38 protein-coding genes, 1 tRNA gene and 4 pseudogenes are annotated in these 43,648 nt (G+C 60.7%); 15 read left to right on the top strand and 28 right to left on the bottom strand.

The genetic code is table 11. The features are described from left to right. Positions 1-205 precede the first annotated feature (205 nt). Both BSF44_RS24620 and BSF44_RS24615 read right to left on the bottom strand, forming a co-directional pair. A complete protein-coding gene (locus tag BSF44_RS24620; protein ID WP_224790024.1) occupies positions 206-1,180 on the bottom strand; it encodes an AraC family transcriptional regulator in 975 nt (324 codons plus the stop codon). A 268-nt stretch (positions 1,181-1,448) separates the two neighbouring features. Next, a complete protein-coding gene (locus BSF44_RS24615; protein ID WP_095945721.1) occupies positions 1,449-1,901 on the bottom strand; it encodes a hypothetical protein in 453 nt (150 codons plus the stop codon). A 323-nt stretch (positions 1,902-2,224) separates the two neighbouring features. On the opposite strand from BSF44_RS24615, the gene BSF44_RS24610 reads away from it, so the two are divergent. After that, positions 2,225-3,946 (top strand): SulP family inorganic anion transporter, encoded by a 1,722-nt coding sequence (locus BSF44_RS24610; RefSeq protein ID WP_095945720.1) that lies wholly within the window; start codon positions 2,225-2,227, stop codon positions 3,944-3,946. 58 nt (positions 3,947-4,004) lie between these two features. After that, the gene (ppk2, locus tag BSF44_RS24605) at positions 4,005-4,823 is read left to right on the top strand and encodes a polyphosphate kinase 2 (protein WP_095945719.1); all 819 of its coding nucleotides are present in this window, start codon (positions 4,005-4,007) and stop codon (positions 4,821-4,823) included. A gap of 50 nt (positions 4,824-4,873) precedes the next feature. On the opposite strand, the gene speF is transcribed toward ppk2, so the two are convergent. Continuing rightward, a complete protein-coding gene (gene speF / locus BSF44_RS24600) occupies positions 4,874-7,057 on the bottom strand; it encodes an ornithine decarboxylase SpeF (protein WP_095945718.1) in 2,184 nt (727 codons plus the stop codon). 350 nt (positions 7,058-7,407) lie between these two features. Here speF and BSF44_RS31185 point away from each other — a divergent pair. Both BSF44_RS31185 and BSF44_RS31180 read left to right on the top strand, forming a co-directional pair. After that, positions 7,408-7,539, top strand: a pseudogene (locus BSF44_RS31185) (DeoR/GlpR transcriptional regulator); the annotation flags it as partial. Beyond that, positions 7,535-7,630 (top strand): annotated as a pseudogene (locus BSF44_RS31180) (DeoR/GlpR transcriptional regulator); the annotation flags it as partial. The pseudogenes BSF44_RS31185 and BSF44_RS31180, both read left to right, overlap by 5 nt. 214 nt (positions 7,631-7,844) lie before the next feature. Here BSF44_RS31180 and BSF44_RS24590 read toward each other — a convergent pair. The 5 genes and pseudogenes from BSF44_RS24590 to BSF44_RS24570 all read right to left on the bottom strand — a co-directional run bounded on the left by BSF44_RS24590 (position 7,845) and on the right by BSF44_RS24570 (position 13,448). Further along, positions 7,845-9,128, bottom strand: coding sequence for an FAD-binding oxidoreductase (locus BSF44_RS24590; protein WP_095945717.1), 1,284 nt, complete (start codon positions 9,126-9,128; stop codon positions 7,845-7,847). A gap of 363 nt (positions 9,129-9,491) precedes the next feature. After that, entirely contained in the window at positions 9,492-10,850 is a 1,359-nt protein-coding gene (chrA, locus tag BSF44_RS24585) for a chromate efflux transporter (protein ID WP_095945716.1), read from the bottom strand. Between the two features lie 111 nt (positions 10,851-10,961). Continuing rightward, positions 10,962-11,087: pseudogene (locus BSF44_RS30060) on the bottom strand (bestrophin); the annotation flags it as partial. Positions 11,088-11,156: 69 nt separating this feature from the next. Beyond that, positions 11,157-12,155, bottom strand: coding sequence for a GTP 3',8-cyclase MoaA (moaA, locus tag BSF44_RS24580; RefSeq protein ID WP_095945715.1), 999 nt, complete (start codon positions 12,153-12,155; stop codon positions 11,157-11,159). 441 nt (positions 12,156-12,596) lie between these two features. Then, positions 12,597-13,448: a CAP domain-containing protein gene (locus tag BSF44_RS24570; RefSeq protein WP_095945713.1), complete on the bottom strand. Its 852-nt coding sequence runs from the start codon at positions 13,446-13,448 to the stop codon at positions 12,597-12,599. 141 nt (positions 13,449-13,589) lie between these two features. Between BSF44_RS24570 and BSF44_RS24565 the strand changes: the two genes are divergently transcribed. From BSF44_RS24565 to BSF44_RS24545, 5 genes are all read left to right on the top strand, one after another. Continuing rightward, positions 13,590-14,210 (top strand): cell wall hydrolase, encoded by a 621-nt coding sequence (locus tag BSF44_RS24565; RefSeq protein ID WP_095945712.1) that lies wholly within the window; start codon positions 13,590-13,592, stop codon positions 14,208-14,210. Positions 14,211-14,408: 198 nt separating this feature from the next. Next, positions 14,409-15,386, top strand: coding sequence for an NAD-dependent epimerase (locus BSF44_RS24560; protein ID WP_095945711.1), 978 nt, complete (start codon positions 14,409-14,411; stop codon positions 15,384-15,386). Positions 15,387-15,435: 49 nt separating this feature from the next. Then, positions 15,436-16,176, top strand: coding sequence for a glycosyltransferase family 2 protein (locus tag BSF44_RS24555; protein WP_095945710.1), 741 nt, complete (start codon positions 15,436-15,438; stop codon positions 16,174-16,176). After that, positions 16,173-16,451, top strand: a complete 279-nt coding sequence (locus tag BSF44_RS24550) for a lipid-A-disaccharide synthase N-terminal domain-containing protein (protein WP_095945709.1) — start codon at positions 16,173-16,175, stop codon at positions 16,449-16,451. The genes BSF44_RS24555 and BSF44_RS24550 overlap by 4 nt, the downstream gene beginning before the upstream one ends. 3 nt (positions 16,452-16,454) lie before the next feature. Further along, on the top strand, positions 16,455-18,005 hold the full coding sequence (locus BSF44_RS24545) for a glycosyltransferase family 39 protein (RefSeq protein WP_095945708.1): 1,551 nt from the start codon (positions 16,455-16,457) through the stop codon (positions 18,003-18,005). Positions 18,006-18,172: 167 nt separating this feature from the next. On the opposite strand, the gene BSF44_RS24535 is transcribed toward BSF44_RS24545, so the two are convergent. The 9 genes from BSF44_RS24535 to BSF44_RS24495 form a co-directional block, all read right to left on the bottom strand. After that, positions 18,173-19,204 carry an NAD(P)-dependent alcohol dehydrogenase gene (locus tag BSF44_RS24535; protein ID WP_095945706.1) on the bottom strand — a complete coding sequence of 344 codons (1,032 nt, stop codon included), beginning with the start codon at positions 19,202-19,204 and terminating at the stop codon, positions 18,173-18,175. A gap of 127 nt (positions 19,205-19,331) precedes the next feature. Beyond that, complete coding sequence (locus tag BSF44_RS24530) at positions 19,332-20,099, bottom strand: metallophosphoesterase (protein WP_095945705.1); 768 nt, start codon at positions 20,097-20,099, stop codon at positions 19,332-19,334. A 225-nt stretch (positions 20,100-20,324) separates the two neighbouring features. Then, positions 20,325-21,797: an aldehyde dehydrogenase family protein gene (locus BSF44_RS24525; RefSeq protein WP_095945704.1), complete on the bottom strand. Its 1,473-nt coding sequence runs from the start codon at positions 21,795-21,797 to the stop codon at positions 20,325-20,327. After that, positions 21,790-22,617, bottom strand: coding sequence for an ABC transporter permease (locus BSF44_RS24520; RefSeq protein ID WP_095945703.1), 828 nt, complete (start codon positions 22,615-22,617; stop codon positions 21,790-21,792). Before BSF44_RS24520 ends, BSF44_RS24525 begins: the two co-directional genes overlap by 8 nt. 1 nt (position 22,618) lies before the next feature. Further along, a complete protein-coding gene (locus tag BSF44_RS24515) occupies positions 22,619-23,536 on the bottom strand; it encodes an ABC transporter permease (protein ID WP_095945702.1) in 918 nt (305 codons plus the stop codon). A gap of 31 nt (positions 23,537-23,567) precedes the next feature. Then, complete coding sequence (locus BSF44_RS24510) at positions 23,568-24,710, bottom strand: PotD/PotF family extracellular solute-binding protein (protein ID WP_095945701.1); 1,143 nt, start codon at positions 24,708-24,710, stop codon at positions 23,568-23,570. Positions 24,711-24,749: 39 nt separating this feature from the next. Next, positions 24,750-25,865: an ABC transporter ATP-binding protein gene (locus BSF44_RS24505; protein WP_095945700.1), complete on the bottom strand. Its 1,116-nt coding sequence runs from the start codon at positions 25,863-25,865 to the stop codon at positions 24,750-24,752. A gap of 187 nt (positions 25,866-26,052) precedes the next feature. Next, positions 26,053-26,541 carry an RES family NAD+ phosphorylase gene (locus BSF44_RS24500; RefSeq protein WP_095945699.1) on the bottom strand — a complete coding sequence of 163 codons (489 nt, stop codon included), beginning with the start codon at positions 26,539-26,541 and terminating at the stop codon, positions 26,053-26,055. Continuing rightward, a complete protein-coding gene (locus BSF44_RS24495) occupies positions 26,538-27,014 on the bottom strand; it encodes an antitoxin Xre/MbcA/ParS toxin-binding domain-containing protein (RefSeq protein ID WP_095945723.1) in 477 nt (158 codons plus the stop codon). Before BSF44_RS24495 ends, BSF44_RS24500 begins: the two co-directional genes overlap by 4 nt. A gap of 621 nt (positions 27,015-27,635) precedes the next feature. Between BSF44_RS24495 and BSF44_RS24490 the strand changes: the two genes are divergently transcribed. Then, a complete protein-coding gene (locus BSF44_RS24490) occupies positions 27,636-27,950 on the top strand; it encodes a DUF6124 family protein (protein WP_095945698.1) in 315 nt (104 codons plus the stop codon). Positions 27,951-28,090: 140 nt separating this feature from the next. On the opposite strand, the gene BSF44_RS24485 is transcribed toward BSF44_RS24490, so the two are convergent. The 3 genes from BSF44_RS24485 to BSF44_RS24475 all read right to left on the bottom strand — a co-directional run bounded on the left by BSF44_RS24485 (position 28,091) and on the right by BSF44_RS24475 (position 30,722). Then, positions 28,091-28,915, bottom strand: coding sequence for a response regulator transcription factor (locus BSF44_RS24485; RefSeq protein WP_095945697.1), 825 nt, complete (start codon positions 28,913-28,915; stop codon positions 28,091-28,093). Between the two features lie 159 nt (positions 28,916-29,074). Then, positions 29,075-29,470 carry a VOC family protein gene (locus BSF44_RS24480; RefSeq protein WP_095945696.1) on the bottom strand — a complete coding sequence of 132 codons (396 nt, stop codon included), beginning with the start codon at positions 29,468-29,470 and terminating at the stop codon, positions 29,075-29,077. A 22-nt stretch (positions 29,471-29,492) separates the two neighbouring features. Further along, positions 29,493-30,722: an MFS transporter gene (locus BSF44_RS24475; RefSeq protein ID WP_095945695.1), complete on the bottom strand. Its 1,230-nt coding sequence runs from the start codon at positions 30,720-30,722 to the stop codon at positions 29,493-29,495. A 123-nt stretch (positions 30,723-30,845) separates the two neighbouring features. On the opposite strand from BSF44_RS24475, the gene BSF44_RS24470 reads away from it, so the two are divergent. Further along, positions 30,846-31,619, top strand: a complete 774-nt coding sequence (locus BSF44_RS24470; protein ID WP_095945694.1) for a helix-turn-helix domain-containing protein — start codon at positions 30,846-30,848, stop codon at positions 31,617-31,619. Positions 31,620-31,660: 41 nt separating this feature from the next. Here the strand turns inward: BSF44_RS24470 and phnX are convergent, their stop codons facing one another. The 4 genes from phnX to psrA all read right to left on the bottom strand — a co-directional run bounded on the left by phnX (position 31,661) and on the right by psrA (position 36,019). Next, a complete protein-coding gene (phnX, locus tag BSF44_RS24465; protein ID WP_007980567.1) occupies positions 31,661-32,488 on the bottom strand; it encodes a phosphonoacetaldehyde hydrolase in 828 nt (275 codons plus the stop codon). Between the two features lie 86 nt (positions 32,489-32,574). Continuing rightward, a complete protein-coding gene (locus BSF44_RS24460; protein WP_095945693.1) occupies positions 32,575-33,447 on the bottom strand; it encodes a LysR substrate-binding domain-containing protein in 873 nt (290 codons plus the stop codon). 54 nt (positions 33,448-33,501) lie between these two features. Further along, positions 33,502-34,797, bottom strand: coding sequence for an MFS transporter (locus BSF44_RS24455; protein WP_095945692.1), 1,296 nt, complete (start codon positions 34,795-34,797; stop codon positions 33,502-33,504). A gap of 130 nt (positions 34,798-34,927) precedes the next feature. Then, positions 34,928-36,019 carry an iron-containing alcohol dehydrogenase PsrA gene (gene psrA / locus BSF44_RS24450; protein ID WP_095945691.1) on the bottom strand — a complete coding sequence of 364 codons (1,092 nt, stop codon included), beginning with the start codon at positions 36,017-36,019 and terminating at the stop codon, positions 34,928-34,930. 123 nt (positions 36,020-36,142) lie between these two features. Here psrA and BSF44_RS24445 point away from each other — a divergent pair. Both BSF44_RS24445 and BSF44_RS24440 read left to right on the top strand, forming a co-directional pair. Then, positions 36,143-36,352 (top strand): annotated as a pseudogene (locus BSF44_RS24445) (NIPSNAP family protein); the annotation flags it as partial. Between the two features lie 209 nt (positions 36,353-36,561). Further along, the gene (locus tag BSF44_RS24440; protein ID WP_095945690.1) at positions 36,562-36,942 is read left to right on the top strand and encodes a RidA family protein; all 381 of its coding nucleotides are present in this window, start codon (positions 36,562-36,564) and stop codon (positions 36,940-36,942) included. Between the two features lie 149 nt (positions 36,943-37,091). On the opposite strand, the gene BSF44_RS24435 is transcribed toward BSF44_RS24440, so the two are convergent. Next, entirely contained in the window at positions 37,092-37,571 is a 480-nt protein-coding gene (locus tag BSF44_RS24435) for a hypothetical protein (RefSeq protein WP_095945689.1), read from the bottom strand. A gap of 234 nt (positions 37,572-37,805) precedes the next feature. On the opposite strand from BSF44_RS24435, the gene BSF44_RS24430 reads away from it, so the two are divergent. Then, a complete protein-coding gene (locus BSF44_RS24430; protein WP_095945688.1) occupies positions 37,806-39,794 on the top strand; it encodes a U32 family peptidase in 1,989 nt (662 codons plus the stop codon). 105 nt (positions 39,795-39,899) lie between these two features. On the opposite strand, the gene BSF44_RS24425 is transcribed toward BSF44_RS24430, so the two are convergent. After that, positions 39,900-40,328, bottom strand: a complete 429-nt coding sequence (locus tag BSF44_RS24425; protein WP_095945687.1) for a hypothetical protein — start codon at positions 40,326-40,328, stop codon at positions 39,900-39,902. Positions 40,329-40,648: 320 nt separating this feature from the next. On the opposite strand from BSF44_RS24425, the gene BSF44_RS24420 reads away from it, so the two are divergent. Next, a tRNA-Gln gene (locus tag BSF44_RS24420) sits at positions 40,649-40,723 on the top strand. 91 nt (positions 40,724-40,814) lie between these two features. Here BSF44_RS24420 and BSF44_RS24415 read toward each other — a convergent pair. After that, the gene (locus tag BSF44_RS24415) at positions 40,815-41,477 is read right to left on the bottom strand and encodes a glutathione S-transferase family protein (RefSeq protein WP_095945686.1); all 663 of its coding nucleotides are present in this window, start codon (positions 41,475-41,477) and stop codon (positions 40,815-40,817) included. A 207-nt stretch (positions 41,478-41,684) separates the two neighbouring features. Beyond that, positions 41,685-43,648, bottom strand: a 1,964-nt coding sequence (locus BSF44_RS30425) for an RCC1 domain-containing protein (protein ID WP_371918295.1), incomplete at its 5' end; no start/stop codon positions are given.

Raw genomic sequence — 43,648 nt, 5'->3', positions numbered from 1 at the left:
GGGTGCAGAAATCGGCGCCAGCGGTGGCGGCGACAGCCACGGCTTCAATGGCGGGCTGAAGGCCAGTTATCTGTTCTGACGGAGCACCATTCACTGGAGATCCTTGTGGGAGCGAGCCTGCTCGCGATGGCGGAGTGTCAGTCAACATGGATGTTGGATGTGATGACTTATTCGCGAGCAGGCTCGCTGCCACATTGGCTCATTGCTATACCTGAACCCCCGAGGGTTCAGGTATAGCTGAACTCATCGGCCGCGTTCGCAGGCCCTTTCTCACATCTGCGGGACTGATGCCGTAGGCACTCTGGAAATACTGGCAAAACCGCCCGACATTGCTGAAGCCGTGTTGCAGGGCCACGTCTGTCACCGAAGGCGACACCCCCTGGGACAGCGCGGCAAAGGCGCGCTCCAGGCGTACCTGCCGTTGATAGGCGACGATCGAAGTGCCCATGAAACGCTGAAAACCTTCCTGCAATGCGCGCAGGCTGACGTTGGTCAACTGCGCCAGTTCCGTGCCGCTGGCCAGGTGGTCGGGATGCGCCTGAATGTACTCGACGGCCAGCTTCACATGCCGTGGCGCTATCAGTGGGGAAGGGCGCCGCAGGGCTTCGGTGAAGTTGTGCGGCCAGGCTTCCAGCACCGCATCGACCAGCATTTCGCGAAGGCGCGAAGGCATCAGCGAACCCGTGTTGATCAGCAGGTCGAACTCGGTGCCCGTGGCCAGTTCAATCAACGCACGGATGCCCTGCAAGGCCGCCACATTCAGATCCACCACCGGCTCGAAATGCACCTTTTGCAGGATAGGTTTGCCCAACAGAGCCGACAGGCGCTCGGTGATCAGGCGGCGGCTGATCGAAATCCCGTGTTGTGCGTGGTTGTCGACAAAGCGCGTCGAGCGGACTTCGGCCTTGTCGATCGCCAGGCCTATTTGTGCGAAGCCGACCGACTCGGTGACGTGGTTGAAGATGATCTTGCCGGCGGTGGGAATGACGAAGGTGATTTCATCAAGGGGGGCGGGAAACGCCACCGTGAAATCACCGCGATAGTGCATGCGACGAAAACTGACACCTTCGTGCCGGCCATAGACCCCGCCAATGATGATGTTTTTCGGCGGCGGTGGAGAGTCTGAATAGAGGTTGCCGAACAGGTTCGAGAACAACGCGCCAAAGTCGTCGCAGCTCATGTCGTTGGACCTGATGATGATTTGCTTGCGCGTCGTGCTTGCGTACACCTGAAGTGGCACCTTGAGCGGATGGGCAAAGCCCTGGTACAGGAAACTGGGCGATCGGAGATCGAGCGGAAGCGGTTCGGGAAAGCGTTTGGACGTTATCAGTGAGTAATGACAGGTTTGTTACTGGTTGTTGCCGCGGGTCCCGTTTCCGTTCACCCGACGCCACCGCTCGCACCGGACAACCGGTGGCGCGAGCGGTACTGGCCTGCAAGGGGCGCGGCTATTTCACCGGCTCTGTTGCCTTGATATCCCCGCAAAAGATATCGACATTGCCATCGGTCGCAGCCGTTCGCACGACCACCGAATACTTGCCGTCAACCAGGGTTTGCAACGGCACAGGCGCGGTTCTGGTAAAAGTCCAGCCGCGTACGGGTTGGGCTTCGGTGTTGACGGTGTCGTTCATCGCGTAGGCGACTGACCCGGGTTGCTCGCAGGTGCCGTTATTGATGAACGAGTAAAGGCGCAGGGGCAGGGTAACCCCCATTGGAGCACCGCTGATGAAGAAACTGAGCCCGGTTTTCTTGTCCCAGTCGGTCAAGGTGACGGTGCCGATCTGACCGGCGTTTTGCCGGGTGGCGGCCAGGTTGACGTTTACGCCGTGGGTCGATGAAGTGGTGCAGCCGAAAAGGCTTGCCGCAACCATGAGTGCTGCCAGTGAGGTTTTGAGCTTCATTGCCAAACTCCTGAGTTGAAGAACTGCAATGGGGAGAATTAGCGGGTATAGCTCATTTATCGCTTTCATGACGTCGTCCATATAAGGCTTTTCATTTTTTAGTGGTGATGGTGGGGCATCTATCTCCTTCGCCAGCCATGTGGCGGCGTAGCCGTGCAAACCCGCTACATTTGTAACTGGTCGAGTCTGCGTGGATTGCCTGCCGGCACACGCGCTTCGATGCCAATGAAGGTTTGCAAGGGGGGGCGCGTGCAGTTAAAGGATTGTGCGGTCAGTTGAGCCCACTCATCATCTGCGTGGAAGATTTGCCACTGGAGTGACTGATGAACCAACAAGGCGGCCATCCGCAAGAGCGGATTACAGGCACTCCACAGCGGGGAACCTTGCGCAGCCTGTTGATCCCGGAGTGGCTCGACAACTACCGGCCAGACTGGCTGCGCAGCGATGTGGTCGCCGGGCTGACGGCAGCGGCGGTGGTCATTCCCAAGGCGCTGGCGTACGCCACCATTGCCGGCCTGCCGGTGCAAGTCGGGTTGTACACGGCGCTGGTGCCGATGGTGATCTATGCCGTGCTCGGCACGTCGCGCCCGCTCAGTGTCAGCACCACAACCACCCTGGCCATTCTCGCCGGCTCCGCGTTGGGCCAGATCAGCCCTGATGGCGATGCGGCGACCTTGCTCGCCGGCTCCGCCACGCTGGCCCTGATGGTGGGCGCGATCCTGATCGTTGCAGGGTTGCTGCGCCTGGGCTTCGTCGCCAATTTCATTTCCGAACCGGTGCTGGTGGGTTTCAAGGCCGGCATCGGCGTGGTCATCGTGCTCGACCAGTTGCCCAAGCTGTTGGGCACGCACATCGATAAAGGCGGCTTCCTGCACAACCTGGTGGCCACGGTCCAGAGCGTCGGCCATGCTTCGTTGCCGACCGTGGCGGTCGGTGTGTTCATGGTCCTGCTGCTGGTGGGCATGAAGCGTTTTACGCCAAGGCTGCCCGCACCCTTGATTGCGGTGGCGCTTGGCATCATCGGCATGAGCCTGTTTGGCCTGGAGCGCTTTGGTGTGTCCGCCGTCGGTGTGGTGCCGATCGGATTGCCTGCGCCGACCCTGCCGGTCTGGTCGATGGTCGAGACCCTGTGGTCCTCGGCGATGGGTATCGCGTTGATGAGTTTCACCGAAACCATCGCGGCGGGGCGCGCTTTCGCCCGCAGTGACGAGCCCGCGCCACAACCGAACCGGGAGCTGCTGGCCACGGGCGTCGCCAACATCGGTGGCGCGTTTCTCGGGGCCATGGTAGCCGGTGGCGGGACCACCCAGACAGCGGTGAACCGCCTGGCCGGCGCCCGTTCGCAACTGGCCGCACTGGTCACCGCTGCACTGGCACTGGGCACTTGCCTGCTGCTGGCACCGCTCATTGGCCTGATGCCCAATGCCACGCTCGCCGCCGTGGTGATCGTGTATTCGGTGGGCCTGATCGAACCGGCGGAATTTCGCGAGATCCTGTCGGTTCGTCGTACCGAATTTGCCTGGGCCGTGGTGGCCATGATCGGCGTGATACTGCTGGGCACGCTGCAAGGGATCGTCGTGGCGATCATCGTCTCGTTGCTGGCCCTGGCCTATCAGGTCTCGGACCCGCCCGTGCATGTCCTGGGACGCAAGCCCGGCACCAACGTCTATCGCCCGCAGGCCACCGACCACGCAGACGACGAACACTTTGACGGGCTGCTGTTGCTCAGGCCTGAAGGGCGGGTGTTCTTCGCCAATGCCGAGCGCATCGCCGACAAGATCCGGCCGCTGATTGACGAGGCGAACCCCAAGGTTGTGGTCCTGGACCTGCGCAGCGTGTTCGACCTGGAGTACACCGCGCTGAAAATGCTCACCGGGGCGGAACAGCAACTGCAGGAAAAAGGCATTTCATTGTGGCTGGTGGGCATGAGCCCGAGCGTATGGGAGATGGTCATCAAGGCCCCCCTGGGCCATGCGCTGGGCGAGGCGCGCATGTTCCTGAACCTGGAACTGGCGGTTGAACATTATCAGCGCAGTCGACGCTGAATGAACGCGGCCGGGGGCACTCCGGACGCTATGTGACGCATTGAAGGAGTTAACGGGCATGGCGAAGAAGAAGGCGGCAAGCAAAAGCAAACCGGTTGAAAGCGGCAAGCTCAAGAACAAGGTGTATCTCGAGGAACTGGCGCGGCTGCATGTCGAGATGGTCAAGCTGCAGGAGTGGGTGCAGCACACGGGCGCGAAGGTTTGCATTATCTTCGAGGGCCGTGATGGCGCTGGCAAGGGCGGGACCATCAAGGCGCTGACCGAGCGGGTCAGTCCGCGGCTGTTCCGGGTGGTGGCGTTGCCGGCACCGACCGAGCGGGAAAAAAGCCAGATGTATGTGCAACGCTATCTGCCGCACCTGCCGGCGGCTGGCGAAGTGGTGATCTTCGATCGCAGCTGGTACAACCGCGCCGGTGTGGAGCGGGTCATGGGCTTTTGCAGCGAAGAACAGGTGCGCAATTTTCTCACCTCGGTGCCGCGCGTCGAGCAGGCACTGGTCGAATCGGGAATCATCCTGATCAAGTACTGGCTTGAAGTAAGCCAGGAGGAACAGACCCGACGCCTCAAGGAGCGCATCACTGACGGGCGCAAGATCTGGAAGCTGTCGCCCATGGACCTCAAGTCCTATAACCGCTGGTACGACTACTCCCGTGCCCGGGACGACATGTTCGAGGCCACCGACACCGATTTTGCACCGTGGCGGGTCGCCAACTCGAATGACAAGCGCCGGGCGCGGCTGAACATCATCAGCGATGTGTTGGGCAGTATTCCTTATGAGGAAGTACCGCGGGCAAAAGTGAAACTGCCCAAGCGCCAAAGTCCCGGCAACTATCGGGATCCGAACTATCCGTTCAAGTTCATCGCGGAAAAATTCTAGACCGATGCATCGGGCAGGAGCCGGCCCACGCCAACTCCTGCTGCATGCCATCAGGCCTTGATCACGTACCCATACGCCCGGGTACGACCGCCTTCCTGCTTCAGGTACACCCCCTGCAACTCCGGCGTGAAACCGGGCAAGCGGTTGATGCCTTCTTCCAGCGCCAGGAAGTACTTGAGCACCGCGCCGCCCCAGATTTCCCCCGGTACCACGCACAAGACGCCTGGCGGATAAGGCAGCGCGCCCTCGGCGGCAATGCGCCCGTCGGCCTGCGCCAGCGCCACCAGTTCGACGTTGCCGCGGATGTACTCGATTTGCGCCTGTTGCGGGTTCATGGCCTTTTTCGGGAAGTGTTCCTTGCGGAACATGTCCTTCTGCAGTTGCTGCACGTTGTGGTGGCGATACAGGTCGTGCATTTCCTGGCAGAGCTGGCGAATGGTGTAGTTGCGGTAGCGTTCCTGATGCTGCGCGTAGATCGCCGGTAGCACCCGGCTCATCGGCGCGTCATCGCTGATGAATCGTTCGAAACGGGCGATTTGCGCCGCCAGGTGGGTCATCTTCGCCCAGTCTTCGGCCGGGGTGAGCAGGAACAGGATCGAGTTGAGGTCGCATTTTTCCGGGACGATGCCGTTCTCGCGCAGGAAGTTGGCGAGGATGCCGGCGTGTATGCCGAAGTCGGTATAGCTGCCGTCCACCGGGTCGATACCCGGCGTGGTGAACAGCAACTTGCACGGGTCGATGAAGTACTGCTTCTCGGCGTAGCCGGCAAAGGCGTGCCAGCGGTCCTTGGGGTGGAACTCGAAGAAGCGGATGTCGTTGGCGATTTCTTCCGTTGGATAGTCTTCCCACGCCCGCCCTTCAATAGCGTGCGGCACGAACGGGCGGACCAGGGTGCAGGCTTCGAGGATCAACTTGCGCGCTTCGATGCCGAACTTCACGCAGTCTTCCCACAGGCGCAGGCCGCTGCGGCCCGAATGAATGCGCGCGTTGACATCCAGCGAGGCGAACAACGGGTAGAACGGGCTGGTGGAGGCCTGGGCCATGAACGCGTTGTTGAGCCGGTGGTGGTTGCAATAGCGCGCCTGGCCTTTGATGTGGCGGTCCTTCTTGTGCACCTGGGAGGCCTGGGAAAAACCCGCCTGCTGCTTGTGCACCGACTGGGTGACGAAGATGCCCGGGTCGTTCTCGTTGAGATCGAGCAGCAGCGGCGAGCAGTCCTTCATCATCGGGATGAACTGCTCGTAGCCGACCCATGCCGAGTCGAACAGGATGTAGTCACACAGCTGGCCGATGCGGTCGACCACTTGCCGGGCGTTGTAGATGGTGCCGTCGTAGGTGCCCAGCTGAATGATCGCCAGGCGGAACGGCCGCGGCTGTTGCGCCTTGTCCGGGGCGACCTCGGCGATGAGTTCGCGCAGGTAGTCTTCTTCGAAACAGTGGGCGTCGATGCCGCCGATGAAGCCGTAGGGGTTGCGCGCGGTTTCCAGGTACACCGGCGTGGCACCGGCCTGCAGCAGCGCGCCCTGGTGGTTGGACTTGTGGTTGTTGCGGTCGAACAGCACCAGGTCGCCGGGGGTCAACAGGGCGTTGGTCACCACCTTGTTCGAAGCCGAGGTGCCGTTGAGCACGAAGTAGGTCTTGTCGGCGTTGAACACTTGCGCGGCGTGTTTCTGCGCCAGCAGCGCCGGGCCTTCGTGGATCAACAGGTCGCCGAGCTTGACGTCGGCGTTGCACATGTCGGCGCGAAACAGCGTCTCGCCGAAAAAGTCGAAAAACTGCCGCCCGGCCGGGTGCTTGCGAAAGAACTGACCGCCCTGGTGGCCTGGGCAGGCGAAGGTGGCGTTGGCGGATTCGGTGTAGTGTTTGAGGGCATCGAAGAACGGTGGCAGCAGGCTTGCTTCGTAGGCCTTGGCGGCGGTCTCCAGTTGGTTGCCGTGGTATTCGATGTTGCTGGGCGACAGGTCGAAGATGCCGTTCACTTGCAGCAGCACGTCGTTGAGGTGTTTGTAGACTTCTCGGGGGTGGGTGCTGGTGCCGGGGGACGCCACCAGGAAGATTGGAATATCAAAACCGGTGCGCTGAATGACGTCGAGGGATCCGGCCAACACATCATTGACCGACACCACGGCCACGGCGACGTCGGTGAAGTCGGTGTGACCGAGCGGGACCACCTCCCGAGCGTTCAGGAAACATTCAGATGCGCCTTCACTGGCGGCGATTTTCAGGGCTTTCATCGGTGGTGTCTCCTGGCGGGCACTCAATTGTCCGCAGCTTTTTTAGAGATCAACTTCCGGGAGAGCCTTCCAGTTCCCCTGCTCGGAAATCGGGTCACCACTGGTTATAGAGCATATTCCTGATCTGTCAGGCTTTTGACCGCGACCTTGCACATCTTGACGTGTGACGCCTCACGCCCTGTCGGTCAGGCGTGTACCAGCGCAATGGTGAACGAGACCACGATCATGCAGGCAAAAGCAAAATTGATATTCATGAGGTTTCCATCCGAAACATGAGTGACGGCGCCATCTTGAACAGGTCACGGGAAAATAAAAAATTCGGCGTAATGATTTGAAAGATCGAAAAAAATGATACTTGGCCGGTTCGTTTCACCCGGATCAGCGAAACCGACGAGGTGAAAACCCATCTGGCGCAACTGGACGCGCAACGGGTACAGGGCGGTCAGATCGTGGTGTTCGATTCCGGCACCACCACTTTGCAGCCGCGTGCACACGCTGATCAGCGAACGGCATGTGGCGTCAGGCAATGTCGAGGACTACCGGGCGCTGGGGGTTGAGGTGGTGCAGGCTTGAGTAGGTCTTTGTGGGAGCGAGCTTGCTCGCGATGACGTACTTTCAGCCGACATCATTACTGAATGACACACCGCTTTCGCGAGCAGGCTCGCTCCTGCAAGGGGTGTTTGCCGGCCTTGATGTTTGAGGTCGACATCGATCCCTGTGGGAGCGAGCCTGCTCGCGAAGAGGCCAGTACAAACAACATCCATGTTGAATGTATTGGCCAGTAACCTCAGCGCAACCGCTCCAGCATCTGGTAGTACCACATGCCCGCGGCGAGCATCGGGTTGCCCAGCAGGTCGCCCATGGGTACGCGGATGTGCTGGCAGGCGGCGAAGGTGTCGAACTGCTGCATTTGTCCTGTGATCGCGCGGCCCATGATTTCACCCATGATGTGGGTGGTGGCGATGCCGTGGCCGGAGTAGCCCTGGCAATACCAGACGTTGTCCGAGAGCTTGCCCAGTTGCGGAATGCGGTTGATCACGATGCCCATCGCGCAGCTCCACTGGTAGTCGATGGCCACGCCCTTGAGCGCCGGGAAGGTTTGCTCGATGCATGGGCGCAGTTCGGCGGCGATGTCGCGTGAATCCTTGCCGCTGTAGTTGGCGCCGCCACCGAACAACAGGCGACCGTCGGCGGTGAGGCGGTAGTAGTCGAGTACGAAACGGCAGTCGTAGACCGCCAGGTCCTCGGGGTTGATCTGTCTGGCCAGATCGCCCAGCGGCGCGGTGGTGACGATGCCGCCCATGGCCGGGAAAATCTTGCCCTTGAGCTTGCCCGGTTCCAGCTTGTGGTAGACGTCGCCGGCCAGCAGTACCTGGTTGGCGTCGATCTGCCCGTGGGCGGTGCGTATACCCGGCATGTCGCCATGGATGATCTCAAGCACCTCGCTGTTCTCGAAGATTAACGCACCCAGGCTCTCGGCTGCGCGGGCCTCGCCGATGCACAGGTTCAACGGATGCAGGTGCATGTTGCGGGTGTTCTTGATCGCGCCGTGGTAGAGGTCGCTTTGCAGCAGGTCACGCACCTGGCTGCGGTCGAGCAGGCTGACCTCGTCGCCCATGCCACGGTGCACCGCCTCTTCGTAATCCTTGCGCAAGCCGACCATGTGCGCGGGTTTGTACGCCGCGTGCAGGTGACCCTGCTTGAGATCGCAGGCGATGCCGTATTTTTCCACGCGCTGCCGGATGATCTGGTGCCCGCGCCAGCGCAGGTTCCAGATGAAATCGTCGACTTCATCCCCGATGCTGCGGCGCATCTGTTTGCGCATGGCTTCGTCGCCCGACAGGCTGCCGGTGACCTGGCCTCCATTGCGCCCGGTGGCGCCCCAACCGATCTTGTGGCTTTCGACGATGGCGACCTTCAGGCCTTTTTCCGCCAGCTCGACGGCGCTGGCCACGCCGGTGAAACCACCGCCGATGATCACCACGTCAACCCGGTGCCGGCCTTGCAGCGTCGGGTAATCGGTGTCCTGGTTGAGGGTGGCGGTGTAATAGGAATTGCAACGTTGAGTCATGTCGGTGTCCACGCAAATTTGGGAGAACCCAATGCCAGCCAGTCGAAGTGCGCAACCTGGAGGAGCGAGCCTGCTCGCGATAGCGGAGTGTCATTCACCGTTGATGTCGAATGACACTCGGCTATCGCGAGCAGGCTCGCTCCCACAGGGATGGCATACGCTGAGCAAACGCAGGGATAGCGAAGGAGGGGGCTCGCCGATCAGGCGAGCAGGGCGCTATCCGGCGGACGTGCGGAGTGACGCAATTTGGAGCGGCGCAGGGCCATGGGCAGGTTGACAATACGCTTCATGCGCGTGTTTCCGGCTGCGGACAACGTTGGAGGCCGAAGCCTCCGGGGATGCTGGATAGTAGGGGGTCGCCCTTCAACCTGCAAGGTGAATCCCGAGGCCGATCAACCCGCAGCCGATCAACACCTCGATCACCCCGCGCTTGAACCGAAGCAAGGCAATGCCCGCCACAATCGCGATCAGCAGCGAAGGCCAGTCCAGTGCTCCTTCGAAGCCTTTGGGCCACAGCACGTGGTAACCAAAGAAACAGGCCAGATTGAGAATCACGCCGACCACGGCGGCCGTAATGGCCGTCAGCGGCGCGGTGAACTTGAGTTCGTTGTGCGTCGATTCCACCAATGGCCCGCCGGCGAGGATGAACAGGAACGAAGGCAGGAAGGTGAACCAGGTCACCAGCGTGGCGGCCACGGCACCGGCGACAAACGCTTGATCCGGCCCGAAGACCTGAAGCACGTAGGCGCCGATGAACCCGACGAAGGCGACGACCATGATCAACGGACCCGGGGTGGTTTCACCAAGCGCCAGGCCGTCGATCATCTGCGTCGGCGTCAGCCATCCATAGTGACCGACCGCGCCCTGATAGACATACGGCAGCACCGCGTAGGCGCCGCCAAAGGTCAGCAGCGCGGCCTTGGTGAAGAACCAGGCCATCTGGGTCAGCGTGCCTTCCCAGCCGAACAGTGCGGTGAGCATGGCCATGGGCAGTGTCCACAAGATCGCACCGATCACGGCCAGGCGCGCCAGTTTCCAGCCGCTGAAACGGGCGTGTCCGGGGGTTGGGGTGTCATCGTCGATCACGGCCGGACCGAAGGACTTCTTCGCCGCGCTGTGGCCACCGGTCCTGAATTTTTCCGGCGCCAGGCGTCCACCGAAAAAGCCGATGACCGCCGCGCCGAGCACGATCAGCGGAAACGGCATATTGAGCACGAAGATGGCCACGAAGGACGCGGCGGCGATGCCCCATAACCAGCCGTTTTTCAGCGCCCGCGAGCCGATCCGGTGAGCCGCCTGCACCACGATTGCCGTGACCGCGGGCTTGATCCCGTAGAACAGTCCGGCGACCACGGGCACTTCGCCAAACGCGATGTACACCCAGGACAGCGCAATCAGGATGAACAGCGACGGCAACACAAACAGCACGCCAGCGATCACGCCGCCCCAGGTCCGGTGCATCAGCCAGCCGATGTAGGTCGCCAACTGCTGAGCCTCGGGCCCGGGCAGCAACATGCAGTAGTTGAGGGCATGCAGAAAACGCCGCTCGGAGATCCAGCGCCGGCGCTCGACCAGCTCCTGGTGCATGATCGAAATCTGCCCCGCCGGCCCGCCGAAACTGATGAAGCCAAGCTTGAGCCAGAATAGAAAGGCTTCGCGCAGGCTGATGGACCGTGGCTGCGGCACATCCTGTTGGGTAACCGGGGAGGGCGTGGGGCTCAAGCGGAAATTCCTTGTGCAGAGGAGCTTTGAGCCAACGACTGTAGCTATGCCGGAGCGCGTTGCATAGCCGCCTGAGTTGAAGTGCCGGGGCTGCACCGTGGAAATGGGCGACACCGCTCCGACAGGCTCCAGCTCTGGCGGCAACTCCGTCACGCCCTGCGCAGCCAGCACATCATGCTCGATGTTGCGCACGATGGCATCGGTTGGCAGGTCGTTTTCATCGCGGCCGAAGGGCTCTTCCAGCCCAGGGGTTCAGCCATGGCGAAGGGCAAAAGGATGCAGAACAGGTTCTCACGATCATGGGTTTCAGCCGCCCGTCATGTTCATGAAGCGAACAACCTGGACATCGTCGTTCACTTCAAAGTTGTGTCGATAAGGCTTGAGTTTCATCGCCTCGATAATGGCTGTTTCCAGGCGTTCGGGCTGTCCGGGATGGCTGCGCAGGACAGCCTTGAGATCCACCGAGTGTTCATTGCCCAGGCACAGCAGCAGGCGCCCTTCCACGGTCAGCCGCACCCGATTGCAGGTGCCGCAAAAGTTGTGGCTGTGGGGCGAGATGAAGCCCAGGCGAATCTGCGGCGCTTCGGCCAGGCGCCAGTAGCGCGACGGCCCCTGGGTCGACTCGGCGGAATCAATCAAGGTGTAGCGTTCGGCGATGCGTTCGCGGACCTGGCTGCTTGCGAAAAACGATTCGGCGCGGCTGTGTTCATCGATGCTGCCCAGCGGCATTTCCTCGATGAAGGAGATGTCGAGATTGCGGTCGATGGCGAAGTTCACCAGATCATTGATCTCATGGTCGTTGCGGCCCTTCATCACCACGCAGTTGAGCTTGGTATTGCGAAATCCTGCCCGGTTGGCGGCGTCGATACCCTTGATCACTTGCGCCAGATCACCGGTGCGGGTCAGTTCGCGAAAACGTTGCGGGTCCAGGCAGTCGAGGCTGATGTTGAGGCGCTTGACCCCGGCGTCGAACAACGGCTCGGCCAGTTTTGCCAGCTGCGAACCGTTGGTGGTCATGCACAGTTCACGCAGGCCGGGCAGGGCGGCGATCTTCTCGCACAGCTGCACCACGCCCGGACGGATCAGCGGCTCGCCCCCGGTCAGGCGGATCTTGCGGGTGCCCAGCGCCACGAAGCTTTGTGCCAGTTGATAGATCTCTTCCAGGGTCAGCACCCGTTGGCGCGGCAGAAACTGCATGTCCTCGGCCATGCAATACACGCAACGGAAATCGCAGCGGTCGGTGACCGACATCCGCAGATAATCCACGCGCCGGGAGAAGCCATCGATCAAGACTCGTTCGGACATGATTTTTTCTCTAGGCACCGAAAAATCTGTAGGAGCGAGCCTGCTCGCGATGGTCGTTAACGATTACGCGCGGTTTCTGGTTGAACGCGGTGTCCTTGGGGCCATCGTCGGATCGCCGCCCGGAGCAGGCTCGCTCCTACAGTTACGAATTCCGTTATTTGCGGATTTGTTGAGCGCAGGCTAAGAGTAGCTTCGAGAGGTGTCCAATCACTATTAATAACCGATTGATCGACCAGCTCTATGATGAACTTAATTTGGCTTTAAAAATTACTTTTAGTTAATTCAAGCGACTGAAAATAAAGAAAAAACCATGATGGAGCAGATTTTTCCCTGGGTAGGCGGTGTGATTTTCTCCAAAACCGAGCGCCACCGCGCATGCCGACAATCAAACCTATCGGGATGCTTGTCATGTTGTCACCGTAAAGAAACTTGCCAAATTGCTCACTGGGCCCCAAACATCGCCGTCCAGTAGATCCCCGCATCGCTCTTCGGATCATTCGCATAGGCCGCGCCCAATTCGTTGAACTGCGGGTTCATCAGGTTGGCGCAATGACCGGGGCTGGTCAGCCAGCCTTCGACCACTTTGCGTACGCTGTCTTGCCCGGCGGCGATGTTTTCGCCGATCTGCTGGAAGTTGTAGCCGGCCAGTTCCGCGCGGTCGCCCGGGGTGCGGCCGTCGCGGTCCTTGTGGTCGAAGAAGTTGTTGTTGGCCATGGCGCGCGAGTGGGTTTCGGCGGCGGTGGCCAGCGTGGCGTTCCAGGCCAGCGGCGCGGTCGCATTGAAAGACTGGGTGCCGCATTGACGCGGCTTGGCCCGTGCTGCGTTGAGCTCGATGAGCAGCTTCTGGCCCTCGGTCTGCCAGTCGCCCAGGCGTGCGCTCAATAACGGTCGTGCCACGACGATGCGCCACTGATTGTCCTGGCGGCTGACGCCGACGTCGACGAATTGCGGGTCGAGGACGATCTGGCAAAAGCTCTCCTGGATCGCCTTCATCGCCGACGCCGCATCACGAGGCCCGGACAGGCTGATGGCCTGCACATTTTTCATGGGATAACCGGCAGTGGCCATGGCCTGCTGCAGATTACCGATGCTCGGGGCGGTCAGCACCAGGCGCGGGTCGGCCGACAGCGGTGGAAGCTCCGATGAAACCTGGCCTGCACAGCGCTGCAGTTGGCTGCGGTAGACATTGATCGATTCGATCAATTGCGTTTCGTCGGCCGCCACGACGTTGGCGGCGAATACCAGGCCCAGTGACACACCGGCCAAACGCATTGCGGATGAGATGAAACCCATGAATATCCCCTTGAGCAGATTGCGCCCATGATGCGCGAAGTTGGCCCAGCTAAGACAACGGATTTATCCAGAGTGTAGTGGGGTGGGCGAAATCATTTCACTACTAGACTCAATTGAACCACTCACCGAGTGACACCGACCATGCGCCTCGACTGGATCGCCACCTGCTTCGCACTGACGTTGCTTGCTGGCCCGGTATCCGCTACGGATCAAGCGCAAAAGCAGCAAGCGGCCGAGAACAAGGCCGAAGTGCTGGAACAGAAAGCCGCCGAGAGCAACAGCCCCGCACCGGCGCCCAAGGCCGAAGCCATTACCCCGTCCGAAGTCCAGGCCGTCGACCCGGTCGGCACCGCGCCGCTGGACGATGCAATCACCTGCCTGGCCCGGTCCATTTACTGGGAAGCCAAGGGCAAGGACGCCGCCGACATGGAGGCGGTGGCCAATGTGGTCATGAATCGCCTGGGCCACGAAGGTTTTCCGGACACGGTATGCAAAGTGGTCAAACAGGGTTCGCAGACCCAGAGTTGCCAGTTCTCCTGGTGGTGCGACGGCAAATCCGATTCGGTCCAGGAAGAGGTGCCTTACGCGATGGCCAAGGAAATCGCGCGCAAGGCCCTGAACAAGGAACTGCCGGATCGCACCAACGGTGCCCTGTATTTCCATGATCGTACGGTCAAGCCGGATTGGGCCAGGCAATACATCAAGACCGTGGATATCGGTTTGTTCCGGTTTTACAAACCCCATGGCGGATCGGCCAGATAGCCGCGGTGTTTTCGGCCGGATATTTTATTTTTCCGAGGTAGTGCCAGGCGTTATCCAAACTGAAATGTGCCTGTTTTATAAGCTTCATAACGCAACCGTGCGCGAATGAAGCCATAAACAGGGACTACACATGAAGTTGACGAGGGTCCGGATCAGTAACCTCGCGTCGATCGCGGCGCAGTCGCCGGCGCGTTTCCCATGACCGTCCTGGTCACCGGTGCGGCCGGTTTCATCGGCTTTCATACGGTCCAGCGCTTGTGCCGCGAGGGTCAGGAGGTCGTCGGTATCGACAACCTCAACGACTACTACGACGTGGAACTCAAGCACGCACGCCTCAAGGTGCTGGAGACGCTGCCGGGGTTTCGTTTCCGGAAAATGGACATCGTCGACAAAACGGCCCTGATGAGCCTGTTTCAGGAACACGCCTTTACCGAGGTGGTGCACCTGGCCGCCCAGGCTGGAGTGCGCTATTCGCTGGACAACCCGGATATCTATGGGCAATCGAACCTGGTGGGTTTCCTCAATGTGCTCGAAGCCTGTCGGCACCATCGCTCCGAGCACCTGATCTACGCCTCGAGCAGTTCGGTGTACGGCGCCAACAGCAAGCTGCCATTCAGTGTCGAGGACCCTGTCGAACATCCCGTTTCGCTGTATGCCGCCAGCAAGCGTGCCAATGAACTGCTGGCCGAAAGTTACTGCCATTTGTATGGCCTGAAAGCCAGTGGCCTGCGCTTTTTTACCGTCTACGGCCCGTGGGGGCGCCCGGACATGGCGCTGTTCAAGTTCACCGACGCCATTCTCAAAGGCCTGCCCATCGACATTTACAACCAGGGGCAGATGTCCCGCGACTTTACCTGTGTCGACGACATTGTCGAAGGCATCGCCCGACTGCGCCCAAAGCCTCCGGTGCCGGAAGGATCTGCCGCCGGGGTCAACCGGCTGTTCAACATCGGTCGCGGCATGCCGGTGGCGTTGCTGGATTTCGTCGAGTGCCTGGAATCAGCCCTGGACCTGCAAGCCCGGCGCAACTACCTGCCGATGCAGGCCGGAGATGTGGTCAAGACCTGGGCCGATGTCTCGGCGCTGGCCGAGTGGGTGGGCTTCAGCCCGCAGGTGACGCTGGAAACCGGCGTCAGAGCATTTGTGAAGTGGTATCGGCAGTTCTACCGGATTTGAAGCGTTCGCCTCTGATCTCCAAAAAATCAAAAAAGGCGAGAGAGACCCCATGAGCCAAGACATTTTTGTATCCGTACTGATTCCCGCCAGGAACGAAGCGAACAACCTCAAGCCGCTACTGGAGGAAATCCGCGTGGCGCTGGCCGATGAATCCTACGAAATCATCGTGGTCGACGACGGCAGCACCGATTCGACCCTGCAGGAACTGCGGCAGATTCGTCAAAACGGCCTGAACACCTTGCGTATCCTGCATCACGAGCGGTCGCTGGGGCAGAGCACCTCGCTGTATCACGCGGCACGGGAGGCTCGCGGGCAGTGGCTGGCGACCCTCGATGGCGACGGTCAGAACGATCCGGCGGACATTCCCGGCATGCTCGCGCTGGTGCGCGGCGAGCCAGGCAAGGTCGACGTGCAACTGGTGGCCGGGCACCGGGTCAATCGCCGCGACACCGCGAGCAAACGCTACGCCTCGCGGTTCGCCAACAACCTGCGCCGGCGCCTGCTCAAGGACGCCACCCCGGACACCGGTTGCGGCCTGAAGCTGATCGAGCGCGCGGCGTTCTTGCGGCTGCCGTACTTCGACCACATGCATCGCTATATTCCGGCGCTGATCCAGCGCCATAACGGACGCATGATCGTGCACCCGGTCAACCACCGGCCGCGCACGGCCGGGGTGTCGAAATACGGCAATCTCGACCGCGCGCTGGTCGGCATTCTTGACCTGATCGGTGTCTGGTGGCTGATCAAACGCACGCGCCTGAACACCCACGCCCAGGAGCTCGAAGGATGATTTTGACCCGTGAAACCCTGTGGTTGCTGGTCGGCTTTGCCGGGCAGGCTGCCTTTACCGGGCGGTTTGTCTTGCAGTGGTTGTACAGCGAGTACAAGAAACGCAGCGTGATCCCGACCAACTTCTGGTACCTGAGCATCGTCGGCAGCACCTTGTTGCTCGCCTACGCCATATACCGCCAGGACCCGGTGTTCATCGTTGGGCAGGCCTTTGGCTCCCTCGTCTATTTTCGCAACCTGCAATTGATTGCCAAAAGCAGAAGCGCAAAGGAATAAGCCATGCGTAGATCGTTGTCGCCCAGGGTCGAGTGCCTGGGGGTGATGCTGCTTGCCCTGTTGCTGATCGGCGCGGGAATGGGCCTGCGTCAGGCGCAGAATGTGGACGAAGAACGTTTCCTCGGTGTCGCACTGGAGATGTTGCAGAACGGCTCGTGGCTGATCCCGCATCGGGCCGCCGAGATCTACGGCGACAAACCGCCGATTTTCATGTGGGCGGTGGCGTTCTTCACCTGGCTGACCGGCAAGCCCAACATCGCCCTTTATATCCCGGGACTGTTTTCGGCGGTGACGGTCACGGCGATGGTCTATGACCTGGGCCGTCGCCTGTGGACCCAGCGTACCGGGCGCAACGCCGCGTTGTTGTACCTGGCGACGTACCAGACCTACAGCATTCTGCGCACCGGTCAGATCGACAGTTTGTTGATTCTGTTCACCTCCCTGGGCCTGTACGGTCTGGCGCGACACCTGCTGCTGGGACCTGCATGGCGCTGGTTTTACGCCGGCTGCGCGGCCATGGGCATTGGCGTGATCACCAAAGGCGTGGGTTTTCTGCCGGCGTTGTTGCTGATTCCTTATGCCTATGGGATGCGCAAGGACTGGCCTGGTGTGGTGGCCATGCCCGGTGAAGCACGCAAGTGGTTGCTCGGGTTAGCAGTGATGCTCGCGGCGATTGCGATCTGGCTGTTGCCCCTGGCCTTGTCCATCATCGTTGATGGCCGCGCAGACGAAGTGGCCTATGCGCGGGAGATCCTCCTGCGTCAGACCGCCGGCCGCTATGCCGCTGCGTGGCATCACCGCGAACCGTTCTGGTATTTCTTCACCAACGTGATTCCGCAGTACTGGCTGCCGTTGGTGCTGGTGTTGCCATGGCTGGTGCCGGCCTGGCGCCGTCAGCTACAAAAACGCGACGGCCGGGTGTTGGTCTTGCTCGGCTGGGTGCTGCTGGTGGTGCTGTTCTTCTGCATCAGCACGGGCAAGCGCAAGTTGTACATCTACCCGGCACTGCCCGGGCTGGTGCTGGTCGCCGCGCCGTTGATCCCGTGGCTGCTCAAGCGCTGGTTCAAACGGCTCCCGGGTTTGCGTCGGGTGTTCCCGGCACTGGCGGCGACCTGGTTCGTGCTGTGGTTCGCCCGTGGTTTCATCGAACCGCTCAAGGACGGCACCAACGTTGATCAGGTGCTCATGACCCAGGCGGCGACCATGACTCAGGGCGCCGATCTGGTGCTGGTCAACTGGGAGGAGGGGCACTGGTTGTTCGCCCGGCAGCCGATCGTACATTTCGGCATGGACAATTCGACCATCGAAAAGGCCGCGCTGTACCTGCGCGAACACCCCAAGGCCTACGCTTTGGTGCCGGATGACGTACTCAAGCAGTGCTTCAATCCCGAAGCGGCCCGTGAACTGGGGGAAAACGCCCGGGCGAACTGGTCGATCGTGGGCGCGGATGCCGACAACGGCAAATGCCTGCCGCAAGAGGCCGGTAGAGCCTATCGGTTCACCTGGAATGACCCGCACATGCCATCGGCACCAGTACAGGTAGCCAATCCCTGAGGGGACTTGTAGGAGCCGGCTTGCCGGCGATGGACTCAAATGTGCCGCGTTTATCCAGCTTACGCGCGTTATCGTTAACGACCATCGCTGGCAAGCCAGCTCCTACAAGAGACCGCGTTTGAGTCGAAAATGAAGTGACTTCCAAACCAGTCTTCGTTCGTCGCCTGTCACTGACTGGCGTCCAGCACCACGCGGTAGCGCGCCTTGCCACTGCGCAAATGATCGACGGCCTCGTTGATGCGGCTCATGGGAAACATCTCGACCTGCGGCAGGATCTGATGGCGGGCGCAGAACTCCAGCATCATCGCGGTGTTGGCGGGTGAGCCGACCGGTGAGGCGGACAAGACTTTTTGCTGGGGAATCAGATTGAACACATGCACCGGTATGGCATCGGGCACGACGCCGACAAAGTGCAGGCGACCCTTGCCGCGCAGGGTGGCGAGCATGGCGGTCCAGTCGAGGTTGGCGTTGGCGGTGACCAGCAGGAAATCCAGGGTGCCGGCAATGGCATTAAGCGCATCGGTGTCGGTCGAGGCGACCACCTTGTGCGCGCCCAGACGCCTGGCTTCGTCCTGCTTGCCCAGCGATGAGGTGAACGCCGTGACTTCGCAACCCCAGGCGTTGAGGAAACGCAGCGCCAGGTGACCGAGACCGCCGATGCCCACCACGCCGGCCCGGTCGGTGGGCTTGATGCCGAACTCCACCAGCGGGTTGAACACGGTGGAACCAGCACAGAACAACGGCCCGGCCATTGCCGGATCGAGCCCGGCCGGGATCGGCAGGGCCCAGGCCCAGTGCGAACGAATGCGGTCGGCAAAGCCGCCGTTGCTGCCGATGATGGTCGGTTGCACGGTGCGACACAGGTTATGCGAGCCTTCGATGCACGAGGTGCAATGCATGCAACTGCCCTTGTACCAACCGATGCCCACCCGTTGGCCCATTTCGAGACCGCGAACCTGGTCGCCCAGGCGCACGATACGGCCGACCACCTCGTGGCCAGGGATGAACGGGTAGTGGCTGATGCCCCAATCGTTGTCGATCAGCGACTGGTCGGAGTGGCAGACGCCGCAGTATTCCACGGCGACTTCTACCTCATCGTTGCCCAGCGGACCGGGGTCGTAGCTGTAGCGTTCCAGTGGCGCGCCCGCTGCGGTGGCGGCCCAGCCGGTAAAGGTGGTGAGTTCGCTGGTGTCGCTCATGGGATACCTCCAGATCAGAAGTCAGGGGTCTTGGCCGCTACGGTGCAGCGGCGGAGCGAAGAAAGTGTAGCGGGTTGCTGGCGTTGCATCAGGCGCGAGCCTGGAGACTGTTGATTTCGGAGTTGCCTCAGATCTGCAGATTGATCACGAAAGCCTCATTGAAATCAGGATTTTCATTGATGCCATTCTTGGCATAGCCTCGAGGGTTGCAGACCACGCGGGTGTTGCCCACCCGATAATCGAAGCTGCCATGGGTATGGCCATGCAGCCACAGTGCCGGCTGCCAGTCCTTGATCCGCGCTTTGAGGTCCGAGACAAAACTTGAGTTGATCGGCGAACCGGCAAAGGTCGGGCTGATGCTCGACCGTGTCGGGGCGAAATGCGAGACCACCACCGTGGGCGTGCTGCTGTCGCGGCTGAAGCAGTCCTCCAGCCAGGCGACCGTCTGCAGAAACACCCACTGGGAAATGGCTGGTGTGAACAGGTCCGGGAAGTCGGGGGCAATCCTGATGTGGCTGAAGTCACGGATCAGCTGGGTCGCCAGATCGATGCCCAGCGCCCGATCATCCGGGCTGTCGAGCAGGCGATAGTCAGACCACAAGGTGCAGCCGAGAAAACGCACGCCGTCGTGGACGTACTCCGAGCGTTCCAGAACGTGGATCTGCGTGCCTTGCGCCAGGCTGTTCAGTTGCTCGTAGGTGGAGATCAGGTCACTACCATAAAACTCGTGATTGCCCGCCACATACAGCAGCGGAACCGGGCACGCCCTGGCCCACTCGATGGCCTTGGCCGGCCGGGCGATGTCCCCGGCAAGCACGACGATGTCGGCTTCCACGGCGGGAAACGGGATCGCGTTGACGGACAGGTGCATGTCGGACAGCAAGGCGATGCGCATGGATCAACTCCGGCGTGTCTTGAAGGGCGGGTTATTCAAGTTACGCGTGGATAACCCGTTGTCACAAGCCTGCTCCCACAGTTTGATCTTCAGTGAACGCTAACCCCACGGCCCGCCACAATCCCTGTGGGAGCGAGCCTGCTCGCGAAGAGGCCGGCACATCCAACAGGGATGTTGGCAGACAGACCGCTATCGCGAGCAGGCTCGCTCCTACAGTTGACTTTTTTACTTCAAGTACCACCCCCAAGGCTGGTCACTGATGTACTCAGTCACCTGCTTGACCTCAAGATAATTGTGCAACCCCCATTGCCCCAGTTCCCGGCCGATGCCGCTGTGTTTCATGCCGCCCCAGGGCGCTTCGACGAAGGTCGGTTGCGAGCAGTTGACCCAGACGATGCCGGCGCGCAATTGGTTGGCGACCCGGGCGGTGCGCTGCAGGTCCGCGCTCATCACGGCGGCGGCCAGGCCGAAGCGGCTGGCGTTGGCCATTTGCAGCGCCTGCTCTTCGGTCTTGAAGCGCTTGATGCACAGCACCGGGCCGAACACTTCTTCACGCCACAGAATGCTGCTGTGCCCCGGTTCGTCGAAGATTGCCGGCTCGATGAAATACCCTTCGGCCAGATGCGCCGGTCGCCGTCCGCCGGTGAGCAAACGGGCGCCGCTGGCCAGGCCCTGGTCGATGAAACCGAGCACCTTGTCGTACTGGCCCTGGCTGACCAGCGGCCCGAGCAGCACGCCGGGCTGCATGCCCGGGCCAATGCTGATCTTGCGGGTTTCTTCCACCAGCCGTTCGATCAGGCGCGGGGCGATGGCTTCCTGCACCAGCAGGCGTGAAGTCGCGCTGCACACCTGGCCCTGGTTCCAGAAAATCCCGAACAGAATCCACTCCACGGCGGCGTCGACATCGGCGTCCTCGAACACGATGAACGCAGACTTGCCCCCCAGTTCCAGGCTGATGTTCTTGATGTCCCGCGCCGCCGCCGACATGATTTTCGCCCCGGTGGGCACGCTGCCGGTGAAGGCCAGCTTGTCCACCCCCGGATGCTCGGTGAGCGGGCTGCCGGCATCGGCGCCGAGGCCGGTGACCAGGTTCAACACCCCGGCGGGCAAGCCGATACGATCGGCGGCGGCCGCCAGTTCCAGGGCGGTCAGCGGCGTCAGCTCGGACGGCTTCAACACCACTGTGGCCCCGGCGGCCAAGGCTGGCGCGACCTTCCACGCGGCCATCAGCAGCGGGTAGTTCCAGGGAATGATCTGCCCGGCCACGCCAATCGGCTCGTGGCGCAGGCGACAGCGAAAACGCTCATCCGGCAAGGCCAGCGGTTGGTCCTGTTGCTGGTCCAGATCGCGGGCCAGACCGGCGTAGTAACGCAAGCAACCAATCGCGTCGCCAATGTCCCACTGCGCTTCGGGCAAGGGTTTGCCGTTGTCGCGTACTTCCAGTTCCGCCAGCGCCTGCTGGCCACTTTCCAGTTCATCGGCCAGCGCCTCCAGCCACTGCCCGCGCTCGGCGCCGCTGGTCTGGCCCCAGCCATTGTCGAAGGCGCGCCGGGCCGCACGCACGGCGTGGTCGACGTCTTCTTCGGTGCCTGCCGCCACGCGGTGGAAGGCCTGTTCGGTAGCCGGGTCGATCACATCCAGATAGCCGCCAAGGTCCGGGCTGACCCATTCGCCGTTGATGTAGAGCTGATCACGCATGGTGCGACTCCTGAACGCCGGTACGGCGGTTTTGCAGATGGCGGGAAGTGAACAGCAAAGCCAGCGACACACAGATGATCACCGTGGAGATCGCGTTGATCTCCGGCGTCACGCCGCGGCGGATGGAAGAAAAGATGTAGATCGGCAGCGTCGTTTCCGAGCCGGCGACGAAGAAGGCGATGATGAAATCGTCGAAGCTGAAGGTGAAGGCCAGCAGGAACCCGGCCATGATCGCCGGGCTGATCTGCGGCAGGGTCACGCGCCAGAAGGTGTCCATCGGTGGCGCGTACAGGTCCGCCGACGCTTCCAGCAAGGCCTTGTCCAGCGAATCGACGCGGCTGCGCACGATCACCATCACCAGGGCCATGGTGAACAACGAATGCGCGGCGATCACCGTAAAGAAGCCCATGTTCAGCTTCGGCACAGTCGGCAGCCAGCTCGCCAGCAGCGGGTTGATCAGGTCGAACAGGCTGATGAAGGCGATCAGCGTCGAGATGCCGATGACGATGCCCGGGACGATGATCGCGCAGTAGGTCAGGGCATCGAACATCAGGCGTACTTTGGCGCCGCAGCGCTGCAGGCCGAACACCGCCAGGGTGCCGAACAGCGTGGCAATCACTGCTGAACTGAAAGCGATCAGCGCGCTGTTGCCCAGGGCTTCCATGATGAACGGGTTGCCGAACGCGGTGCCGAACCATTGCACCGAACAGCACTGGAACGCCAGGCCGCTGCGCCCGGCGTTGAAGCTGAACAGCACGATCAAGGCAATCGGCGCGTAGAGGAACAGGTACAGCGAGGTCGAATAGCTGCGCAGCCACATGTCACAGGCCTCCGTCGGCAGGGCGGCCGCCGTAGCGCGCCACCAGTTTCAGGTACACGCCGATAATCAGCAGCATCATCGCCACCAGCGTCATGGCCAGCGCACTGCCGAATGGCCAGTTGCGCGATTGCAGGAACAGGTCGACCAGCGCGTTGCCGACAAAGAACACCTTGCCGCCACCGAGAATGGCCGGGATCAGGAACTCGCCCATCAACAGGATGAACACTAGCATCACCCCGGTGATGATCCCCGGCGCGGACAGCGGCAGGGTGATCCGGCGAAAGCTTTCGAAGGCGCTGGCACCGAGGTCGGCGGACGCTTCGAGCAGGCGCTTGTCGAGTTTTTCCAGGCTGACGTAGATCGGGAACACCATCAGCGGCAGGTAGCCGTAGACGATGCCGATCAGCACCGCCCATGGTGTGTTGATCAGCCGCACATCCTCAAGCCCCAGGCTGGCCAGCAGCGCCGGAATGCCCTTGCCGCTGAGGATGAAAATCCACGCGTAGGTGCGGATCAGGAAGCTGGTCCAGAACGGCACGATCACCAGGGTCAGCAACAGCGAACGGTTCCTCGTGACCTTGACCGCCAGAAAGTACGCCAGCGGATAAGCCGCCACCAGGCACACCAGGGTGCCCAGCGGCGCCAGCATCAGCGTATTGCTGAACGCCGCGCCGCGAGAGCCGAGGTTCAGGTAGTTGGCCAGGGTGAAGCCACCGGCGTAACCGCCCACGGCGCTGCGCTCGCCGAAGCTGAAGACCAGGATGATCACCAGCGGCATCAACAACAGCAGCAGGAACCACAGGGTCGAAGGCAAGAGCATCAGCAGGGTGATGCGCCGGCCGAGGCTGCGCCGTTGGCGAACCTCGACCGGCAGGGTATGGCCCGGCTGCACCGTTTGCGGGTGGGCGGCGGCATTCATGGGTGACTCCTCATTGGCCATGGTCAGGCGATCAGGCGGACTTGAAGCGCGCCATCAGTTCGGCGCGCGCCGGGCTGGTCAGCGTCGCGGCGGCACCGAACTCCAGCGGGCTCAGGGCCTCGGCGGCCGGGTACATGATCGGATCGTCGAGCATCGCCACCGGCAGCAGCGCGTCGACACGTTTGTCGCCACTCGGGTAGCCGTGGCTCAGCACTTCCAGCTTGTTGTGCTGCGGATCGAGCAGGTAGTTGATGAAGGCGTAGGCGGCGTCCTTGTGCTCCGAGCTTTTAGGAATCGCGAAGAAATCACTCCACAACTCGCCACCTTCCTTGCCCAGTTCGAACTGCATTTGCGCGTTGTCGCGGTGCAGTTGCGAGGCATCGCCGGTCCAGGACATCGCCAGCCAGACATCGCCGCTGCGCATCGATGGCTGGATGTCGGAGCTGATCGCGAACAGGTGCGGCTTGGTCTCGATCAGCAGTTTTTCCGCGTCGGCCAGTTCTTTCGGGTCCAGGGAGTTGAAGCTGTAGCCGAAGCTTTTCAGCGCGTTGCCGATGGCGGTCAACTGGTAGTCGTGAACGATCGTGCGGCCACTGGCCGGGCCTTGGGCGGCGGCCCAGAATTCCTTCCAGCTGGCGGGGCCGTTTTTCAGCTTGCCGGCGTCGTAGAGCATGCCGGTGGTGCCCCAGTTTTTCGGCACCGCGTAGACCTTGCCGTCTACCGTGCCTTGGGCCATGAATTTCTGCTGGAAGGCCGAGGCGTCGAAGTTGGGAATGCGCGACAGGTCCAGCGGCTCGATCAACCCCAGTCCGACGTAGGTGCTGATGGTGTAGTTGGTCGGCACCAGCACGTCCCAGCCACTGCCGCCGGCCTGCAGTTTGGCGAGCATTTCTTCGTTGGAACCGAACACGCTCATCGACACCCGGGCGCCAGTGGTCTTGGCGAAAGCATCGAGGTTTTCCTGGCTGTGGTAGTTCGGCCAGGTCGCCAGCGACAGGCGATCACCCAGCTTGGTTTGCTCGGCAGCCTCGGCGGTGGAGGTCAGCAGGCCGGGCATGTGGGTGGCGACCACGGCGGCGGCGATCCCCAGGCCGGTGCGGCCAAGGAAATCGCGACGACTGATCGAGCCGTTCTGCCAGCTGCGCAGGGTTTTTATAAAAGTCTTCTGGTCCATAGCACGCTCCACATCCGGTTGATGAAACGAATCGATGATTTACAACGCCATGGCCAACCCATTGGCGTGATCCCAGCCGACGCGAACCGCTGCGCCGTGTTCGAATGCATTGGCGCCGTGATCCTGCTGGCGCGGCACCCGCACGCAGACCACGCCGAAGGCCTGGGTGCGCACGCGGTATTCGGTGCAATTGCCCAGGTAGATGCGGTCCTCGACACTGCCTTGCAGCTTCACTTCCCGGGCCATCTCGGCGTTGGCGCCGGCGATGCTGATCAGTTCCGGGCGCACCGCAATGCAACCGGCGGCATTGGCGGTCAGGCCTTTGCCGGTGGGGGTGAGGGGGCTGGTCAGCTCCAGCCCCTGCTCGGTACGCAGCACCACCGAGTTGCCGTTGAGCTGGCGCACGGTGCCGTCGAACAGGTTGGACTCGCCGATAAAGTCGGCCACGTAACGGCTGGCCGGGGCTTCGTAGAGCTGTTCCGGGGTGGCGGTCTGGATGATCGAACCGTTGTGCATCACGCTGATGCTGTCGCTCATCGACAGGGCTTCTTCCTGGTCATGGGTGACCAGCACGAAGGTGATGCCGACCTCCCGTTGCAGACGCAGCAATTCTGACTGCATCTCCTTGCGCAGCTTGCGGTCCAGCGCGGCCAGCGGCTCGTCGAGCAGCAACACTGTCGGCTTGTTGACCAAGGCGCGGGCGAGGGCGACACGCTGTTGCTGGCCGCCGGACAATTCACTCGGCTTGCGCTGGCCAAAGCCGCTCAGACGCACCATCTCCAGCGCTTCATCGGCCATGCGCAGTTGCTGCTTTTTGTCCGGGCGTGGATTGCGATAACGCAGGCCGTAGGCAATGTTCTGCGCCACGGTCAGATGCGGGAACAACGCGTAATGCTGGAACACCATGTTCACCGGCCGCTCGAAGGCCGGCACACCGGCCACGCTCTTGCCGGCCAGACGGACCTCGCCGCTGGTGGGCTGCGCGAAGCCGGCGATCATGCGCAGGGTGGTGGTCTTGCCGCAGCCCGAACCGCCGAGAAAGGAATGAAACGAGCCACGCCGCACCGCGAAATCCAGACCGCTGACGGCCTGCACCTCGCCATAGCGTTTGACCACATTGCAGAATTCGATATCGCTTGGCGGGGTGTTGTTCACGAGGCGGGCTCCCTTGCAGTGATGAATCAGTGCGTCGGGGGCCAAACTAGCAATCGGGGTTTTGCGGTGTATATATCCCTTGGGGGATAGGAGGGGGGTGGAGCAGGTGTTCAGTAGGTGTGCAGCGTAGAGATCACACGCGACAGGCTGCATTTGAGGTTCTGGTGGGCAAGTTCGACATTCTCATTCATTTCAGTAAGCGGGTATCCAGTCCAAAACGCTCCTGCGAAACAAGCTTGAATTGATCCGCCGCCAAATCACAGCTAACGAGTAGGTTCCAAGAGTGGCGGGTAACTGCGGACGGGATAAGCACGAACGGGTGTTCGGCCAGTAGCTCATCAGCGAAATGCTGTTGATTGGGCGAAAGTTCAGATGGGATTAGCCAGTTAGGGTTCGGTACATCTTCAGGTTGAACAACTTTGATGACATTCGAATCCAGCACTTCGAAACACGTCAGCACATAAGGCACCCTGTCGAGCGTATCGAAGCCTGCGTGGGTGGCGACCTCTAAAATCGCCGTAGCCGGGTCGGCCGAAGCGTAAATAACCCGGCGGCCAGGAGGATTCCATCGGCCGCCGGATTGTTGCGCACCAATGCCGCTATCCCATGAATCCTTGAAAACTGCACGATCCAGACGCCAGGCGTGCCACTTCCCATCCCAAGGCAAAGGATTCATTGATAAACCCCGTGTTCAATTCTGGTCAGGTAGTCCTCTACCACCTGGAAACCCAGCGAGTTGTCGATCAGTTCCAGCGGAATATGACCCTCCAGATACTTGCAGGGTTTCTTCAGCCAGTCCTCAGCCAACGGCTGATCGCCAAACACATTGATGGCGTGCTCAAGTACTTGCGCATATTGAAAGGCGACAGTGCTTTGTTGCTGGTTCAGCCGAACCGGTTGCGTCTCCTTTGCCAAGCGCTGCACGGTTCTGAGGGATTTCCCGGTAATGCGCTGAACAAGGTCGTGCTCCATGTATAGACCGGATATGGAAATCATGTCCCTGACGTCGCTCAGATCAAAGCCTTCCTGTGTGTATCGAATGATCAACATGCGCGTATCGCCACTACGGCCATGTAGCAGCACTTCGGTAGGCTTGCGGGCGACACGCTTTGTCTCCGTTCCTACGACTTCATTTTTGACGGCGGGCATATCGATTACCTCCATGCGACATTTGACGCGATCATAACGCCAAATGTCGCCAGCCGGGTAATTGCCTTTGTCGATCCTTGTCTCGCGCATGTAATCGTTTCACCCTAAATGCCTGAAAGAACGCCTGCATCAGGCGAGAAATCGTTATCCCTGATCAGAGCGGCCAAGTTAAACCTCATGCTTTCGGCCGCCAACCTTAAAAATACGTCAGATATTTCCTCTGCAGTCCTAGGAATTTCAACGTAGGTAGGCCATGTAAACTCAGGGCTGAGATATGTATGTTTAAGCGCTGTCAGCGTTACTTCCAGCAAGCTACAGCACCTTGCGTCGTTGCCTACAGGTACGCCAGAATCCGCCGGCTTGTGCGCCTTGGGGTTGGGTTTTATCGTTGGCCGGTCGCTGGAAAACAACAGTGATCGGGTTTGGTAGCCCGGCTATGTGAGGTGCAAAGCGTCATCATCTGCAGCGTTTTTCTACTCTGCTTTATGGTGGCCATGCACAGGGTGCCTTCGGGCGCGCCGGTCTCCTTGCATCCCGGTCTACCAACCTGCGTATGGCCACCACCCTACGTTTGGTAGCGTGAGAGTGATGGCTCCTTTTTACGATGCGAGGAGTTTCACTATGTTCAAGGTCACACCCAACCCACCGGACACTGATCCGGCATCTCCATACGAAAGCCTCGATCTCAACCTCGACCCCAGCATCATGGCGACGCCGCGCAAGCCCAGTTCCATGTTTATCGTCAATCCTGAACTCAATATCGAAACCTTGCTGGTGCACGCGTGTGAATCGCTGGCGTCGGCCAATGTCATGGCCAACGATCTGGTGGATCATCTGGAGGGGACGAGCCGCAATGCGCTGTTGGGGACTGCGCAGGTGATCATGCTGGGGGAGCTGGCGGTGAACCGGGCGCTGGATCAGCTTGATCCGCCGTGACCATACTCTCCAGAACACCGATAAACCTGTAGGAGCGAGCCTGCTCGCGATGGCGGTGTATCAGAAACAGGGATGTTGGCCGTACTGACGCCATCGCGAGCAGGCTCGCTCCTACAGGGTTCTCTACTAACCTGCAGGTCTCAGGCTTGCAGCTTGAGGCCTGGCGCCTGCAACGGATCTTCCGTCAACTCTCGAATAAACAGTCCCAGCAGCTCCGATTGGCTGCCAATGCCGAGCTTGGCGTAGATGTTCTTGCGGTGAATCTTCACCGTGCCGGGGCTGATGTTCAGTTGTTCGGCCACCGAGGCGCTGGAGTGACCGCGCAGCAACAGTTGAACGATTTCCTGCTCGCGCCCGGTGAGGATGTGCGCGCCGAAGTGGTCGAAAGCTTCGCGGATCTTGAAGTCCAGGTCCTGTGCCGGGCGCGGTTGCTGGGCCTGACGCAAGCGCCAGGCTTCATTGATGACTTGCTCGACCACCGCTTGCGCGCACTCGACCAATTGCATTTCGTCACGGCTGAACGCGCAACTGGCGCTGGATCGCATCAACGACAACACCGCCGTGGCACCGCCACCGAGGTCGACGAAGAACGCCACTTCCTCGGCCAGTCCGGTTTGCTGGTAATAGGTCAGGAAGTACTCGCCGAGGTAGAAGTGGTCGGGGGCGAACTGGCGCAAACGCCACAGCCCGGGCGCCTGCCCGCGTGTGCAGGCCAGGTAGAACGGATCGAGCAGGTAGGGCCCGCACTGATAGTCGTCGACATACACTGCGCGCTTGTCCGCCGAGAACGTATCGAACAACGCCAGTGGCCGGTGATTGCCTTCGTAGACAAACAACACGAAATGATCGACCGGGCAGATTTGCCGAAGCCAATGGCTCAATCCCGACAGCCGCCCATGCCCGGCAGGCAGGTCGAGCAGGTGGGCGACACCGGTGGTCCAGAGTTTCAGTTCCTTGGGGCGCATGGCGACTACAGGCAGAAGAGGATGGCCTTTGGATGCACAAAGTACGCCATGGCAGGTGGCCCCCGTATGGAGCGGGGTGGCGCACGGTATGGCGTTTAAAAGACGCACCGCACTGGGGCCGGGTGTTACCGAGTGCTACAGGGCGGGTAGCAGAAATGATCAGGCGGTTGAGTGGTGCTGGACAATCTGGATGAGGTTGCCGCAGGTGTCGTCCAGTACCGCCAGGGTGACCGGCCCCATCACCGTCGGCGGGCGGGTGAATTGCACGCCGGCGGCGCTGAGCCGGGCATACTCGGCGTGCACGTCTTCGACACCGAAAAAGGTGCAGGGAATACCGTCCTGCTTGATCGCGCTCTGGAACGTCTTTGCCGCGCTGTGGGCATTGGGCTCCAGCAGCAACTCGACGCCATCGGGATCGCCTGGGGATGTCAGCGTCAGCCAGCGATGTTCGCCCATGGGGATATCGTGCTTGAGTTCAAAACCGAGCACATCCCGGTAGAAAGCAAGCGCCTTGGCCTGATCATCGACGAGCACGCTGGTGACTACGATTTTCATGGGGGTTCCTCCTGATGGCTGTTCACGCTCCCGACGAGCGTTGTCCAGTAGACGGCAACAGTATGGTCAGAATTCCCAACAGCGGAAGGAACGAGCACAAGGTGTAGACGTACTCGATGCCATGGATATCCGCCAGGTGCCCCAGCAGCGCGGCACCGATCCCGCCAAAACCGAACATCAGCCCGAAGAACACCCCGGCGATCATGCCGACGTTGCCGGGCACCAGTTCCTGGGCGAAGACCACGATGGCCGAGAATGCCGAGGCGAGGATGAAGCCGATGATCATGCTCAGCACGCCGGTCCAGAACAGGTCGACGTAGGGCAGGGCGAGGGTGAAGGGCGCGGCGCCGAGGATCGAGAACCAGATCACCTGCTTGCGACCGATCCGGTCACCGATCGGGCCACCAAAGAAGGTGCCCGCCGCGACGGCGCCGAGGAACAGGAACAGGTACAGCTGCGAACTGGCCACCGACAGGTCGAATTTCTCGATCAGGTAGAAGGTGAAGTAACTGGTGAAGCTGGCCATGTAGAAGTATTTGGAGAACACCAGTAACGCCAGCACCACCAGGGCGAAGGTCACCCGCCGTTTGGACAGACCGTGGGTGGCCTTGCCGCCTTGCTTGAGCTTGAACAGGTTCAGGTGATGGCGGTACCAGCGGCTCAGGCCGTATTGCACGAAGATGGCGAACACCGCGAACAGGCCGAACCAGGCGACGTTGCCCTGGCCATAGGGAATGATGATCGCGGCGGCCAGTAATGGGCCGAAGGCGCTACCGGCATTGCCACCGACCTGAAAGGTCGACTGTGCCAGGCCATAGCGACCGCCCGAGGCCAGCCGCGCCACCCGTGAGGTCTCAGGGTGAAAGGTCGACGAGCCAACCCCCACCAGCGCCGAGGCCACGAGAATCGCCGGGAAGCTGGCGACCATCGACAGCATCAGAATCCCGATCAGGGTGCAGACCATGCCGGCCGGCAGCAGCCACGGCTTGGGGTGACGGTCGGTGTAGAAACCGATCCACGGTTGCAGCAGTGAAGCGGTGAGCTGGAAGGTCAGGGTGATCAGCCCGACCTGGGTGAAACTCAAGCCATAACTCGCCTTGAGCATCGGATAGATCGACGGCAGCACGGCCTGGATCAGGTCGTTGATCAGGTGCGCCAGCGCACAGGCGCCAATGACGCGCATAACCAGCGGGCTGGCCTGGCTGGCCACCGAAGCTGTGGGTGAGGGTGAACTGAGGGTGGTGGTCGACATGGGCGATCTTCCGGATAAACGCTAACTGCGAAGCAGTCAATTTCAGGGTTCGGCGTTATCCTATGGGCCTTGAAATCGCCCGTCTCGCGTAGATCGGGCATCGACTATCGCAAAAAGGTCGTCATGATCAAACCACTGGATAAATTTCTCGCGGACATCGACCAAGGCGACTGGGACGTTCGCAGCAGCGCGACCGATTACCCGGAAAACTGGTTTATCCAGCCGCACTCCCACGAGAAGCATCAACTGATCTATGCCATCGAAGGTGTGATGGTGGTGCACGCCGCAAGCAGCCAATGGACCGTACCGCCGAGCCGCGGCATCTGGATGCCAAGTGGAGAAGTGCACTCGATTCGCTGTGTGGGGCCGATCAAGATGCGCAGCGTGTTCGTGCACCCCGACGCGAGCCTGGATCTGCCCACCGAAACCCGGGCCGTGAGTGTGTCCGCATTGTTGAGTGAGCTGATCAAGGTCTCGGTCGATTTCGATTTCAACTGCGATCCGGACTCGCGGGAAGCCCGGGTGCTGCGGCTGATTCTGGATGAACTGACGATCCTGCCGACCTTGCCGTTGAACCTGCCGCAGCCCACCGATCAACGCATCAACCTGATTTGTACCGCGCTGCAGCGTAATCCCGGGGATGGCTCGACCCTGTCGGACTGGAGCGCCCGCTTGAGCCTCGACGCCAAAACCATCCAGCGCAGGTTTCGCAAGGAAACCGGCATGACCTTCGGCCAATGGCGCCAGCAAGCACGACTGCTGCTGGCGCTGGAACGAATCGCCGTGGGGGAGAAGATCATCGACATCGCCGGGGAGCTGGGATACGACAGCCCGAGCGCGTTCACGACCATGTTCAAGAAGCAGTTCGGCAAGACGCCGAGTGATTTTTTCAAGTGAGGCGGCCGCCCACGGGACGGCCGCTCGATGCCTGAATCAGCTCAGGACCCTTGCGGCGTTTCACCTCGCGCCAGTCGCGCATTGATGTCTTCGATGACCGCCGGCAGATCGACGATGGTGTCGATCAGATAGTGCGGGCGGGAGCCTTCGAACATCTTGACGATACGCGCCCGTTCGCTGTCCAGCCGGTCGGAGGGCAGGGCCTTGTATTGCTCGTAGGTCAAGCCCAGGGCATTGCCCGAACAGGTCAGCGCCACCGTCCACATCCCGGCGGCCCGGCCTTCGAGAATGCCGGGCCAGGTGTCGTCGACCTTGACGCAGGCGGCGACGTCGCTGATCCCCAGGGCAATCACGTTGGCCAAGGCCTGGGCCGGGTAGGGGCGGCCGTTCGGCACCTCGTCGGTGGCCACCACATGGTCCGCCACGTAGCCATTGTGCCGCGCCAGTTCGACCACTTTTTCCATGACCACGGCCGGGTAACCGGAACAGGAACCGATTTTCAGGCCCTTGTCGCGCAAGGCATCGATGGTGTTAAGCGCGCCGGGAATCAGGGCCGAGTGCAGGGCAATTTTCTCGATCTGCAGCGGCATGAACCGTTCGTACAGTGCGGTGACATCGTCATCGGTCGGCAGGCGATCAAACACCGCACGGTAGCGTTCAGCGATCTGCGGTTGATTGCACAGGGTGCGGATGTGATCCCACTTGCCCATGCCCATCGGCCCCCGAGCCTCTTCCAGCGAAACGGCGACGCCGAACTCGGCAAAGGCCTCGACGAAAATCTGCGTGGGGGCGAAGGAGCCGAAATCGACGACGGTGCCGGCCCAGTCCAGGACCACGGCTTGCAGTTGGGTCGGTTGTTGGTAGTTCATGGTATTTCTCCATTTTTTGTTGTGGGCAGGCCGTCCCTCCTGTCGCCAGGAAGTAGACCTATGGATTGCTCAAGAGTGAGGCGAAATCAGATGGTCGGTGTCGGGCTCGAGTCGAACAGTTCCGCGATCATTGGCCGATTTCGGCGAATGCCCAGGCAGCACAGGTGGTAGTCGATGGAAAACGGGTGATTGACGAAGGTGATCGGTTTGGTACCGGGCGTTTCAGCGTATTCGACCGCCGAGACGAAACCGATGCCGATGCCCTTGGCGATGGCATGCACGATGGCCTCGCGGCTGTTCAACTGCATGACGCAGTTCAGTGCGACGCCCAGGTGCTTGCAGCTTTCCTCCACCAGTTGACGAGTGCGGGAGCTTTTTTCCCGCAGTACCCATTTCTCTTCGCTGATCTGCTCGACATGCACTTCTTTCTGCCGGGCCCATGGATGGTCGTCACGCACCACGGCAATGATCGGGTAGCGTCGGTAAAGCTGCGTGTCAAAACGCTGGTCGAATTCGGACAGGGCCAGGATCGCCACATCGATATCGAAGTTGAACAGGCGATCCAGGGTCTCTTTTTCCGGGGAGAACGAGGTTTCCAGCTCGATGTCGGGATGCCGTTGCATCAGTTCGTAGGTCAGGTTCATGGCAATCGGCGGTGACACCGCGCCCAGGCGCAGCATGCCGGTCTTGCGTTGCTTGAAACTTTGCAGCAATTGCACGGCTTCATCCTCCTGGCCGAACAGGCCCTGGGTGATCGCGTAGAGCTGGTGCCCGGCGGCACTCATTTCGATAAAGCGGCCGCGGCGATGGAACAGCTCCACGGAAAACTTCTTTTCCAGGGCATTGACCTGCTCACTGACCGTGGGCTGGCCGACGCTCAAATACTCGGCGGCGAGGGTGAAGCTGCCGGTCTTGGCCACGGCATGAAATGAACGTAGCCACTTGTGGTACTGGTACATAGACGATCCTGTTCCTGAGCCGCTGCCATTGATTCAATCTGTCTGGCCGGGCCATCAACGCCTGATGAACAGCGCCACCGACGCGCTGCACAGACAAGCCGCGGTGACCACGATGAAGATCAGCGAGGTGTTGCCGGTACTGTCGAGCATACTGCCGATCAGCGGTTCCGCCAGGCCGGCGAACAGGTAGGACGAGAAGTTCATCACACCGGTCGCGGTGCCGGCGCGTTTGGCGCCGACCAGGTCCGGGCATAGCGCCCAGAAGCTGGAGGCGGGGCCGTACACGAAGAAGCCGCAGAGAAACAACGCCACAAGGCCGGTTGCGCTGTGGGGGGCAAGGGTCCACATCCACAAGCTGGTCGCTGCACCGAGGAACATGTAGAGCATGATCGCCAGATAGCGTTTGGAGCCGAACAGTTTGTCCGAGATCCAGCCGTTGCTCAGTGCACCTATGGCCATGCCGACGGGAAGGGCCACGGTGATCCACTTCGGATCGATCATGCTGTCGCCGGTCTTCCAGTTGGCGCCCAGGAAGTGCACCGGCACCCAGACGATCAAACCGTAGCGGGCGGCGTTCTGGAAACCCAGGGACACGGCGGCGATGATCAGGCGGAAGTTTTTCAGAACAGCCTTGTAACGCTGCGCGGAAGTTTCGACTTCGCCTTGGGCCACTTCATGGCTTTTGTCCTCGGCGTTGGCCACACCGGTGTCGGCAGGCGGTTCGAAACCCAGGTCCTGCGGACGCTCGCGGGCCACCAGGTAGAAGATGATGCCGCCGGCCAGCATGAGCAATACGGGCAGGCGGAAGATCCAGCGCCACTCCAGATGCATCACTTCCAGCACGACGATCGAGGTCACGTAGGACAGTACCGACGCGCAGCCGGCCGCGAACACATAAAAGCCGTAGACCTTGCCGCGTTCGCCCGCGCTCCACCAGTTGGAGATCAGCCGGCTGCCCGGTGCCCAGCCCAATGCCTGGAAGTAGCCATTGATGCCCCAGGGCAGGATCAGCCCGGCAAAACCGCTGGCGAAACTGGTCACCCAGTTGGCGCCGCAGGACAGCACGGCGCCCAGGGTCATGATGCGTCGACCACCGAACTTGTCGGCGAGGTTGCCGTTGATGGCCTGGCCAATGGCGTAGGCCCAGAGCATGGCGGCCGATGCCCAGCCAAGGTGCTCTTTGGTAAAGCCGAACTCGGCCTGGATACCGGGAATGGCGAAACCGAACGTTTGTCGCCCGGTATAGAAAAACAGATAGCAAAACATGGCTGCCAGCAGCATGCGCCACTGGGCGACGCGAAACGATGCGGTATGTACGGCGAGACCTGGCATGGCTTGGGCACGATTCATGATCTTTTCCTTATTCTTGTTCGGTCCCTGCGAGTTGCATCGCAGGGTGCACTCTTTTTCAGGTGCGGCAGGAAATCGTCGCGGCTCGTTACGCCGCTGGCAGTGTAGTGTCTTTGGGGGCTGGCGAGCCCTAGGCCGCTCGTGCGCCGATGAAGTTCTTGCCGCGTGCGCCCTGCAGGGCGAAATCGATCATGGTCTGGGCCTCTTCGGCCGTCACGCCATAGTCGGCGAACTCGGTTTTCACCTCCAGGCTGTGCAGGAAGGCGCGCAAACGGGCCTGGGCTTTATCCAGATCTGGCCCGAAAACCCGTTGCAGGGTCTTGTCGCGCGTCGCGTCGTGGCCCCAGGCCAGGCCCAAAACCAGTGGCAGGGTGAAGGAGCAGGCGATGCCGTGGGGCAGGCCGTAGCGCAAGGTCATCTCATAGGAGATGGAGTGGGCCAGTGCGGTCTTGGTGTTGGAGAACGCCATGCCGGCCTTGAGTGCGGCCAGGGCCATCCGTGAGCGCAGTTCCTGGCTGGACAGGTCCCGCCGCAGCAAGGGCAGGCATTCGAGGATGTCCTCGATGGCAGAGATGGCGAAGGTGTCGGAAAGCGGGTTGGCGTTGATGTTCCAGATCGACTCCAGTGCGTGGGACAGTGCATCCAGCCCGGTGGAAACGGTGACGCTGGCCGGCACCGTGAGCATCAGTTGCGGATCGATGATGGCGACACTTGGCCAGGTGCAGTCCAGGTGCAGCGAGTATTTTTTGTGATTGGCCGCGTCCCAGATCGTCGCCCAGGGCGTGACTTCACTGCCGGTGCCTGCCGTGGTCGGGGCTGCGATCAGCTGTTTACTGCGAACCGGAACGAAGGGTTTACCGCTGGCCAGCAAGGCCAGCAGCTCATCGAAGCGACCTGATTCGGTGCCGACAATCAGCGCCTTGGCAGTATCGATCGCACTGCCGCCACCGACGGCAATCACCACCTGGCAATCGCCGGCTTCTTGCCAGAAGCGTTCATAGGTCGCGCGAAGTTGCGCGACATCGGGGTTGGGCTGGACATCTTCAATCACGTAGACCAGGCGTTCGCCCAGCAGCGCTTGAAGGCGATCCACCAGCCCCAGGCCACGGGCTTCGGGAAAGGTCACGACGGCAACGTTCTGGTGTTCGGTGATGGCGGCAAGCTCTTGCAGGCTGCCCCAGCCGAAACGGGTATCCACTGGATTGTGAAATCGGGCGGTCATGGCGGGTCCTTGTTTTTGTTGTTGGAAGTGACGCCATGCTCGCGGTCCACGGACGGCTGCACAAATCGATAATTCGCAGGTTTGAATCGGCTGGGCCGATAATGGCCGGTGGGCGAAGTCGTTATGCGTTTATTTGAACGGATCACTTTTACCGTGCGGGTGCGCACAGTGACTGATGCGCTGGTACGCATCGAGGCAGAGTTGGCGAAGCCGGAAGTCGGCGGGGTGTTGATGGGCTGCTGGGCCTCGGAAATCGGCCAGTTGAACCAGATTGCCGTGCTGCGTGGCTACGCCGACGAACACCTGAGGCACGCGGAGCGCGAGCGCTACCTGCCCGCGACGTTCTCGCCCTTGCAATGACCCGGGTGTGGCTCGATCGGGGGCCTCAGAAACGATCCAGCCGGTACGGGGCCGTCGCTGGCAGACCATGAGGCTGGGCCACGAGCAGCCGTCCGGGCTGGATTAGCGACGGACCGCCAATGGCCCTGTAAACTGGCCGCGCACAAGGCGCCAGCCTCATCACTTCAAGCAAGAGAGTCCCCATGGCAAACCACGACCTGACCTTTACCCCCGATCCTGATGCGGATTCGATTTCCTCCGACGTCGTCGGTTTCGGCGGTGTGCTGGTCTCCACCCAGATCCCCACCCGCGCCGACGGCAGCCTGGAACTGGGCGACATCACCCTGCAAAGCGAATGCACCCTGCAAGCACTGAAGGTCGCGCTGGAGCGTGCCGGCAGTTCCATGGACCGCGTGATGCACCTGACCATCTACCTCACCGACATGGCCGACCGCGCTGCGTTCAATGAGGTCTACAAGCGCTACTTCGCCAAGCCATGGCCGGTGCGCGCCGCTGTCGGGGTTGCCGCGTTGGCGGTGGAAGGCATGCGTGTGGAAGTGACCGCGATGGCGGCCAAGGGCTGAGTCTGCAAAAAATGTTACAGCCACCTCTGTCCAGCACTGAGGTGGCTGTAGGGTGAAGCTCGTTTTGATAAGGATGTTTAACGAATTTGTAGCATGCCTCAATGGTTTTTTATATAAAGCTAGCTTGCAGGCACTCCTGAATATCAAAGTCAAAGTGGGCCAGTAGCCTCTAAAATGACAATTCCATGTGTTATTTTATATATGGTTCCGTTATTTTTTGTCTCTACATCAAATATTGCCTCAAATATTTTTTTTTCACTGTTTCGTTTTATGGTGATTTCACCTTTGGTTGCATGGTTGAACTCGCCATTCATTATGTCGGTAATATGTACACCGTTTTGCTCCTGTGGAACTACAGGATGCTTGCCGTCTTCTATGTCTCTGGGAAAAACAATCGAGATTTGTTCAAATACGCCGGCAGCCTCATAGCGACCAATGACGCTAATCGAACGCTCGGTTAAGGACGCGTAAATGAATGTGTTTGCCGAGTAGTATGTTCCGAGAAGAGGGTGCGGGGGGGTGTAGGTCGCCTGAAATGTCGGCACTACCACGCTTTTTGCACCAGCGCTTGACATGGTTTCTTTATCAATATCAAGGGAAGCATAGTATTTATCTTCAATGTTATTCATGAGAAGTTTTCTCTAATGGGTAAATGTGGACTAACCAAGATCGCTTTGTGGGATAGCGCGATCCTTTTTGAACTTATCCGTTGTCTCCTGAAGAATCTACTGTCAGATATGACAGTTGCTTAGCGATATAATATGTGCTCGGTACCAGTCGTCAGAATCAGCGCATAGGTGTCGTTCGAGCGTTTCGCCGCTACAATGCATGCCTCGACCGTGACAAGCCTGACTAAAAAAATTATGTCTTTGCCCAAACATCACCTGGAATTGCTCAGCCCTGCCCGCGATGTCGCCATCGCCCGCGAGGCCATCCTGCATGGCGCCGATGCCATCTACATCGGTGGCCCGAGCTTCGGCGCCCGCCACAACGCCTGCAACGAAGTGAGCGATATCGCTGAACTGGTGGAATTCGCCCGTCGTTACCACGCCCGGGTGTTCACCACCATCAATACCATCCTGCACGACAACGAACTGGAGCCGGCCCGCAAGCTGATCCACCAGTTGTACGACGCCGGCGTCGATGCGCTGATCGTCCAGGACATGGGTGTGATGGAGCTGGACATTCCGCCGATCGAACTGCACGCCAGTACCCAGACCGACATCCGCACTCTGGAGCGGGCCAAGTTCCTCGATCAGGCCGGCTTCTCGCAACTGGTGCTGGCCCGCGAGCTGAATCTCCAGGAGATCCGCGCCATCGCCGACGAAACCGACGCGGCCATCGAGTTCTTTATCCATGGCGCGTTGTGCGTAGCGTTTTCCGGTCAGTGCAACATTTCCCACGCGCAAACCGGGCGCAGCGCCAACCGTGGCGACTGCTCCCAGGCCTGCCGTCTGCCGTACACCCTCAAGGACGAAAAGGGCGGGGTGATCGCTTACGAAAAGCACCTGCTGTCGATGAAGGACAACAACCAGAGCGCCAACATCCGCGCCCTGGTCGAGGCCGGCGTGCGTTCGTTCAAGATCGAGGGCCGCTACAAGGACATGGGCTATGTGAAAAACATCACCGCCTACTACCGCCAGCGCCTCGACGCCGTGCTCGAAGACCGTCCGGACCTGGCCCGCGCCTCCAGCGGCCGCACCGCGCACTTCTTCCTGCCCGACCCGGAAAAAACCTTCCACCGTGGCAGCACCGATTATTTCGTCACTGACCGCAAGATCGATATCGGTGCCTTTGACTCGCCGACCTTCACCGGTCTGCCGGTGGGGGTGGTGGAGAAAGTCGCCAAGCGTGACATGCAGGTCGTGACGCACGAGCCGCTGTCCAACGGCGACGGCCTCAACGTGCTGGTCAAGCGTGAAGTGGTGGGGTTCCGCGCCAACATCGCCGAACCCAAAGGCGAATTCGAGGAGGACGGCGAGAAGCGCTATCGCTATCGCGTCGAGCCCAACGAGATGCCGGAGGGGATGTACAAGCTGCGCCCCAACCATCCGCTGAATCGCAATCTCGATCACAACTGGCAACAGGCGCTGCAAAAGACCTCCGCCGAGCGTCGCATCGCCCTGAGCTGGGTCGCTCGCCTGCGTGAAGAGCAGCTGGAACTGACCGCTACCAGCGAAGAGGGCATCAGCGCCAGCGTCACCCTGGCCGGCCCGTTTGGCGCCGCCAACAAGCCGGAACAGGCGCTGGAGCAATTGCAGGATCTGCTCGGTCAACTGGGCACAACGCAGTACCACGCCATCGACATCAAGTTGGACGCGCCGCAGGCGTACTTCATTCCGAACTCGCAGCTCAAGGCCTTGCGCCGTGAAGTGATTGAAGCCTTGACCGCAGCGCGGATTGCCGCCCACCCCCGTGGCAGCCGCAAGGCCGAGACCACGCCGCCGCCGGTGTACCCGGAGTCGCACCTGTCGTTCCTGGCCAACGTCTACAACCAGAAGGCCCGCGACTTCTATCACCGCCACGGCGTCAAGCTGATCGACGCGGCCTACGAGGCCCACGAGGAAACCGGCGAGGTGCCGGTGATGATCACCAAGCACTGCCTGCGTTTCTCCTTCAACCTGTGCCCGAAACAGGCCAAGGGCGTGACGGGCGTGCGCACCAAGGTCGCGCCGATGCAATTGATCCACGGCGATGAAGTGCTGACACTGAAGTTCGACTGCAAGCCCTGTGAAATGCACATCATCGGCAAGATGAAAGGCCACATCCTCAACCTGCCGCAACCGGGCAGCGTGGTCGGTCACATCAGCCCCGAAGACCTGCTCAAGACCATCCCGCGCGCACCGCACTGAGTGACTGGTGAGTGCGCCGCAACGGCGCGCTCACCTGTTCCGGCTTGAAACCTGCTTTTGCTGAAGTCTGGACGCTGGCGACAAACCTGGAGCTGGCGGTCGACACTATCCGCAGGTCTCGGCGACGGCCTTTTCAGCGCGTTTGAATTCCTGTTTGACGTCGGTGGGGATGCGCTGCTTTTTCATTTCCTGACCGAGGAAGGGTTGTTCGCCTCGGGACTGGACCTCTGCGTCCTCGGCGGTTATCTGCGCCTCGATGGCAGCGGCGTGCCTGTCGATGACGGCATCGACCTCGGCTTCATTTTTGGCCGTATCGAGCGCTAAAACCAACTGGCCGGCCTCGGCTTTTTCGGCTTCGGCATAGGCTTCGACCGTCAACCCGGAGGCCAACGCTCGCGTCTGGGTTTCCAGGCGATTGAGATGCTCGCGGGCGGCCTTGCAGACCGCTTCCTGTCGCTGGCTCTGGATGTGTTCCCAGGTGTTCAACCCATAAATCGCGGTCCCGAGTACCAGAAGGGTTGCAGCGGCCCCCATTAATTTGCCTTTCACTTTTGGCGCCCTCAAATGGCAAGGGAAGGGTGTTGCACAAACGATTCCCGATTCAATTCGAGTAAAGAAAAGCGTAGCAGAGCTGTTCGGGGTGAATGTGCGCCGATAACTCCCCGAGATTCGGCTCAACACTAAGCACCTGTTTTAATGAACAATTTTTTTTGTTTGGGCTTCCCAGACGAGGAAAATGTTGGTAAATTTGCGCCCACTCTTGCAGCGGCCCTCAGGGACCAGTCGCGAGAGCAGGCAACAGGTCTTGTTGCCACTCAAGAAAGCGAGTGCCAGGCACTCATCGCAACAGATACAGGGGCGTCGCCAAGCGGTAAGGCAGCAGGTTTTGATCCTGCCATGCGTTGGTTCGAATCCAGCCGCCCCTGCCATTTTTTATTCCTGCCTAATCAGATAACACTCGACCGACGGTTATTATTCGTCGATTCGTTGTTTTTTTGCCTCCCGTTCCCCCGTCTACCACTACCGAAAGCACTCCGGGATGGCCTCGGCAAACGGATACAAGGCAAAATACGGCCGTGCCTCGTCGATCACCCGCTTGACCGAGGGCCTTTGTGTCAACCTGTCAAAATACGCACTCAAGTGGTGGTGATCGGCGGCAAAGGGTACGAGGGTGCTGGCGTAGAACAGCGCCGGGGCGGCGGCGCAATCGGCCATGCTGAATGCGGGGCTGGCTGCCCAGGTGTTGGCGGCCAACTGGCGTTCAAGCATGCCGTACGCCGTTGTCAGCGCGGCGCGTTCGCGGGTCAGGTCGCCGTTTGCGGCATGGATTCGGTCGGCGACGATCTTCTGCATCGGCACCTGGACATGCAGGTCGAAAAAGCGATCCCACAGGCGGACTTCCAGCGCGGTTTCCCAATCATCCGGAATCAGGTGTGCCTGGCCGGGATGGAGCCGGTCCAGGTACTCAATGATCACACTCGACTCCGGCACATTCTTTTGCCGGGCGTGATCGCGCAGCACCGGAAACTTGCCGATCGGCCACAGCGTTTGAAGCTCGGCCCGGTCAGCCTCGTTGCCCAGGTCGATGATCCGTTTTTCAAACTCGATTTCCAGTTCATAGAGCGCGATCAGCGTTTTGTGGCAGAACGACGAGAGCGGATGGAAATAAAGAGTCAGTGACATCCTTCTATTCCTCGGTGAGATGGAAAGCACTTGATTATCGGTCGCCATTGGCCAATGCGCGAGGTGTTCCAGCCTGAGGTCCGGCGCCTGCTGTTTGGGTTAGAGTGCAGGTCTTCTGGCCTGAACTTCAGGCATGGTATCGAGAAGACGCAAGCCTTGTGCTCGCAAATGCGCTCCCGAAGGAGCGCCATGGTGAGGCGCGGAAGATCACCGATCCTGAAGGTGTGGGTTCGCGTTCAGCGCCGCCCGGCAACTGGCTTTGAGTGCCCGCCCCCGTGACGCCGCATTGGCCCGGTAAGAGACGTGGCCGCGCAGACGGTCTTGCACCGCACTGCTGTCGCCACCACCACCCGGGACGCCCCAGGTCACGACACGCCCGTCGGAGGTGAGGGCGGCAAAACCGCAAACGTTGCTGTAAAGCGCCTGTACGTTGGTCAGTTGGTCGACCACCGTTGAAGTATTGCCTCCGTAGTAGCTATTCCCCCAAGCTACCACCGTGCCGTTTTTACGCAAGGCGGCGAACGCCCTATATGTACCGCACACCTGTACAATGTCGTCCAGATCGGCAATGTCGCCAGGTACTGTTCCTCCGAATGATGGGTTCCCCCAGGCTACGACACGGCCATTGCCACGGCGAGCGGCGAATGCGCTAGCAGTGGCGCTGACGTCCACGATGTCGGTCAGTGCTCCTATCTGCGGGGCAATCGTGCCACCGTTCTCTGCTCTGCCCCAGGCGATAATCTGGCCGGTGGCGCGTCGTGCGGTAAAGGCATGAATGGTGGCGCAACCCAGCTCAATGATGTCGGTCATGGCGGCGATGTTGTCCGGCAATTTCCCGCCTGACTCTTCGTTGCCCCAGGCGACGAGGCTGCCGTTGGCGCGAAGTGCTGCAAATGCACTGTAGTTGCCAATGATGGTCTCGAGATCGGTGAGCCTGGCAATGTCTTCTGGCACCCGACCGCCAAGTTCTGCGAGTCCCCATGCCAGTACATGGCCGGTTGTTCGCTGTGCGACGAATGCGCTACCTGCGGCGACAACCCTGACAACGTCATTCAGTGCAGCGATTGGCGCAGGAACGGCGCCGCCGCTATTAGGACTTCCCCAGGCCACCACGTGTCCCGTGGTTTTGAGGCCGGCAAACGCCCCGCCGTTACCGACAACTTCAACAAAGTGATCGGGCAAGACCCCGGTCATGTCCCCGCCAAGTCCGGCTGATCCCCACGCCACGACCTCACCATCCGCCCGGCGTGCCGCAAAGGCCCTAGCGGTGCCGCTCACCTCAACGATGTCGTTGAGGGTGATGATGGGAGAGGGAATTGTTGCACCGTAGGTATCACTGCCCCAGGCGACGACATCCCCCGCATCGCGAAGCGCAACAAACGCAGCCTGGTCGAATATGTGTTCACCGTTACCGATGATGTTGGCCGGATTCAGCGTGAGCTGATCATCGCCGGTACGAACCTGCAGCGGCTCCTGCGGTTTGCTATCGCGCCAGGTGGCTGCCGTTGTCCAGTCGCTGTCGCCGGGGTATTTCCATTGCGCCTGCACCGGCTGATCCGTTGTTTTGTTGAAGGCACTCAACACCTGCGAGGAACGGGACGCCGTCCAGATACTGCGGATATTGCGCGCACCCATGACCTTCAGATTGCCCGAACCAATCACCCTGCGCACATCGTAAACGCTCGGATCAGCCGGGCCATCGGTGCCCCCGGCTTTGCGCGCGATGGAATAGCTGAGGCTAATGCTCGAGTCTACGTTGTCGGCGATCACCGAATACGCCACTTTGATGGTCTTCAGTTCCTTGTCGGCCTCCTCTGGCTGGACCCGGTGGGTATAGGTAGTGACGGTTTTACCTTGCACCTGCACGGTGATGAAGTCATCGGTTTTCAGCAGGGCTGTCTGGGCAATCACGACAGTGGCGCCCAGAGGGTACACATCGTCCGGGTTCAGTAGGTCGTTGCCGGCACCGGTGGCTTCCCAGAAGGTGGCCACGGGTAGCTTGAAGGCCTTGATCGTATAGACCTGATCCGCGAACACCAGCGCATTGGCCTCGACATTGCTTTTATCCAGCGCGGCCTTGAAGCTCAGCGTCAAGCGGCTGCCGTCGGCCAATTCATTGAAGTAGCTTTTGGCGACCGGTCTTGGCCAGTATTTTTGCGCGAACCAGGTGC

It is taken from the genome of Pseudomonas sp. ACN8, from assembly GCF_002303925.1.
In the GTDB taxonomy this organism is placed as follows: domain Bacteria; phylum Pseudomonadota; class Gammaproteobacteria; order Pseudomonadales; family Pseudomonadaceae; genus Aquipseudomonas.
Note: the sequence above shows the minus strand (reverse complement) of the source record. Positions and strands in the feature narration are given on the sequence as shown.

What these genes read in the sequence shown, in the direction of transcription:
- BSF44_RS24590 (WP_095945717.1), bottom strand. Translation starts at nt 9,128, where the DNA reads ATGACTCAACGTTGCAATTCCTATTACACCGCCACCCTCAACCAGGAC.
- ppk2 (WP_095945719.1), top strand. Translation starts at nt 4,005, where the DNA reads ATGGCGAAGAAGAAGGCGGCAAGCAAAAGCAAACCGGTTGAAAGCGGC.
- BSF44_RS24490 (WP_095945698.1), top strand. Translation starts at nt 27,636, where the DNA reads ATGTTCAAGGTCACACCCAACCCACCGGACACTGATCCGGCATCTCCA.
- BSF44_RS24525 (WP_095945704.1), bottom strand. Translation starts at nt 21,797, where the DNA reads ATGCGTGATCAGCTCTACATCAACGGCGAATGGGTCAGCCCGGACCTT.
- BSF44_RS24520 (WP_095945703.1), bottom strand. Translation starts at nt 22,617, where the DNA reads ATGTGGCTGCGCAGCTATTCGACCTCGCTGTACCTGTTCCTCTACGCG.
- BSF44_RS24510 (WP_095945701.1), bottom strand. Translation starts at nt 24,710, where the DNA reads ATGGACCAGAAGACTTTTATAAAAACCCTGCGCAGCTGGCAGAACGGC.
- BSF44_RS24565 (WP_095945712.1), top strand. Translation starts at nt 13,590, where the DNA reads ATGCGCCTCGACTGGATCGCCACCTGCTTCGCACTGACGTTGCTTGCT.
- BSF44_RS24440 (WP_095945690.1), top strand. Translation starts at nt 36,562, where the DNA reads ATGGCAAACCACGACCTGACCTTTACCCCCGATCCTGATGCGGATTCG.
- BSF44_RS24470 (WP_095945694.1), top strand. Translation starts at nt 30,846, where the DNA reads ATGATCAAACCACTGGATAAATTTCTCGCGGACATCGACCAAGGCGAC.
- BSF44_RS24610 (WP_095945720.1), top strand. Translation starts at nt 2,225, where the DNA reads ATGAACCAACAAGGCGGCCATCCGCAAGAGCGGATTACAGGCACTCCA.
- psrA (WP_095945691.1), bottom strand. Translation starts at nt 36,019, where the DNA reads ATGACCGCCCGATTTCACAATCCAGTGGATACCCGTTTCGGCTGGGGC.
- speF (WP_095945718.1), bottom strand. Translation starts at nt 7,057, where the DNA reads ATGAAAGCCCTGAAAATCGCCGCCAGTGAAGGCGCATCTGAATGTTTC.
- BSF44_RS24455 (WP_095945692.1), bottom strand. Translation starts at nt 34,797, where the DNA reads ATGAATCGTGCCCAAGCCATGCCAGGTCTCGCCGTACATACCGCATCG.
- BSF44_RS24570 (WP_095945713.1), bottom strand. Translation starts at nt 13,448, where the DNA reads ATGGGTTTCATCTCATCCGCAATGCGTTTGGCCGGTGTGTCACTGGGC.
- BSF44_RS24435 (WP_095945689.1), bottom strand. Translation starts at nt 37,571, where the DNA reads ATGAATAACATTGAAGATAAATACTATGCTTCCCTTGATATTGATAAA.
- BSF44_RS24615 (WP_095945721.1), bottom strand. Translation starts at nt 1,901, where the DNA reads ATGAAGCTCAAAACCTCACTGGCAGCACTCATGGTTGCGGCAAGCCTT.
- BSF44_RS24460 (WP_095945693.1), bottom strand. Translation starts at nt 33,447, where the DNA reads ATGTACCAGTACCACAAGTGGCTACGTTCATTTCATGCCGTGGCCAAG.
- BSF44_RS24550 (WP_095945709.1), top strand. Translation starts at nt 16,173, where the DNA reads ATGATTTTGACCCGTGAAACCCTGTGGTTGCTGGTCGGCTTTGCCGGG.
- BSF44_RS24475 (WP_095945695.1), bottom strand. Translation starts at nt 30,722, where the DNA reads ATGTCGACCACCACCCTCAGTTCACCCTCACCCACAGCTTCGGTGGCC.
- BSF44_RS24425 (WP_095945687.1), bottom strand. Translation starts at nt 40,328, where the DNA reads ATGGGGGCCGCTGCAACCCTTCTGGTACTCGGGACCGCGATTTATGGG.
- BSF44_RS24485 (WP_095945697.1), bottom strand. Translation starts at nt 28,915, where the DNA reads ATGCGCCCCAAGGAACTGAAACTCTGGACCACCGGTGTCGCCCACCTG.
- BSF44_RS24480 (WP_095945696.1), bottom strand. Translation starts at nt 29,470, where the DNA reads ATGAAAATCGTAGTCACCAGCGTGCTCGTCGATGATCAGGCCAAGGCG.
- BSF44_RS24495 (WP_095945723.1), bottom strand. Translation starts at nt 27,014, where the DNA reads ATGCCCGCCGTCAAAAATGAAGTCGTAGGAACGGAGACAAAGCGTGTC.
- BSF44_RS24560 (WP_095945711.1), top strand. Translation starts at nt 14,409, where the DNA reads ATGACCGTCCTGGTCACCGGTGCGGCCGGTTTCATCGGCTTTCATACG.
- BSF44_RS24515 (WP_095945702.1), bottom strand. Translation starts at nt 23,536, where the DNA reads ATGAATGCCGCCGCCCACCCGCAAACGGTGCAGCCGGGCCATACCCTG.
- BSF44_RS24535 (WP_095945706.1), bottom strand. Translation starts at nt 19,204, where the DNA reads ATGAGCGACACCAGCGAACTCACCACCTTTACCGGCTGGGCCGCCACC.
- BSF44_RS24545 (WP_095945708.1), top strand. Translation starts at nt 16,455, where the DNA reads ATGCGTAGATCGTTGTCGCCCAGGGTCGAGTGCCTGGGGGTGATGCTG.
- BSF44_RS24500 (WP_095945699.1), bottom strand. Translation starts at nt 26,541, where the DNA reads ATGAATCCTTTGCCTTGGGATGGGAAGTGGCACGCCTGGCGTCTGGAT.
- BSF44_RS24530 (WP_095945705.1), bottom strand. Translation starts at nt 20,099, where the DNA reads ATGCGCATCGCCTTGCTGTCCGACATGCACCTGTCCGTCAACGCGATC.
- BSF44_RS24620 (WP_224790024.1), bottom strand. Translation starts at nt 1,180, where the DNA reads ATGAGCTGCGACGACTTTGGCGCGTTGTTCTCGAACCTGTTCGGCAAC.
- BSF44_RS24415 (WP_095945686.1), bottom strand. Translation starts at nt 41,477, where the DNA reads ATGTCACTGACTCTTTATTTCCATCCGCTCTCGTCGTTCTGCCACAAA.
- BSF44_RS24430 (WP_095945688.1), top strand. Translation starts at nt 37,806, where the DNA reads ATGTCTTTGCCCAAACATCACCTGGAATTGCTCAGCCCTGCCCGCGAT.
- moaA (WP_095945715.1), bottom strand. Translation starts at nt 12,155, where the DNA reads ATGTCCGAACGAGTCTTGATCGATGGCTTCTCCCGGCGCGTGGATTAT.
- phnX (WP_007980567.1), bottom strand. Translation starts at nt 32,488, where the DNA reads ATGAACTACCAACAACCGACCCAACTGCAAGCCGTGGTCCTGGACTGG.
- BSF44_RS24555 (WP_095945710.1), top strand. Translation starts at nt 15,436, where the DNA reads ATGAGCCAAGACATTTTTGTATCCGTACTGATTCCCGCCAGGAACGAA.